The 56,057-nt window shown below is 65.4% G+C and carries 57 protein-coding genes and 1 other RNA gene (1 of these 58 cut by a window edge); 24 read left to right on the top strand and 34 right to left on the bottom strand.

What is annotated here, in order from left to right; translation table 11 throughout:
• On the bottom strand, window positions 1-1,146 hold the 5' portion of the coding sequence (phaZ, locus tag IPV08_RS13900) for a polyhydroxyalkanoate depolymerase (protein WP_056434310.1). Its footprint begins 123 nt before the window's first position; 1,146 of the gene's 1,269 nt are visible here — the first part of the coding sequence; the start codon lies at window positions 1,144-1,146; its stop codon lies off the left edge, out of view.
• 194 nt (window positions 1,147-1,340) lie between these two features.
• Here phaZ and IPV08_RS13895 point away from each other — a divergent pair, with 194 nt between their 5' ends.
• The 5 genes from IPV08_RS13895 (at window position 1,341) to purQ (ending at window position 4,794) form a co-directional block, all read left to right on the top strand.
• The gene (locus IPV08_RS13895) at window positions 1,341-2,726 is read left to right on the top strand and encodes an ActS/PrrB/RegB family redox-sensitive histidine kinase (protein WP_056434312.1); all 1,386 of its coding nucleotides are present in this window, start codon (window positions 1,341-1,343) and stop codon (window positions 2,724-2,726) included.
• Window positions 2,727-2,766: 40 nt separating this feature from the next.
• Window positions 2,767-3,369, top strand: coding sequence for an ActR/PrrA/RegA family redox response regulator transcription factor (locus IPV08_RS13890; protein ID WP_056434713.1), 603 nt, complete (start codon window positions 2,767-2,769; stop codon window positions 3,367-3,369).
• Window positions 3,370-3,483: 114 nt separating this feature from the next.
• Window positions 3,484-3,723, top strand: coding sequence for a hypothetical protein (locus IPV08_RS13885; protein WP_056434314.1), 240 nt, complete (start codon window positions 3,484-3,486; stop codon window positions 3,721-3,723).
• Window positions 3,724-3,874: 151 nt separating this feature from the next.
• The gene (purS, locus tag IPV08_RS13880) at window positions 3,875-4,114 is read left to right on the top strand and encodes a phosphoribosylformylglycinamidine synthase subunit PurS (RefSeq protein WP_207412280.1); all 240 of its coding nucleotides are present in this window, start codon (window positions 3,875-3,877) and stop codon (window positions 4,112-4,114) included.
• Window positions 4,114-4,794, top strand: a complete 681-nt coding sequence (purQ, locus tag IPV08_RS13875; protein WP_207412279.1) for a phosphoribosylformylglycinamidine synthase subunit PurQ — start codon at window positions 4,114-4,116, stop codon at window positions 4,792-4,794. Before purS ends, purQ begins: the two co-directional genes overlap by 1 nt.
• A gap of 149 nt (window positions 4,795-4,943) precedes the next feature.
• On the opposite strand, the gene IPV08_RS13870 is transcribed toward purQ, so the two are convergent.
• Complete coding sequence (locus tag IPV08_RS13870) at window positions 4,944-5,489, bottom strand: adenine phosphoribosyltransferase (RefSeq protein WP_027170828.1); 546 nt, start codon at window positions 5,487-5,489, stop codon at window positions 4,944-4,946.
• A 187-nt stretch (window positions 5,490-5,676) separates the two neighbouring features.
• On the opposite strand from IPV08_RS13870, the gene IPV08_RS13865 reads away from it, so the two are divergent.
• Window positions 5,677-5,901, top strand: a complete 225-nt coding sequence (locus tag IPV08_RS13865; protein ID WP_056434318.1) for a hypothetical protein — start codon at window positions 5,677-5,679, stop codon at window positions 5,899-5,901.
• Window positions 5,898-6,179 (top strand): type II toxin-antitoxin system RelE/ParE family toxin, encoded by a 282-nt coding sequence (locus IPV08_RS13860; protein ID WP_207412278.1) that lies wholly within the window; start codon window positions 5,898-5,900, stop codon window positions 6,177-6,179. The genes IPV08_RS13865 and IPV08_RS13860 overlap by 4 nt, the downstream gene beginning before the upstream one ends.
• A 21-nt stretch (window positions 6,180-6,200) precedes the next feature.
• Here the strand turns inward: IPV08_RS13860 and IPV08_RS13855 are convergent, their stop codons facing one another.
• The 7 genes from IPV08_RS13855 to gap all read right to left on the bottom strand — a co-directional run bounded on the left by IPV08_RS13855 (window position 6,201) and on the right by gap (window position 13,159).
• Window positions 6,201-6,995 carry an inositol monophosphatase family protein gene (locus IPV08_RS13855; RefSeq protein ID WP_056434322.1) on the bottom strand — a complete coding sequence of 265 codons (795 nt, stop codon included), beginning with the start codon at window positions 6,993-6,995 and terminating at the stop codon, window positions 6,201-6,203.
• A gap of 151 nt (window positions 6,996-7,146) precedes the next feature.
• On the bottom strand, window positions 7,147-8,196 hold the full coding sequence (locus tag IPV08_RS13850) for an SEL1-like repeat protein (protein WP_207412277.1): 1,050 nt from the start codon (window positions 8,194-8,196) through the stop codon (window positions 7,147-7,149).
• Complete coding sequence (locus tag IPV08_RS13845; protein WP_207412276.1) at window positions 8,193-8,852, bottom strand: thiamine phosphate synthase; 660 nt, start codon at window positions 8,850-8,852, stop codon at window positions 8,193-8,195. Before IPV08_RS13845 ends, IPV08_RS13850 begins: the two co-directional genes overlap by 4 nt.
• A gap of 119 nt (window positions 8,853-8,971) precedes the next feature.
• The gene (gene fba, locus IPV08_RS13840; protein WP_018042049.1) at window positions 8,972-10,042 is read right to left on the bottom strand and encodes a class II fructose-bisphosphate aldolase; all 1,071 of its coding nucleotides are present in this window, start codon (window positions 10,040-10,042) and stop codon (window positions 8,972-8,974) included.
• Window positions 10,043-10,333: 291 nt separating this feature from the next.
• Window positions 10,334-11,536 (bottom strand): phosphoglycerate kinase, encoded by a 1,203-nt coding sequence (locus tag IPV08_RS13835; protein WP_207412275.1) that lies wholly within the window; start codon window positions 11,534-11,536, stop codon window positions 10,334-10,336.
• Window positions 11,537-11,565: 29 nt separating this feature from the next.
• The gene (locus tag IPV08_RS13830) at window positions 11,566-12,066 is read right to left on the bottom strand and encodes a hypothetical protein (RefSeq protein WP_207412274.1); all 501 of its coding nucleotides are present in this window, start codon (window positions 12,064-12,066) and stop codon (window positions 11,566-11,568) included.
• 85 nt (window positions 12,067-12,151) lie between these two features.
• Complete coding sequence (gap, locus tag IPV08_RS13825) at window positions 12,152-13,159, bottom strand: type I glyceraldehyde-3-phosphate dehydrogenase (protein ID WP_207412273.1); 1,008 nt, start codon at window positions 13,157-13,159, stop codon at window positions 12,152-12,154.
• A 425-nt stretch (window positions 13,160-13,584) separates the two neighbouring features.
• Between gap and IPV08_RS13820 the strand changes: the two genes are divergently transcribed.
• The 9 genes from IPV08_RS13820 (at window position 13,585) to IPV08_RS13775 (ending at window position 21,269) form a co-directional block, all read left to right on the top strand.
• On the top strand, window positions 13,585-13,881 hold the full coding sequence (locus IPV08_RS13820) for a DUF4164 domain-containing protein (protein ID WP_056434715.1): 297 nt from the start codon (window positions 13,585-13,587) through the stop codon (window positions 13,879-13,881).
• Window positions 13,882-13,912: 31 nt separating this feature from the next.
• Window positions 13,913-14,272, top strand: a complete 360-nt coding sequence (zapA, locus tag IPV08_RS13815) for a cell division protein ZapA (protein WP_207412272.1) — start codon at window positions 13,913-13,915, stop codon at window positions 14,270-14,272.
• A 69-nt stretch (window positions 14,273-14,341) separates the two neighbouring features.
• A non-coding RNA gene (gene ssrS / locus IPV08_RS13810) (6S RNA) lies at window positions 14,342-14,499 on the top strand.
• Window positions 14,489-15,076, top strand: a complete 588-nt coding sequence (locus IPV08_RS13805; RefSeq protein WP_207412271.1) for a 5-formyltetrahydrofolate cyclo-ligase — start codon at window positions 14,489-14,491, stop codon at window positions 15,074-15,076. The genes ssrS and IPV08_RS13805 overlap by 11 nt, the downstream gene beginning before the upstream one ends.
• Before the next feature lie 9 nt (window positions 15,077-15,085).
• Window positions 15,086-15,907 carry a TIGR00282 family metallophosphoesterase gene (locus IPV08_RS13800; RefSeq protein ID WP_207412270.1) on the top strand — a complete coding sequence of 274 codons (822 nt, stop codon included), beginning with the start codon at window positions 15,086-15,088 and terminating at the stop codon, window positions 15,905-15,907.
• A gap of 129 nt (window positions 15,908-16,036) precedes the next feature.
• Window positions 16,037-17,059: a C1 family peptidase gene (locus IPV08_RS13795; RefSeq protein ID WP_207412269.1), complete on the top strand. Its 1,023-nt coding sequence runs from the start codon at window positions 16,037-16,039 to the stop codon at window positions 17,057-17,059.
• A 516-nt stretch (window positions 17,060-17,575) separates the two neighbouring features.
• Entirely contained in the window at window positions 17,576-18,541 is a 966-nt protein-coding gene (locus IPV08_RS13785) for a MotA/TolQ/ExbB proton channel family protein (RefSeq protein ID WP_207412267.1), read from the top strand.
• Window positions 18,541-19,551 carry a peptidoglycan -binding protein gene (locus IPV08_RS13780; protein WP_207412266.1) on the top strand — a complete coding sequence of 337 codons (1,011 nt, stop codon included), beginning with the start codon at window positions 18,541-18,543 and terminating at the stop codon, window positions 19,549-19,551. Before IPV08_RS13785 ends, IPV08_RS13780 begins: the two co-directional genes overlap by 1 nt.
• Before the next feature lie 464 nt (window positions 19,552-20,015).
• A complete protein-coding gene (locus IPV08_RS13775; RefSeq protein ID WP_207412265.1) occupies window positions 20,016-21,269 on the top strand; it encodes a glycosyltransferase in 1,254 nt (417 codons plus the stop codon).
• 42 nt (window positions 21,270-21,311) lie between these two features.
• On the opposite strand, the gene IPV08_RS13770 is transcribed toward IPV08_RS13775, so the two are convergent.
• The 21 genes from IPV08_RS13770 to IPV08_RS13670 form a co-directional block, all read right to left on the bottom strand.
• Entirely contained in the window at window positions 21,312-22,025 is a 714-nt protein-coding gene (locus IPV08_RS13770; RefSeq protein ID WP_056434349.1) for an ABC transporter ATP-binding protein, read from the bottom strand.
• Window positions 22,026-22,042: 17 nt separating this feature from the next.
• Window positions 22,043-23,347 (bottom strand): lipoprotein-releasing ABC transporter permease subunit, encoded by a 1,305-nt coding sequence (locus IPV08_RS13765; RefSeq protein WP_207412264.1) that lies wholly within the window; start codon window positions 23,345-23,347, stop codon window positions 22,043-22,045.
• A 7-nt stretch (window positions 23,348-23,354) separates the two neighbouring features.
• Window positions 23,355-24,680, bottom strand: coding sequence for a proline--tRNA ligase (proS, locus tag IPV08_RS13760; protein WP_056434352.1), 1,326 nt, complete (start codon window positions 24,678-24,680; stop codon window positions 23,355-23,357).
• A 444-nt stretch (window positions 24,681-25,124) separates the two neighbouring features.
• A complete protein-coding gene (locus IPV08_RS13755; RefSeq protein WP_056434354.1) occupies window positions 25,125-25,469 on the bottom strand; it encodes a DUF1467 family protein in 345 nt (114 codons plus the stop codon).
• Window positions 25,466-25,870 carry a methylmalonyl-CoA epimerase gene (gene mce, locus IPV08_RS13750; protein ID WP_056434356.1) on the bottom strand — a complete coding sequence of 135 codons (405 nt, stop codon included), beginning with the start codon at window positions 25,868-25,870 and terminating at the stop codon, window positions 25,466-25,468. Before mce ends, IPV08_RS13755 begins: the two co-directional genes overlap by 4 nt.
• A gap of 150 nt (window positions 25,871-26,020) precedes the next feature.
• Window positions 26,021-27,694, bottom strand: coding sequence for a ribonuclease J (locus IPV08_RS13745; RefSeq protein ID WP_056434357.1), 1,674 nt, complete (start codon window positions 27,692-27,694; stop codon window positions 26,021-26,023).
• 12 nt (window positions 27,695-27,706) lie between these two features.
• Entirely contained in the window at window positions 27,707-28,567 is an 861-nt protein-coding gene (locus tag IPV08_RS13740; protein WP_207412291.1) for a biotin--[acetyl-CoA-carboxylase] ligase, read from the bottom strand.
• 4 nt (window positions 28,568-28,571) lie between these two features.
• Window positions 28,572-30,014, bottom strand: coding sequence for an NADH-quinone oxidoreductase subunit NuoN (gene nuoN / locus IPV08_RS13735; protein WP_207412263.1), 1,443 nt, complete (start codon window positions 30,012-30,014; stop codon window positions 28,572-28,574).
• 13 nt (window positions 30,015-30,027) lie between these two features.
• Window positions 30,028-31,548 carry an NADH-quinone oxidoreductase subunit M gene (locus IPV08_RS13730; protein WP_207412262.1) on the bottom strand — a complete coding sequence of 507 codons (1,521 nt, stop codon included), beginning with the start codon at window positions 31,546-31,548 and terminating at the stop codon, window positions 30,028-30,030.
• Window positions 31,549-31,595: 47 nt separating this feature from the next.
• Window positions 31,596-33,698, bottom strand: coding sequence for an NADH-quinone oxidoreductase subunit L (gene nuoL, locus IPV08_RS13725; RefSeq protein WP_207412261.1), 2,103 nt, complete (start codon window positions 33,696-33,698; stop codon window positions 31,596-31,598).
• A gap of 103 nt (window positions 33,699-33,801) precedes the next feature.
• Window positions 33,802-34,107: an NADH-quinone oxidoreductase subunit NuoK gene (gene nuoK, locus IPV08_RS13720; protein WP_056434368.1), complete on the bottom strand. Its 306-nt coding sequence runs from the start codon at window positions 34,105-34,107 to the stop codon at window positions 33,802-33,804.
• A 28-nt stretch (window positions 34,108-34,135) separates the two neighbouring features.
• Window positions 34,136-34,756 (bottom strand): NADH-quinone oxidoreductase subunit J, encoded by a 621-nt coding sequence (locus IPV08_RS13715; protein WP_056434370.1) that lies wholly within the window; start codon window positions 34,754-34,756, stop codon window positions 34,136-34,138.
• A gap of 122 nt (window positions 34,757-34,878) precedes the next feature.
• A complete protein-coding gene (nuoI, locus tag IPV08_RS13710; protein WP_056434372.1) occupies window positions 34,879-35,367 on the bottom strand; it encodes an NADH-quinone oxidoreductase subunit NuoI in 489 nt (162 codons plus the stop codon).
• 24 nt (window positions 35,368-35,391) lie between these two features.
• Window positions 35,392-36,408: an NADH-quinone oxidoreductase subunit NuoH gene (gene nuoH, locus IPV08_RS13705; RefSeq protein ID WP_207412260.1), complete on the bottom strand. Its 1,017-nt coding sequence runs from the start codon at window positions 36,406-36,408 to the stop codon at window positions 35,392-35,394.
• Window positions 36,409-36,420: 12 nt separating this feature from the next.
• Window positions 36,421-38,502 (bottom strand): NADH-quinone oxidoreductase subunit NuoG, encoded by a 2,082-nt coding sequence (nuoG, locus tag IPV08_RS13700; protein ID WP_207412259.1) that lies wholly within the window; start codon window positions 38,500-38,502, stop codon window positions 36,421-36,423.
• A 43-nt stretch (window positions 38,503-38,545) separates the two neighbouring features.
• A complete protein-coding gene (nuoF, locus tag IPV08_RS13695) occupies window positions 38,546-39,847 on the bottom strand; it encodes an NADH-quinone oxidoreductase subunit NuoF (RefSeq protein WP_207412258.1) in 1,302 nt (433 codons plus the stop codon).
• Between the two features lies 1 nt (window position 39,848).
• Complete coding sequence (gene nuoE, locus IPV08_RS13690; protein WP_207412257.1) at window positions 39,849-40,910, bottom strand: NADH-quinone oxidoreductase subunit NuoE; 1,062 nt, start codon at window positions 40,908-40,910, stop codon at window positions 39,849-39,851.
• 22 nt (window positions 40,911-40,932) lie between these two features.
• The gene (locus IPV08_RS13685) at window positions 40,933-42,123 is read right to left on the bottom strand and encodes an NADH-quinone oxidoreductase subunit D (protein WP_056434382.1); all 1,191 of its coding nucleotides are present in this window, start codon (window positions 42,121-42,123) and stop codon (window positions 40,933-40,935) included.
• A gap of 16 nt (window positions 42,124-42,139) precedes the next feature.
• Complete coding sequence (locus IPV08_RS13680; protein ID WP_207412256.1) at window positions 42,140-42,784, bottom strand: NADH-quinone oxidoreductase subunit C; 645 nt, start codon at window positions 42,782-42,784, stop codon at window positions 42,140-42,142.
• A 9-nt stretch (window positions 42,785-42,793) separates the two neighbouring features.
• Complete coding sequence (locus IPV08_RS13675; RefSeq protein WP_207412255.1) at window positions 42,794-43,381, bottom strand: NADH-quinone oxidoreductase subunit B; 588 nt, start codon at window positions 43,379-43,381, stop codon at window positions 42,794-42,796.
• A 53-nt stretch (window positions 43,382-43,434) separates the two neighbouring features.
• Window positions 43,435-43,800, bottom strand: coding sequence for an NADH-quinone oxidoreductase subunit A (locus IPV08_RS13670; RefSeq protein ID WP_056434386.1), 366 nt, complete (start codon window positions 43,798-43,800; stop codon window positions 43,435-43,437).
• Between the two features lie 460 nt (window positions 43,801-44,260).
• On the opposite strand from IPV08_RS13670, the gene IPV08_RS13665 reads away from it, so the two are divergent.
• Together IPV08_RS13665 and IPV08_RS13660 are read left to right on the top strand one after the other, a co-directional pair.
• Window positions 44,261-45,394 carry a glycosyltransferase family 4 protein gene (locus IPV08_RS13665; RefSeq protein WP_056434388.1) on the top strand — a complete coding sequence of 378 codons (1,134 nt, stop codon included), beginning with the start codon at window positions 44,261-44,263 and terminating at the stop codon, window positions 45,392-45,394.
• Between the two features lie 289 nt (window positions 45,395-45,683).
• On the top strand, window positions 45,684-48,017 hold the full coding sequence (locus tag IPV08_RS13660) for a glycogen debranching N-terminal domain-containing protein (protein ID WP_207412254.1): 2,334 nt from the start codon (window positions 45,684-45,686) through the stop codon (window positions 48,015-48,017).
• 163 nt (window positions 48,018-48,180) lie between these two features.
• Here IPV08_RS13660 and infC read toward each other — a convergent pair whose 3' ends face one another.
• Complete coding sequence (gene infC / locus IPV08_RS13655; RefSeq protein WP_018042013.1) at window positions 48,181-48,702, bottom strand: translation initiation factor IF-3; 522 nt, start codon at window positions 48,700-48,702, stop codon at window positions 48,181-48,183.
• A gap of 189 nt (window positions 48,703-48,891) precedes the next feature.
• Window positions 48,892-50,157 (bottom strand): glycosyltransferase family 4 protein, encoded by a 1,266-nt coding sequence (locus tag IPV08_RS13650; protein WP_246747945.1) that lies wholly within the window; start codon window positions 50,155-50,157, stop codon window positions 48,892-48,894.
• Window positions 50,158-50,295: 138 nt separating this feature from the next.
• On the opposite strand from IPV08_RS13650, the gene IPV08_RS13645 reads away from it, so the two are divergent.
• Entirely contained in the window at window positions 50,296-51,075 is a 780-nt protein-coding gene (locus IPV08_RS13645) for an alpha/beta hydrolase (protein WP_207412253.1), read from the top strand.
• A 15-nt stretch (window positions 51,076-51,090) separates the two neighbouring features.
• Here the strand turns inward: IPV08_RS13645 and IPV08_RS13640 are convergent, their stop codons facing one another.
• Window positions 51,091-51,375: a DUF1150 domain-containing protein gene (locus tag IPV08_RS13640; RefSeq protein ID WP_056434395.1), complete on the bottom strand. Its 285-nt coding sequence runs from the start codon at window positions 51,373-51,375 to the stop codon at window positions 51,091-51,093.
• Between the two features lie 78 nt (window positions 51,376-51,453).
• A complete protein-coding gene (locus IPV08_RS13635; RefSeq protein ID WP_207412252.1) occupies window positions 51,454-51,891 on the bottom strand; it encodes an Hsp20 family protein in 438 nt (145 codons plus the stop codon).
• Window positions 51,892-52,505: 614 nt separating this feature from the next.
• On the opposite strand from IPV08_RS13635, the gene IPV08_RS13630 reads away from it, so the two are divergent.
• The 5 genes from IPV08_RS13630 to IPV08_RS13610 all read left to right on the top strand — a co-directional run bounded on the left by IPV08_RS13630 (window position 52,506) and on the right by IPV08_RS13610 (window position 55,906).
• Window positions 52,506-52,982, top strand: coding sequence for a hypothetical protein (locus IPV08_RS13630; protein WP_056434399.1), 477 nt, complete (start codon window positions 52,506-52,508; stop codon window positions 52,980-52,982).
• An 89-nt stretch (window positions 52,983-53,071) separates the two neighbouring features.
• On the top strand, window positions 53,072-53,764 hold the full coding sequence (locus tag IPV08_RS13625; protein WP_207412251.1) for a MotA/TolQ/ExbB proton channel family protein: 693 nt from the start codon (window positions 53,072-53,074) through the stop codon (window positions 53,762-53,764).
• A 111-nt stretch (window positions 53,765-53,875) separates the two neighbouring features.
• Entirely contained in the window at window positions 53,876-54,358 is a 483-nt protein-coding gene (gene tolR / locus IPV08_RS13620; protein ID WP_056434403.1) for a protein TolR, read from the top strand.
• 5 nt (window positions 54,359-54,363) lie between these two features.
• Window positions 54,364-55,368 (top strand): energy transducer TonB, encoded by a 1,005-nt coding sequence (locus IPV08_RS13615; RefSeq protein ID WP_207412250.1) that lies wholly within the window; start codon window positions 54,364-54,366, stop codon window positions 55,366-55,368.
• A 13-nt stretch (window positions 55,369-55,381) separates the two neighbouring features.
• A complete protein-coding gene (locus IPV08_RS13610) occupies window positions 55,382-55,906 on the top strand; it encodes a metallophosphoesterase family protein (protein ID WP_207412249.1) in 525 nt (174 codons plus the stop codon).
• Window positions 55,907-56,057 lie beyond the last annotated feature (151 nt).

Below are 56,057 nucleotides of genomic sequence, written 5' to 3'. Positions count from 1 at the left end.
TTCCTGCAGGTGATAAGCCTTGCGCTCGGGCGGCAGGTTCGGAGTCAGGTCGAGGGAGGCCTTGGTCTGCCCGACGCCGGAAATATCGTCGTTCTCGCCCTCGATGGCGAGGATCGCGCAGGTCCGGATGGCAGCAAGGTCCACTCGCTCGCCGCGATGGAGCATCTCACCCTTGGGCAGGGCGTGGTCCACGAAGACGGTCTTGACCGTCTGCAGGTAGAACTCGGCCGTGAGATCCATCACCGCTAGATACTCGTCGTAGAATTCTCGATGTTTCTCGGCGGAATCGCCGTCGCCGGTCACGAGATGGTCGAACATCTCGGTATGGGCGTTGACGTGGCGATCGAGGTTCATCGCCATGAAGCCGCCGAGCTGGAAGAAGCCGGGATAGACGCTCCGCAAGGCGCCCGGATACGTTAGCGGCACGATGGTGATGCAGTTGCGCTCGAACCATTCCGTGCCGCGCTCCTGCGCCAGGCCATTGACGGCGGTGGGCGACCGGCGGGTATCGATGGGGCCGCCCATAAGGGTCATTGAGCGCGGCACCGGCGTGATGCCCTGCGCCTCCATCAGTGCCACGGCAGCGAGCACCGGCACCGCCGGCTGACAGACGGCCATGACGTGAAGGTCCGGCCCGAGAGCGACGAAGATCTCCTTCAGGTAGTCGATATACGTGTCGAGATCGAACCGCCCGCTGGTGATCGGCACGAGGCGCGCATCCGTCCAGTCGGTGATGAAGACCTGATGGTTGGGGAGCATCGCCTCCACGGTTCCGCGCAGGAGCGTGGCGTAGTGCCCAGACATCGGCGCTACGATCAGGAGCTTGGGCTGCGGCTCGGAGGGACCGCGCGCGAACGAGCGGTCGAAGGTCAGGACCCGGCAGAACGGCTTTTCCCACACCACCCGTTCGCTCACCGGCACGCTGGCGCCGTCGATCCAGGTTCCGGTGAGGCCGAAGGCCGGCTTGGCATAACGGCGGGTTCCGCGCTCGAACATCTCGCAAGCGGCGGCCATGGACTTCGCGTAGGGCGAGTAGGCGAGCGGGTTGGCGGGATTCTGCAGGCTGTGCTTGACCATGTCCGCGGTGAGACGGGCCGGCGCCGTCATCATCCGCCCGAACTCATACCAGGTGTAGGCCAAGCTCATATCCGCCCCTCCTCGTCGTCCCGCGTCGCGTCGTCCCTCGCGACCGGGCGCGCTAGAGAACGCCGCGCGCCGGGAAACGTTCGGATCGACGCGTGTGCGAGGTGAGACCGCGCGGGGCATGATTGCGCAGGGACAGGTGCAATCGGAGGGCGAGCCATGGATTCCCGCCAGCCGAGCACTATCGTTGAGCAGACATGATCGACATGAGCACCAACGGCTTCGTTCGCGATGCCCGGCATCTCCGTCTCGACACTTTCGTGCGCCTGCGCTGGCTCGCGATCACCGGGCAGAGTGCGGCCGTGGTCGGGGCGCAATTCGGCCTTGGCCTGCCTCTGCCCTTCGGCTGGTGCTTCCTCGTCATCGCGGCGTCGTCCTGGCTGAATCTCGCCCTGCGGATCCGGTTTCCGGCGAGCTACCGTCTCAGCGACGATTCGGCGGCCCTGCTCCTCGCCTTCGACATCATCCAGCTCGCAGCCCTCCTGTTCCTCACCGGCGGCTTGCAGAACCCGTTCTCGCTGCTCTTCCTCGCCCCGGTCCTGATCTCGGCGACGGCCCTTCCGCCGGAACGGACGCTGGCGCTCGGACTCCTCGCGGTGGGTCTCGCCACCATGCTGGCGCTGATCCACCGGCCACTGCCGTGGTTCGCGGACGGGCGGCTCGAACTCCCCTTCCTTTACGTCTCGGGGGTTTGGACGGCGATCCTCCTCGGCACCGCCTTCACCGGCGTCTATGCCTGGAAGGTCGCCGACGAGACGCGGCAGCTCGCACAGGCCCTCGCGGCCACGGAACTCGTGCTGGCGCGGGAACAGCACCTGTCGCAGCTCGACGGGTTGGCGGCGGCGGCCGCGCATGAACTCGGGACGCCACTCGGCACGATCATGCTCGTCACCAAGGAACTCACGCGCCAGCTCGCCCCCACGGCGTCCCCCGCCGTGAAGGACGACCTCAACCTCCTGCGCGATCAGGTGGACCGCTGCCGCGGCATCCTGTCGAAACTGACATCCCTCGATGGCGACGAAGCCGGCATCCTCCAGACCGTCACGCTGAGCCATCTCGTGGAGGAACTGGTGGCGCCCCAGCGCGCCATGGGCATCGCGCTCGACGTCACCAGCCGGGGCGACGGGGTCGAACCGGCCTGCCGGCGTAATCCGGGGGTCCTGTTCGGGCTCGCCAACATCGTCGACAACGCCGTGGACTTCGCCACCAGCCGCGTCGTCATCGAAGCGCGCTGGACCCTCGACAGGGTCTCCCTGGAGATCAGCGACGACGGCCCGGGCTTCTCGAGCGAGATCCTGCTGAGGGCGGGCGAGCCCTATGTCACCACCCGCAGCCCCGACAAAACGCGTGGCGGGAACAGCGTCGGCGCCGGCCTCGGCCTTGGATTGTTCATTGCAAAGACACTGATCGAACGCTCCGGCGCACAGCTTACGCTCTCAAACGTATCCGGGCACCAAGCAACCGGAGCCGTAGTCCGCGTATCCTGGGCGCGCCACATCTTCGAGCGTGACACGATTCCGAGGCGCGGTACCGAAATGAGCGCTCAGGTGCCCCTGACGGAACGCAGTACGGCCCCTATATAAGTTGCTAACAATTCGATCTTGGAAAATGGAGGAGCGTCAGATGCTGACGCAGAGTGGAAGTCCGGCGCCTGCCGCCGATGTGCTGCAGACTTCGGAATCCGATCCGCTGGCGGCTTTTTCCGACCGTTCGCTGCTGATCGTGGATGACGATCGGCCGTTCTCGACCCGCTTGGCGCGGGCGATGGAAGCGCGGGGCTACGACGTACAGGTGGCCGAAAGCGTCGCCGAAGGCGTCTCGCTCGTCGAGAACCGCGCACCCGCATTCGCGGTCATCGACATGCGGCTCGGCGACGGCAACGGCCTCGACGTGATCGCGCGGCTGAAGGAGAAGCGCCCCGAAGCGCGGGGCGTCATCCTGACCGGCTACGGCAACATCGCCACCGCCGTAACGGCGGTGAAACTCGGCGCGTTCGACTATCTCGCCAAGCCGGCCGATGCGGATGAAATTCATGGCACGCTGATGGCCCAGCCGGGCGAGCGGGCCGACCCGCCGGAAAACCCGATGTCGGCCGATCGCGTGCGCTGGGAGCATATCCAGCGCGTCTACGAGTTGTGCGGCCGGAACGTCTCCGAGACCGCCCGCCGGCTCAACATGCATCGGCGCACGCTACAGCGCATCCTCGCCAAGCGCGCGCCGCGCTGATCCAACCCCGACGACGGGCTCGGAGGCGTGATGTTGCGTGGAACCGGACCGGCGCTGTAAAGCACCGGTCTCCCGCCGCAATCGCTGCACCGGGGCCGACGGAGACGTATCCCCGTGAACACGCGCAACCTGATCACGATCGTCAGCATGATGGTGCTGGTGGGCACCGAAGTTTTTGCTGTGGCTATCGCTGCCGGCTGGGCGCTGGCCGGTCTGTTCGATCTCGGCGACACCGTTGGCCATGTGCTGATGGTCCTGTTCAGTTCGATCGCCGCCTGGATCATGCTCCAACTCTGGCGCCGGGCGGTGAGCATCGAACCGATTCGCAACGCCGCGCCCGCGGCACGCCGCTGATCGGGCGATACGCGTCGTATCTCGAACTCGGGTCCGCTCTGCGTCTTGGGCTGGACTGCGCACCACCGCTACGATGGCCCCGCCGCGTTGCATGGTCGGCATTTCCCGACTATCGCCTGACGGGCCGAGCCACAGCATCGAGTCCGAACCCATGAAAGCCCGCATCATCGTCACCCTGAAGACCGGCGTGCTCGACCCTCAGGGCAAGGCGATCGAAGCCGCGCTCTCGTCCTTCGGCATTTCAGGGATCGAAGGTGTCCGCCAGGGCAAGGTGTTCGATGTCGAGATCGCCGACACCGATCCTGCCAGCGCCGAAGCGATTCTGAAGAGCGCCTGCGATAAGCTGCTGGCGAACACGGTCGTCGAGAATTACGAGATCGAGATCGTCTGATGCGCGCCGCGATCGTCGTCTTTCCCGGCTCCAACCGCGACGGTGACGTCGCCCGCGCCCTGCGCCTCGCCGGCGCGGAGGTGGTCAAGGTCTGGCACACCGATACGGCGCTTCCCGCCGGAACCGATCTCGCGGTCCTGCCCGGCGGCTTCTCTTACGGCGACTATCTCCGCTGTGGCGCCATCGCCGGCCGAGCAGCCGCGATGGACGCCGTTCGTGACCACGCCGCGCGCGGCGGACTGGTGCTCGGCATCTGCAACGGATTCCAGATTTTATGCGAATCGGGCCTGCTGCCCGGTGTGCTCATGCGCAACGTCGACCGGCGCTTCATCTGCCATCGCCAGATGCTGCGGGTGGAGCGCGCCGATACCCGCTTCACCTCGGCCTATACCAAGGGACAGGTGATCGACGTCTGCGTGGCGCATGGCGAGGGTAATTACTTCGCGGATCCCGAGACCATCTCCCGGCTCGAAGGCGAAGGCCGCGTGGCCTTCCGTTATGCCGATGCGGCTGGCGAGCTGACCGTGGATGCCAACCGCAATGGCTCGCTGAACTCCATCGCCGGCATCTACAGCGAAAAGCTCAACGTGCTCGGTATGATGCCCCACCCGGAGAACTTCGTCGAAGGTCTCATCGGCGGGGTCGACGGGCGCGGATTGTTCGAAAGCCTCGCGGCTTAGTGCGAGAGCCCCTCTCCCCTTTGCGGGAGAGGGTGCCTGCGAAGCAGGCGGGAGAGGGGAAGACTTCTTCCGAAGATGGCACTTCCCTGATCCGACCCGCCGGCGCGGGCCACCTTCTCCCGCACAGGAGAGAAGGAAGCGTCGCGCACTCAATGCCCGTCGAATTCCATCAGCGTCCGCACCGGAACGTCGAGGTCGCGAAGCTTCTGCGCTCCGCCGATCTCGGGCAGGTCGATGACGAAGCAGGCAGCCACCACCTCGGCGCCGATCTGGCGCAGCAGGTTCACCGCCGCGCAGGCCGTACCGCCGGTGGCGATGAGGTCGTCCACCAGCAGCACCTTGTCGCCCGGCTTGATGGCGTCCACGTGGATTTCCATCTCGTCGGTGCCGTATTCCAGGGCGTAGGCGATGGAGACGGTCTTGTGGGGCAGCTTGCCCTTCTTGCGGATCGGCACGAAGCCCGATGAGAGCTGATGCGCCACCGCGCCGCCGAGGATGAAGCCCCGCGCCTCGATTCCCGCCACCTGATCGATCCGCCCGCCCGCGAAAGGGTGGACGAGCGAATCCACGGCCCGGCGGAATGCACGCGGGTCGCTCAGCAGCGTGGTGATGTCGCGAAAGACGATGCCGGGCTTCGGGTAATCCGGGATCGAGCGGATCGAATCCTTCAGCGCGGAGTGGCGGCGGGCTTCCATTCGAGTGGCTCTCTTCAGCAAATTCTGTCGCGGCTTAGATCAGATGCGGTGCCCCGGGACCAGAGGGGCATACCCGTCCGGTCGCCGATCCCGGCGCCGCATGGCGCCATCGCGGTCAGTGTTCCCGGCCCTCGCCCCCTTCTCGTGGACAGTTGGAACTGACTATGATGCGCCAGCGAGGTGAAACATGACGGATTTACTGGAGAAGGCGGTCGAAGCAGTCCGGCGGATGCCGCCTGCAGATCAGGACACGATTGCACAGGCCATCATCAGCATGACGGAGATCGGCGGCGCGGACGATATCGACCCGGACCATCTCCAAGACGTGCTGGACGCCATGGCGGAGGTCGGCCGCGGTGAATATGCCTCGGCCGAAGAAGTCTCAGCGGCTTTTCGGAGCTTCGAACGGTGAAGCTCCTCGTCTCCGCAACGGCCACGCGGAGGCTGCGAGAGATCGCGGATTATATCCATGAACGGCATCCCGCTGCCGCGCGAAGCGTCGGTAGGGCCATCGAAGATGCGTTCGACCTCGTCGGCCGCTATCCGGAGGTGGGGCGGCGTCTGCCAAAGCGCGTGCGCCGGTTCGCAGTGCCTCGCTTGCCCTATCTTATCTACTACACGGTCGACGAGCGCGCGGACGCGGTCGTCATCCTGACAGTCAGACACGGAGCCCGGCGCCCGAGCACATGACCTAGGCCCGGCTTCGCGCCTTCAGGCGTTGGCGCGACGCAGGATCTTCACGAGGTCGCCGTGCAGGCTCTCGTTGCCGGCGGCCACCGAGCGGGCGGCAAGAGGCTCTGCGCCGCCATCCGCGCTGGTGACGAAGCCACCGGCCTCGCGCACCAGGATGATGCCGGCCGCGATGTCCCAGGTCTGCAGGTCACGCTCCCAGTAAAGGTCCGAGCGACCGCAGGCGACGTAGGCGAGATCGAGAGCAGCCGAGCCGAAGCGGCGGGCGCCGCCGGTCACCGCCATCACGGCCGCGACCTCGCGCAGGAGCTTCGGGTGGTCGCCGCGTCCGAGATAAGGCGAACCATAGGCCACGAGGGCGTCGGCCATGTCCGTCCGGCCGGAGACGCGCAGGCGGCGGTTGTTGAGATAAGCGCCCTTCCCGCGTTCGGCCACGAACAGCTCGTCCTTGGCCGGATCGTAGATGACGCCGGCGACGATCTGGCCCTCGCGTTCGAGACCCACCGAGATCGCGAAATGGGGGATGCCGTGGAGGAAATTGGTGGTGCCATCGAGAGGGTCGACATGCCAGGTGTGGCTCTTGTCCTGCCCTTCGATGTTTCCCGATTCCTCGAGAATCAGGCCATAGCCGGGACGTGCCTTCATCAGGGCGTCGCGCAGGACCTCCTCAGCCTTGCGGTCGGCGGCGGAGACGAAGTTGCCGGGGCCCTTGCGCGAAACCTGGAGGTTCTCGATCTCGCCATAGTCACGCTTGAGGCCGCGGGCGGCCTTGCGGACGGCGTCGACCATGACGGTCATGAGGGGTGAGCTGATCATCGATGCAAAGGTCCGGGTCGATTCAAAGAACGGTCTCGCGCGGCCATAGCATGTTTGCGGCGCGTCTCACCCCTCGCCGATGCGGGGCAGAAGAGAAACGCGCGCAGGCTCTCATGGATGCCGAATTGACACTTGCCCGCGTTGCGCGGGCTTACTCCACCTTCATCCGCGCCTCAGCCAGTCGCTCGGCCCGGCTTCGCTCTTCGGCGGTGAGGCCGGCAAGGGTCTCGTCCAGCTTCGGGTCGGAGCGCCCCTGGGCTGCGGCGGCGAGATTCCAGGCAGCCGCCTCGACAGGGTTCTTCTGGATACCCCGTCCCAGGGCATAGAGGATGGCCACGCGATTCTGCGCGATGGCGTTGCCACGCGACGCGGCGTGGAGGAAGTAGCGGGCCGCGCGGGCCTCGTCCTTCTCGACGCCGATGCCGTTGAACAGCAGGATCGCGAACTCGACCTCGCCGGCGAGATCGCCGTTATCGGCCGCGCGTCGGAACCACTCGGCCGCCTGTTTGGGATCCTTCGGCACCCCCCTCCCCTGGAGGTAGAGCACACCGAGATCGTGCTGGGCAGGGCCGATCTCGCCCTCGGCCGCCTTGCGGAACAAGTCGGCGGCTTTGGCCTCGTCCGGCTCGGTCCCCGTCCCGATCAGGATCAAGGCGAGGTTGTAGGCGGCGGTAGTGTCGCCCTTCAGGGAGGCCTGTTCGAGCCAGCGGCGCCCGGCTTTCGGATCCTTCGTGCCGCCACGGCCATCGATCGACATCAGGCCGAGAGAGGCCATGGCGTGGGTGTCGCCCTGATTGGCGGCGAGGCGATACCATTCGGCCGCCTTCAACGGGTCCTGCTTGACCCCAAGGCCCTGGTTGTAGAGCTCGCCGAGCAGCGTCATCGCCGCGGCGTCCTTGTTGTCGGCGGCGATCCGCTTCGTCGCCTCGCGGAAGGCGGTGGTATATTGCCCGCGCTGGTAAGCGCCGAACGCGATATCCGGCTCCGTCTTCGAGCGGGGTGGCACGGCGCCAGCCGCGCCGATGGAATACGGGGTCGGGAGGTCCCGCAGCTGCCCCTTCAGAGTTTCCTTGGGACGAGGCGTCAGGGATTGCGGCACGGCCGGATCGGTCGGCATCACCTTCGGCGCTTCTGCCAAGGCGGCGGACGACCAAGCCTCGGCCAGGGCGAGAGCGAGGGCGAGCTTGCGAAGCGCCCTCACGTATCAGCCTCCGAAGCTGCGACCTGTGCCTGGATGGCGCGGATATCAGCCCCTTCTCCCATCCACAGATGGCTCTCGAGCCCGAGGAATTCCGCTCCCGTCGCCAGCAGCCCCTCCACCTGTGCGAGGTCATGGGCAACGGCGATGCACGGTGTCTCGAAGATCTCGACCCACCATTGCGCGCGCTCACGCACGGTATCGGCATCGGGCGCGATTCCGTCCGAGTAGATCCCGCCGAACATCACGTAATCGACACCGGCCTCGCCGGCCTCCATCGCCGCGTGCTTCTGCTCATGCCCACCGGCTCCGAGAATGCGACCGTCGCTGAGGCGCTCGCGCAGATCCTGCAGGGCACCGTCGCGCGCCTTGTCGAGATGAACGCCGTCCGCCCCGCCCCGCGCGGCCACGCTGACGACATCGCCGGCGAAGTCGGAGACCGTGATGACCAGGGCGGCGCCGGTCGACTGCGCCGCCGGAGCGAGCCGCTTGACGAGGTTCACGAGGCTGCGCTCGTCGGCCGGAGCGAGCCGCAGGAGCACCGCCGCCACGTCCCCCGCCGCACAGGCGGCGGTCAGCGCTTCGGCGAGGGCATCGGCCCGGTCGGAATCCACCCGATGGGGAGACAGCAGGGCGAGGCGGGTGCGGGGTTCGGCCATTCTTCTCGTCCTAACAGCATCATCCCGAGACGCGGGCTCCGCGTCTCGGGGACAGGCGATGCGAGATCACCGCGTCACGGCGTGGTTCCGGATGCGATCCGAAAGCATGAAACAGGGACTCAGGCGGCGCCGATCTTCGGGTCGAGCGAGCCGTTGGCATAACGCTTGGCCATCTCGGAGACCGAGATCGGGCGGATCTTCGAACCCTGGCCGGCGGTGCCGAACTCCTCGAAACGCTGGCGACAGAGCTTCGTCATCGCGTCCATGGCGGGCTTCAGATACTTGCGCGGGTCGAACTCGGCCGGGTTCTCGGTGAGCACTTTCCGGATCTGACCGGTCATGGCCATGCGGTTGTCGGTGTCGATGTTGATCTTGCGCACGCCGTGCTTGATGCCGCGCTGGATCTCGGCCACCGGCACGCCCCAGGTCGGCTTCATCTGGCCGCCATAGGAATTGATGATGTCCTGCAGGTCCTGCGGCACCGAGGAGGAGCCGTGCATGACGAGGTGGGTCGTCGGCAGGCGGCGGTGGATCTCCTCAATCACGTTCATGGCCAGCACGTCGCCATCGGGCTGGCGGGTGAACTTATAGGCACCGTGGCTCGTGCCCATGGCGACGGCGAGCGCGTCGACCTTGGTGGCGGTGACGAACTTCACCGCCTCTTCCGGGTCGGTGAGGAGCTGGTCGTGGCTCAGCACGCCCTCGGCGCCATGACCGTCCTCGGCCTCACCCTGGCCACTCTCCAGCGAACCGAGCACGCCGAGTTCGCCTTCCACCGAGACGCCGGCCCAATGCGCCATGCGGGTGACGTTGCCGGTGATCTCGACGTTGTAGGCGTAGTCGGCGGGGGTCTTGCCGTCGGCCTTCAGGGAGCCGTCCATCATCACCGAAGTGAAACCGTACTGGATCGCGGTGGCGCAGGTGGCTTCGTTGTTGCCGTGGTCGAGATGCATGCAGACGGGGATGTGGGGGTAGATCTCCACGAGGCCGTCGATGAGCTTGGCGAGCACCACGTCGTTGGCATAGGCGCGCGCACCCTTGCTCGCCTGCAGGATCACCGGCGAATCGGTGGCATCCGCCGCCGCCATGATGGCGAGGCCCTGCTCCATGTTGTTCAAATTGAAGGCCGGCACGCCGTATTCGTATTCGGCGGCGTGATCCAGGAGCTGCCTCAGGGTGATGCGTGCCATTGGTCTCTCCTCAAACGATGGGGCCGACGCGATAGGCCGCCATCCACTGAAATATGCCTGCCTTGTCGGACCTTACCGGGTCCGTCGCAACTCCATCCCGAAGCCTTCGGCGACAGAACGCTGTGTCGTCATCCCAAATTCCCACCCCAAACACCTCATCCTCAGGTGCCGAAGCGGAGCGAAGGCCTCGAAGGAGCCTTCCAGTTCGCCCGGAGGATGCCGGAACCCTCCTTCGAGCCCCGCTGCCGCGGCCGCCTCAGCGCGAGGTGATGGGACCTGGGATGGAACCGGTCACCCCTTGACGCGCAGGGCCTCGACGCCGGGCAGGACCTTGCCTTCCAGCCATTCGAGGAACGCGCCACCGGCGGTAGATACGTAGGAGAAATCGTCGGCAACGCCGGCATGGTTGAGGGCGGCCACCGTGTCGCCGCCGCCCGCCACCGAGACGAGCTTGCCAGCCTTGGTGCGTTCGGCCGCGTGGCGCGCCGCCGCCACCGTCGCGGCGTCGAAGGGGGTCAGCTCGAAGGCGCCGAGAGGGCCGTTCCAGACCAGGGTCGCAGCCTCGTCGATGGCAGCATAGATCTCGGCGACCGAGGCCGGGCCGGCATCGAGGATCATGCCGGTCTCCGACACGGCGTCGACACCCACGGTCTCATGCGCCGCGTTGGCTTTGAACTCGGCCGCGACCACCGCGTCGACGGGCAGGATGATGCGGCACTTGGCGGCTGCAGCAGCGTCGAGGATGCGGAGCGCCGTCTCGGCGAGATCCTTTTCACACAAGGACTTGCCGACGGCTTTCCCTTGGGCGTGCAGGAAGGTGTTGGCCATGCCGCCGCCGATGACGAGCATGTCCACCTTGGCGACGAGGTTCTGCAGGAGATCGATCTTCGACGACACCTTGGCGCCGCCGACCAAGGCGATGACCGGCCGTGTCGGCGACTCGAGCCCCTTGGTCAGGGCGTCGAGTTCCGCCTGCATCAGCCGGCCGGCATAGGCCGGCAGTACATGGGCGAGGCCCTCGGTCGAGGCATGGGCGCGATGCGCGGCCGAGAAGGCCTCGTTGACGAAGACGTCGCCGTTGGCAGCGAGCGCCGCCACGAAACCGGCCTCGTTCTTCTCTTCGCCGGTGTGGAAGCGGGTGTTCTCCAGGAGGAGGACGTCGCCATCCTTCAGTGCCGACACGGCCGAGGACGCCGTCTCCCCGATGCAATCCTCCGCGAAGGCGACCGGGCGGCCGAGATGCTGGGATAGCGCGGAGACCACCTGCTTCAGCGAATCGGCCACCACCGGCTTGCCCTTGGGGCGACCGAAATGCGCCAGGAGCACCACGCGCCCGCCGCCATCGGCAATCTCCCGGATCGTCGGGACGATCCTTTCGATGCGGGTCGCGTCGGTGACGCGCTCCCCCTCCATCGGCACGTTCAGGTCGACGCGGAGCAGTACGCGCTTGCCCTGAAGAGAGCCGGCATCGTCGAGGGTGCGGAAAACGGTCATCCTGGCCTTCAATGTCGTTGAGGAAACTATCAGCGCGGAGGGAGAAGCCCGTCGAGATGGAAGCGCTGTGCGGCGATGGTCAGCGCCACGGTGAGCACGGCCGTGATGACCGCAGTCAGCACCAGCGCGCCGGAACCGGGCAGCCGGCGGGTCCTGTCGGCGACGGCGCGGACTTCGCTTCGCAGGGCGGCCAGATCGGATTGGCGCGCCGCCTCGCTCATGCGAGTGGTCGCACCTTCGATCTTCTCCTCCACGCGGGAGAGCAGAGCCTCGGAGCGGGCGTACTTGTCCTCGATCCGCGCGCACTTGTCCTCGATCCGCGCGAGTTGATCGCTGCCGGGCGAGGAGGACACAGGCTCGGCCTTGCCGACGACGGCAGGTGGCGTCGCCTTATGGTTGGCGATGGCCTGGGTCTCGGGCACGATACCGGTCGACGGGGGCGGATTATTCTCGAGGGGTTTGTTCTCGAGCGGCTTGGCGCCCGGGATGAAGGTGTTTCCGGTGGACGGGGTCGGCGAAGGCTCGGTCATTTCAGACGCACCGTTGCTGGTCGATCACAGGATATCGTTGGCGAGGCTTGTCGGGCGGCCCGAAGGCCGCCCCGGAGCGCCGCTCTCAGAGCAGCTTGCCCATCGCCACGGCCGTGTCGGCCATGCGGTTCGAGAAGCCCCACTCGTTGTCGTACCAGGACAGGATACGCACGAACGTGCCGTCCATCACCTTGGTCTGGTCGAGGTGGAAGGTGGACGAGTGAGGATCGTGGTTGAAGTCGATCGAGACGTTGGGCTGGTCGGTATAGGCCAGCACGCCCTTCAACGGACCATCGGCTGCGGCGCGGATCGCGTTGTTGATCTCCTCGACGGAGGTATGGCGCTTGGCGGTGAACACGAGGTCGACGGCCGAGACGTTGGGGGTCGGCACGCGGATCGAGGTTCCGTCGAGCTTGCCCTTCAGCTCCGGCAGGACGAGGCCGACGGCCTTGGCGGCCCCCGTGGAAGTCGGGATCATCGACAGCGCGGCGGCACGGGCCCGGTACAGGTCCTTGTGCATCTGGTCGAGGGAGGGCTGATCGTTGGTGTAGGAATGGATCGTCGTCATGAAGCCGCGCTCGATCCCGACGAGATCGTTGAGCACCTTGGCCACAGGCACGAGACAGTTAGTGGTGCAGGAGGCGTTCGAGATGACGAGGTGGTCGGCTGTCAGCTTGTCGTGGTTGACGCCGTAGACCACGGTCAGGTCGGCACCGTCAGCGGGGGCCGAGACGATGACGCGCTTGGCGCCAGCATCGAGATGGGCCTTGGCCTTGTCCTTCGAGGTGAAGATGCCGGTGCATTCGAGGGCGATGTCGACGCCGAGCTCGCGGTGCGGCAGCTCGGCCGGGTTGCGCACGGCCGTGACCTTGATGCGCTGACCGTCGACGACGATGAACTCGCCATCCACTTCGACCTTGGCGTTGAAACGGCCGTGGATGGAGTCGAAGCGCAGCAGGTGGGCATTGGTCTCGACGGGGCCGAGATCGTTGATCGCGACGACTTCGATATCCTTGCGGCCGGCCTCGTGGATGGCGCGCAGGATGTTGCGGCCGATGCGTCCGAACCCGTTGATGGCAACCTTCACCGACACGGCGTGAATCCTTCTATGTACCGGGCGCCGACCTCGCGGAACCCGTAAGCAGCAAGAGCGAGACAGCGGGCCGGAGGGGCGGAGCCGCCATTCGGCGTCGCTGTGTCATGTGCACCGTTGAACGTCAGATGAACCGCATCGCCCGTCCTCGACCCCTCATGCGCCCATGAATGGACCGATGCGGGAACGAGTGTTGAACGGGTCACGGGCTCGAATTCCCAATCTCACGGTCGGTTCGAGGAGCGCGCGGTCTCTAACATGAGGGAAACCGCTGGCAAAGGTTTTGCCTGATCGATTCGTTCTCCTTCCCCGCATATGATGGCAAAGCAGCGATTTCGCGCGCGTATCAGTAGCGATTTGGCTACAAATCCGATTTTCCGAAACAAGTGGACGGGCAGATCTATGACCCGGCGGAAGGTACAACGATGATCCCGACGCCCGAGCGGCCGAACGTCGACCACGCCCTTGCCCGGCTGGAGACGGCCCTGACCCGGCTGGAAGCGTCGGTGACCCACCGCCTCGAAGCCGAGCGCGAGCCCGGCGACCTGGAGACGGAACTCGCGATCATGGCGGAGGACCGGGCGCGCCTTGCGGCGGAGCTCGACGCTGCCAGCGCCCGCCTCGCCACGGTGGAGGCGACGACCAGCGATGTCGGCCACCGCCTCGGCCGGGCGATCGAAGCGGTGGAGGGCGTGCTGGCCCATCCCCGCGCCGCGCGTTAAACCCGCCTCTCTCACACCAACCCTATCGGACATGCCTCAGATTAGCGTCACCATCGACGGCAAGAGCTACCGGATGGCCTGCGCCGAAGGCGAAGAGGCGCATCTCTCGGCGCTGGCCGCGGAACTCGACACCCGCGTGACCGGGATGCGGAAATTCTTCGGCGAGATCGGCGACATGCGTCTTCACGTCATGGCCGCCCTGACTCAGGCGGACGAATTGGCGGAACTGAAGCGCCGTCTCGCAGACCTCGAGACAGAGACGGCGGCCCTCCGGGACCGCGTCGAGAGTGCGGATTCCCTCCGTGCCGAAGAGGAGGCTCGCATCGCGGACGGGCTCGGCCGTGCGGCGGACCGGATCGAGCGTCTGGCTCACGCGCTGGCGGCGGGATGAGGGCCTCCGGCGCATGATTGCGCGCGCTCCCCCCTGGCGCCCACGGCCGGCCGACGCTACATGGGTGATGCGGTGCTGCGGGGTTCGTCAGGAGTACTTTTCCCCGGGGCCTTATCGACTCCCCAGGGAGCTGTCCCTGGCCCTGTCCCTGGACTTGGCCAACACGGCGCCCACCTACACTGTAGGTTTCCCGGGATCGCAACTCCAACGGCTCACGTGGCTCCGCACTCTGATTTCCCCGCCCTGAAGGCCGCCCTTCGCAAGGATGCCCTCGCCCGCCGCGATGGCCTCGCCCCCGAGACCCGCCGGGTCGACGGATTACGGATCGCCGAGAGCGTGATGCAGGTCGAGCCCCTCGCCCAGGCTCCCATCGTCGGTGCCTTCTGGGCGATCCGCAGCGAAGTCGATCCCCTCCCTCTCATCGGGATGCTGTTCGCGCGCGGCCAGCGAGTCGCCCTGCCGAAGGTGACGCCGGAAGGCCTCGTCTTCCGCGAATGGCGCGCCGGTGAGGCGCTGGTTCCGGGTTCCTTCGGTCTCAGCGAACCGCGCGACGACCTGCCCCCCCTCGATCCCACCGCCCTCATCGTTCCGCTCGCCGCCTTCGACCGGCGCGGGCACCGCATCGGCTACGGACGCGGCTATTACGATCAGGCCATCGATCGGCTCTCCCGCAACGGCCCCGTCCTGACGATCGGCATCGCCTTTTCCGTGCAGGAGGTGGAGTACGTGCCCTCCGAGCCGCACGACCAACCCCTCGACCACCTCATTACGGAAGCGGGACCGGTCCCGCTCGTCCGGGACTGACAGCGACGCATGCGACTTCTCTTCCTCGGCGATGTGGTGGGCCGCCCCGGCCGCAATGCGGTGATGGACCGGCTGCCAAAGCTGCGTGAGCGCTGGCGCCTCGATTGTGTGGTCATCAACGGCGAGAACGCGGCCGGCGGCTTCGGCATCACCGAGGCGATCTGCGACGAACTCCTCCAGGCGGGCGCCGATGCGGTGACGCTGGGCAACCATTCCTTCGACCAGCGCGAAGCCCTCGTCTTCATCCAGCGGCAAACGCGGCTCGTCCGCCCGGCGAACTATCCGCCGGGCACACCGGGACGCGGCGCCACCGTGGTGGAGACGCGGGGCGGCGCCCGCGTCCTCGTTCTCAACGTCATGGGCCGCATCTACATGGATGCGCTGGACGATCCCTTCGCCTCCGCCGAGCGCGAACTCTCCGCCTGCCCCCTCGGCGAGGTGGCGGACGCCGTCATCGTCGATGTCCATGCCGAGGCCACCAGCGAGAAGCAGGCTTTCGGCCACTTCCTCGATGGCCGCGCCAGCCTCGTCGTCGGCACCCATACACACACGCCCACCGCCGACCACCGCATTCTCCCCGGCGGCACCGCCTACCTGTCGGATGCCGGCATGTGCGGCGATTACGATTCGATTCTCGGCATGCAGAAGGACGAGCCCCTGAGGCGCTTCCTGCAGAAGACCCCCGGCGCGCGCCTGGAAGCGGCGCAGGGTAAGGGCACATTATGCGGGATCGCCGTCGAGACCGACAATGCCACGGGGCTCGCCACCATGGTCTCGGCAGTACGCCTCGGGCCTCATCTGGAAGAAACCTGGCCTCGCGCCTGGGATTAAGCCACGCGCGCAGGCGCAACTCGACCCCGCTGATAGCGCCTGCCCCTGAAAGACAACCTTGACTACCACCTCACCCCCAATCACAACTTAGAGGAGAGATTCGTTGGATCTCCCCTGGAGGTTGTAGACTTGGCCGAACCCGATTTTTTCCGCATCAATGCAGCGATCCAGCGGGCAGGTGCCCAGTGGGATTCGGGTCCCACAGCTCTCAGCGAATACTACGACGCAAGTGGCCCGGCGACCGAACGGTTCGGCCTGTCCTTCGATCCAGAGCGCGCGAAGCAAGACGTCCTCGAAACGAGAAATGCCGAATCGGCGCTGTTCAAAGTTGTCGCCCCTCCCCCGGCGCATCTCGACTGGCGGAACGCAAGCGGGAAGAATTACGTCACGCCCATTAGGGACCAGTCGCACTGCGGCTCCTGCGTCGCCTTCGCGACATGCGCCTCCGTCGAGAGCCGAATGCTGATTGGAACCGGTCGTCCCGACGGTGCCATTGATCTGTCCGAAGCACACTTATTCTATTGCGGCGCGCCGAACTCCTGTGGCGTGGGATGGTTCTACACCAAGGCCCTGGCCTTCGCGAAGAAGCCCGGGATCGGTCTGGAAGTCGATTTTCCCTACGTGGCGGGCGACCAGCCGTGCCGCAACATTCGACCCGTGGTGACCGTCCCGCGCTATCAGACAGCGGCATCTCAGATCGCTCGCAAGCAAGCGCTGCAGAAGGGACCTGTCATCGGAGGTTTCCGCGTCTACCAGGATTTCTACACCTACCGCAGCGGCATCTATACCCATGTCACCGGCGACTTCCTCGGATGGCATGCCGTCTGCGTCATCGGTTACGATGACATTCACCAATGCTGGATCGCGAAGAACAGCTGGGGAACTGGCTGGGGCGAACAGGGATTCTTCCGTATTGGTTTTGGTGAATGCGGCATCGATTCCGAAGTGCTATTCTACGATCCGGAGATTGCTCTTCTCAAAACTGACATTCTGGCATCGCCCCCCCTCGGCGCCGTTCGAAAGTCTCCGCATGAAGACCGGGGGATGAGGCCTCCGGCTCGACCGAAGGACTTGTCTGTGGGCGCGCCGGTACGCGATAAAGGATCGTACTGGAGTGAACCTCAATGGAGCTTGAGCGTCGCGGCCCCATAAAGGCCTGTTCTGGCGAGACGATCGAGGTAACTGCTCCGGGCGAAGGAATCGGGGGGTTCCTCTGGTATGCCGAGGTCGCACACCAAGCCGCCACGGTCGTGAGCGAGGCCCTGGGTCCGGCGGCTGAAGGCGTCGGGGCTACGCGAGAAAAGGTCTTTCGCGTTCGCCTGGAGCGGCCCGGGGACACGACTGTCCGCCTCGTCCAGAAACGTCCCTGGGATTCGACCCCGTACCGCATCATCGAGGTACCGATTCGGTGTGCGTAGCAGCCGGCCTTCCGACCGGTATGGACCATGGGACGCCCGTCGCGATCCGCCATGATCGCCCCCGCGTGCCGCACACGCTATTCCGTGCATAGACGCCGTTTGATCGATCCGAGGAAGTCGTGCCGCTTGATCGCAGACGGCTATGCATCGAATGTGTGTCCACTTCAGCTCGAGCGTACGCGCAGTGCTTTCCGTTTCCGCAGCTCGACGCATGGTCTGAGACCGGCGTCCTCAGAGTCCCAGACAACCCATGGCGACCCGCTCCGCGACTGCCCCCCTGAGCCGCCCGGGCATCTACTTGGTCCGGATGCTGGTCTTCCTGACCCTCGTCGGGTTCCTTGCCTTCGTCTTGTTCCGGCAGATCACGCCGGCTTTCCTGGCCAATGCCGGGTTGAACGGGCTGATCCTCGGCGTCCTCCTCATCGCCATTCTGCTCGCCTTCGGCCAGGTGATCCGCCTCTTCCGCGAGGTCGCCTACGTCAACGCGGTCGCAGCCGGTGAGGGGTCGGCCAAGCCGCCCTCGCTGCTGGCGCCGCTCTCCCCGGCGATCCTGGCGCGCCGTGAGGGGACGACTCAGGCCGGCGTCCGTTCCTATCTCGACACCGTGGCCGCCCGCCTCGACGAGGGCCGCGAGATCCTGCGCTACGTCGCCGGGCTTCTCATCCTGCTCGGACTGCTCGGCACATTCTGGGGGCTCATCGACACGCTGGGCGCGGTGGGCGGCGTGATCCAGAGCATGCGCGGCGGCGGCGAAGCCAGCGCGATGTTCGACGAATTGAAGAGCGGCCTCGCCAAACCGCTTTCCGGCATCGGCCTCGCCTTCTCGGCCTCGCTGTTCGGCCTCGCGAGCTCGCTCATCACCGGCTTCCTCGACCTGCAGGCAGGCCAGGCTCACGCCCGCTTCCACAACGAGCTGGAGGATTGGCTGGTCTCCGGCGAGGAGCAGGCCGCGGTGGCGCGTCCCGTGGCGGCGCAAGAGCCGGCCTCGGCCCGCGAACTCACCGAGGCGGTGGACAGGCTGTCGGCCATCATCTCGGAGGGCGCCAACGGCCGCGTGGCGACTCAGGCGATGACCAACCTCGCCGAGGGTATCCAGGGTCTCGTCCAGCACATGCGGGCCGAGCAGCAGATGATCCGCGACTGGGTCGAGGCGCAGGCGACGCGGGAACGTGAACTGAAGCAGGTGCTCGACCGGCTCGGCCGCGAGAAGGCCTGATGGCTTCGCTGCGCACGCGCCGGGACCGGAGCCTCAACGTCTGGCCCGGCTATGTGGACGCCCTGGCGACGCTGTTGCTCGCCGTCGTCTTCCTGCTGACGATCTTCGTCGTCGGACAGTTCTTCCTGTCCCAGGAGATCACCGGCCGCGATTCGGTGCTGAACCGGCTCAACCGGCAGATCGCGGATCTCACAGATCTTCTCGCCCTGGAACGCTCCAATCGGCGGGCGCAGGAGGAGAAGGCCTCGAACCTGCGCACGACGCTTCTCGGCACCGAGGCCGAGCGCGACAAGCTGAAGGAACAGGCGGGCGCTGCTAGCAGTGACGGCCGCCAGGGCGAAGTCGACAAGCAGCTGGTGGCCGAACGTGCCACCAATGCGCGCGCCGCATCGCAGATCGATCTCCTCAACCAACAGATCGGCGCCATGCGCCGCCAGCTTGCCGCCCTTGAGGACGCGCTCGCCGCGAGCGAGAGCCGAGACCGCGAGAGCCAGGCCCGCATCGCCGATCTCGGCAGCCGGCTGAACGTGGCGCTCGCCCAGAAGGTGCAGGAACTCGCACGCTATCGCTCGGACTTCTTCGGCCGCCTGCGCCAGATTCTCGGCAACCGCAGCGATATCCGCGTGGTCGGCGACCGTTTCGTCCTGCAATCTGAGGTGCTGTTCCCGGCGGGCTCGGCGAGCCTGAAGGCCGAGGCGGCGCCCGAACTCGACCGGATCGCCACGGCCATCCTCGATCTGTCGAAGCAGATCCCGGCGGACATTCCCTGGGTCCTGCGTATCGACGGGCATACCGATGCCCGTCCCATCGCCAGTTCGCAATTCCCGTCGAACTGGTCGCTTTCGGCGGCCCGCGCCATCGCCGTAGTGCAGTACATGGCCGGCAGGGGCATCCCGCCCCAGCGCCTGCTCGCTGCTGCCTTCGGCGAGTTCCAGCCCATCGAGGCCGGGACCAGCGACGACGTCTACGCCCGCAACCGCCGCATCGAGCTGAAGCTCACCGAACGTTAAGGCGGGCCCCCTACCGCAAAGGTGCCAGTGCCACCGCCCAGACGACGAACGCGCCGGAGAGCAACCCGAAGGCCATGAATTCCACCGCGCCGGTCAGGATCATCCGCTTGAGCATTGTGATCGCCTCTCGTTGACGCGGCGATCTTTGTTCTTGTTTTGTTCTGTGTAAAGCGGGCATTTCGTTTGCGTCGCGATGTGGTTAGCACACCGTTAACGTACGGACAGGGCGCGGCGCCTAACCCCATGCGCCCGGCCTCGAGGGTTTCCTCCGCCTGCCGAAATGCTCCCCTCACACCGGGCGGGGGATCCTCACGATCGTCCGCCAGGCTTCGTGCGAGAGGAGACAAATAGTCCTCCCCGCGCAACCCGTTCGATTCTAAAGCACTTGAAAGGACGATCGGGCCGAAGAACCGCGGACAACACTCCATTCTTGGCCATTTTCGCTATCCTATGTAAATGGTCGAATGCGAATACATCTCGTTGCCATTGGTTCTCACGGCGACATCCTTCCTTTTCTGGCCATTGGCGCGGAATTTCTTCGTCGCGGACAAGACGTGATCCTGGCCGCCCCCGCCCCGTTCGCGGATCACGCGGCGCGAATCGGCCTGCCCTTCCATTCCCTCGGGGACGATTGCGACTACCGCCGCATCACCGCGGATCCCGAGCTCTGGCATCCGCGCCGCGGGGCCGCCGCCCTGTTCGGAAACATGGCCGCCGCCACCGAGCAGACCTATCGCTGGATCGCCGCGAACGCGCGCAAGAGCCACTCGATCGTGGTCGCCTCGACGCTGGCCTTCGGCGCACGCGTGGCACAGGAGAAGCTACGCCTTCCTGTCATTACCATCCACGCGATGCCGCTGCTGATGGAGAGCCGTTATGCCTCCCCGATCCTGCCGGGCGTGCCGCTCCCCGCCTGGACGCCGTCCCGGATTCGCCACTGGGTCGGCCGGGGCGCCGACAAATACGTGATCGGCCCGGCCGCCCTGCCGACCATCAACGCGTTTCGGCAGGAACTCGGCCTCAAACCCGTACGTCGGCTGCGCTACTGGTGGAACAGCCCCTCCCGTGTCCTGCTGCTCTTTCCCGACTGGTTCGCGGCCTCGCAGCCGGATTGGCCCCGGCAGGCCATGCATGTGGGCTTTCCCATCGCGGATCGCTTCGGTGACACGGACCACCTCGCGCCCCGTCTCACGCGGTTCCTGAGGGGTGGGGATGCTCCCCTGGTCTTCACTTACGGATCGGCCATGCGCCAGGCATCGGGCTTCTTCCGAACCGCCCTCGCCATCTGCGAGCGTCTGGGGCGGCGGGGCGTGCTGCTTGCTCCAGAGCTTGGTCAGGTTCCAGAGTCCCTGCCGGAGACCCTGATCCATGTCCCCTACGCGCCGCTCAGCGCTTTGCTGCCGCACGCGGCGGCGCTGATCCATCATGGCGGCATCGGCACCGTGGCGCAGGCTTTGGCCGCCGGAACGCCGCAGATGATCGTCCCGGTGGCGTTCGACCATTTCGACGAGGCGGCGCGGGTGAAACACCTTCGTGCCGGCACGAGCCTCAGCCGGCGGCGTTTCACGCCCGGGCGCGGCGCGCACCGGCTCCGCCGCCTCCTCGCATCGCCAGAGGTGGCCCAGGCCTGCCAGGAGCTAAGGTTGCGCTTCAACGGGCTGGACGGCGTGTCGGCCGCCTGCGACGCGATCGAACAAATGGCGCCCCGCCGTCGCTGACGGGGGCAGCTCCATTATACAAATGCAGCTGCAGATTCGGCTTTACGCCAGTTGCTCGATCATGCCGTCGCGGATGGTGACGCGCCGGTCCATGCGGGCGGCGAGCTCCATGTTGTGGGTGGCGACGAGGGCCGCGAGGCCGGAGGCACGCACCAGCGAGACAAGAATGCCGAAGACATGAGCCGCCGTGTGCGGGTCGAGATTACCGGTGGGCTCATCGGCCAACAGCAGGCGCGGGCCGTTGGCGACCGCACGAGCGATGGCGACGCGCTGCTGCTCGCCGCCCGATAATTCGGCCGGGCGGTGAACAAGGCGCTCCTTCAGGCCGAGGAAGCTCAGAAGTTCGGTGGCGCGCGCCTTGGCCTCCTTTGCGCCGAGGCCACGGATGAGCTGGGGCATCACCACGTTCTCCAGGGCCGAGAATTCCGGCAGGAGATGGTGGAACTGATAGATGAAGCCCATCTCTTCGCGGCGGAACCGCGTGCGCTCGGCATCGGGCATCGCCGCCGTGGGCTGGCCGCCGATATAGACCTCGCCGCCATCGGGTCGCTCCAGCAGGCCCGCGAGATGCAGAAGCGTCGATTTTCCGGCCCCTGAGGGTGCCACCAGAGCCACGAGTTCGCCCGGCCAGATCGCGAGATCGGCCCCCCGCAGGATGTCGAGGGCTCCCGTTCCTTGCGCGTAGCGGCGTTCGACTTTGGCGAAGAACAGGGCCGGGACCGGCGGCGCGCCGGCCTCGTCGGCAGAGGTGGTCATGATGGTTGAATCTCCCCTCAGCCGTAACGCAGGGCCTGGACCGGATCGAGCCGGGCAGCGCGCCAGGAGGGATAGAGCGTCGCCACGAGCGACAGGGCGATGGAGGTGAGGACCACCACGGTGATCTCACTGGAATTCATCTCGGCCGGAATTTCCGCGAGGAACCGCACGGTCGGATCCCAGGCGGAGGGAAACAGGACCCGCTGGATCGGCTTGATGTTGAGGGTGATGAGGACACCGAGGGCGAGTCCGCTCAGCGTCCCGACGACGCCGATCAGCGCCCCGTTGATGAGGAAGACCCGCATCACCGTGCCGGGCGTGGCGCCCATCGTCCGCAGGATCGCGATATCGCTGGACTTGTCACGCACCAGCAGGATCAGGCCGGAGACGATGTTGAGGGTCGCCACCACAACGATCAGGCTGAGGATGAGGAACATCACGTTCCGCTCCACCTCGAGCGCCCCGAAGAAGGTTCGGTTGCGTTGGCGCCAGTCGGTGAGAAGCACGGGCCGCTCGGCCGCCATTTCGAGGTCGGGCCGCAATTGCGCCACCGCATCGGCGTTGTCGAGATAGACCTCGATGAGGCTGACGTCGCTGTCACGGTTGAAGAAGGCCTGGGATTCGGCCAGCGGCATGAACACGAAGGTGGCGTCGAACTCGGTCATGCCGATCTCGAAGATCGCCTTCACCGTATAGGCCTTGGTGCGCGGCGCGGTGCCGAACGGTGTCGTCGCCCCCTTCGGGGTGGATAGCGTAATCTGGTCGCCGGCCTGCACGCCGAGGGACTCGGCGAGCCTCCGGCCGATGGCGACCCCGGTTCCGTCGTCGAACCCGTCGAGGGTGCCGCCCCGGATGGTCTTGGCGATGGACCCGATGGACCCGATGTCCTCGCCGCGGATACCCCGGACCAGCACGCCACTGCCGCCATAAGGCGAGGACGCGAAGGCCTGCCCTTCCACCAGCGGGATCGCCGAGCGAACGCCAGCCACTTTGGAGAGCCTGTCGGAAAGGTCGACGTAATCGGTGAACAGCTTGTCGATCGGTGTGACGAAGACGTGGCCGTTGATACCGACGATCTTGGAGAGCAGTTCGGTGCGGAACCCGTTCATCACCGAAAGGACGATGATGAGGGTGGCGACACCGAGGGCGATGCCCAGGACCGAGAAGAAGGCCACGACGGAGACGCCGCCGCCGCGCCGCCGGGCCCGCATGTAGCGCCCGGCAATGATCCATTCGAAGGCCGCGAAGGGCGGCGTGCTGCCGCGCTTGAACAGGCCGGAGAGACCCGCCAGCCGTTCCTTCACCGTCTCTGCCAGAGCCATGCCGGCCTCAGTTCCGCTTCAGGCGCGAAATCAGGTCGATCGGTGCCACGCTCTCACGCTCGCCCCCGGCGCGGCGCTTGATCTCGACCTTGCCCTCGGCAAGGCCGCGCGGGCCCACCACGACCTGCCAGGGCAGGCCGATCAGATCGGCGGTGGCGAATTTCGCGCCCGGACGCTCGTCGCGGTCGTCGTAGAGCACCGTCAGGCCGCTGGCCTCGAGGTTGGTCTGGATTTCGGCGCAAGCTGCATCGGTCGCCGCGTCTCCGGATTTCAGGTTGATGAGAGCGACGTCGAAGGGCGCCACGGAATCCGGCCAGATGATGCCGGCCTCGTCATGCGAGGCCTCGATGATCGCGGCCACCAGCCGGCTCGGGCCGATGCCGTAGGAACCCATATGAACGGGGCGGTCGACGCCGTCCGGTCCGGTCACCTTCGCGCCCATGGCCTCGGAATACTTGGTGCCGAAATAGAAGATGTGCCCGACCTCGATGCCGCGCGCGGCCATCTGCTTGTCCTCGCCAACCTCGGCGAAGGCCGCCGGCTCATGCATCTCGGAGGTGGCGGCGTAGAGCGAGGTCCAGCGGTCGACAGTGCCCTGGAGGCCGGCGACGTCGTCGAAATCCGTAGTCACCGGCGGAACGTCGAAATCGAGATACTGCCGGTCGCAGAACACCTCGCTCTCGCCGGTCTGGGCCAGGATGATGAATTCGTGGCTGAGATCACCGCCGATCGGTCCGGTATCGGCGCGCATGGGGATCGCCTTGAGACCGAGGCCGGCGAAAGTGCGCAGGTAGGCGACGAACATCTTGTTGTAGGCGTGCCGGGCGTTGGCCTGGTCGAGATCGAACGAATAGGCGTCCTTCATCAGGAATTCGCGCGAGCGCATGGTGCCGAAGCGCGGGCGTACTTCGTCCCGGAACTTCCACGAGATCTGGTAGAGGTTCTTCGGCAGGTCCTTGTAGGAGCGAACGCTGCCGCGGAAGATCTCGGTGATGACCTCCTCGGCCGTGGGGCCAAACAGCATCTCGCGGTCATGTCGGTCGGAAATGCGCAGCATCTCCTTGCCGTAGGCCTCGTAGCGGCCGGATTCCTTCCACAACTCCGCCGACTGGATCGACGGCATCAGAAGTTCGATGGCGCCGGACCGATCCTGCTCCTCGCGGACTACCGCGCAGACCCTGTTGAGCACGCGCAGACCCAAGGGCAGCCAGGCATAGATGCCCGCCGCTTCCTGACGGATCAGGCCGGCCCGCAGCATCAGGCGGTGGGAGACGATCTCCGCCTCCTTGGGCGTCTCGCGCAGGGTCGGCAGGAAATAGCGGGAGAGACGCATCGGGGGCCCTGGATCGTTTTGGAGCGCGATCGTAACGCGCATCGTTGCGGGGCACACAACACATTGCGTTGGGAAAATACAAGCGTCCTGCGGCGTCGAGAAAAACGCCGGGTGGTCCGAAACTCGGGCATTCCGCGAAACGAGAGCGAAAAACGCTCAACTCTTGCAAAAAAACGCCAGGAACCATCTCCGGAGACGTGACAATGCGCAATCCAGTTCCTATAAGCGCCACCGTGATGGTCGCGACGCCCGGAGAGGCAGCGCGAGGTCCGAGTCTCGGGAGGAAATTTCAGCCGCCACGCCGCCAGAAATGCGTGAGATAAAATAGGCTGACACGTCATCTGTCGTCTCAAAAAGCAAGGCGCGAGCCTTGCTTTTTTTATGGCCGACGTGGCTCTCCGGATGTGGGCGCAGGACGATCCGACAGCTCGCCGGATCGCGGCGCTAGAGCCCCGACAACTCGAAGATCGGGATGACGACGAGAAACACGACGCTGGCGAGGAGCGTCGTCCAAATCGCCTTCTCGCGCAGCCGCGGCGCCGCGGGCGCACCTGGGTCCTGTCCCGGCACGATCAGCGACGGGTCCGTCTCGACCTGATTGCGGATGGGCAGAATGACGAAGAGCAGCGTCCACCAGACCACGAAATAGAGGGCAAAGGCTCCGAACACCGTCAGCTTGAACAACACGACGGAGAGGATCGCCACCGCCGAGACGATGACGATCATGGTGGCCAGCGTCCGCCAGATCGTGGCCGAGACGGTCTGAACGAGGGCGCTCACGCCGCTCACACCTGCTCCAGTTCAACCAGGGTGCCAAGGAAATCCTTGGGGTGGAGGAACAGCACCGGCTTGCCGTGAGCGCCGATCTTCGGTTCGCCGGTACCGAGGACGCGGGCACCCTGAGCCTTCAGTTTGTCACGGGCGGCGATGATGTCGTCGACCTCGTAGCAGACATGGTGCACGCCGCCATTGGGGTTGCGTTCCACGAAGCTCTCGATGGGCGAACCCTCGCCCAACGGCGACATTAGCTCGACCTTGCTGTTGGGCAGGTTCACGAAAACCACCGTGACGCCGTGCTCCGGCTGCGGCAGGGGCTCGGTGAGCGTGGCGCCGAGGGTGTCACGATAGATGGCACAGGCCGCGTCGAGGTCGCGCACGGCGATGGCCACGTGGTTCAGGCGTCCGATCATGGTCTGCTCCCTTCTCTGCGTCATCTGTGCGCGCATTCCCCTCCCCCTTGCGGGGAGGGGTTAGGGGTGGGGGTGGCTCCGAAGAGGTTGCGCCCTGTCCTGAACCACCCCCACCCTCATTCCCTCCCCACAAGGGGGAGGGAGGCAGCATCACACCTCCACGACCTGCACGTGGCAGGCGGGCTTCTTGCCCCAGGCTTCGTTCACGGCCGAGCGGATCGCACGATCGACGGCCTTCTCGACCGCTTCGGCATCCTTACGCTTCTGCTTCGACAGGCCGCTGAGGGTCCGCGACACGGCTTCGACGGCGACGTCGAGCATCGGCTGGCCGTTCTTGCCGCGATTGGGCAGGCCCATGATGTCGATGGCCGGCTCACCGAGAACCTCACCTTGGACGTCGATGGCGATGGCGACCGAGACGACACCGGCCTGAGACAGCTTGCGCCGCTCGGGGATCGCGCGATCCTTTGCATCGATCAGGATGTTGCCATCCTTGAACAGACGCCCGGCTTTCACGTGGTCGGTGATCTCCGGCGTGCCGGGGGCGAGGCGCACGACACTGCCGTTGCGGGCCTTGACCACGTTGCCGACACCCTGGGCCAGGGCGAAGCGGGCATGCTCGTCGAGATGGAGCGCCTCGCCGTGGACGGGAATCGCCGTCCTCGGCCGGGTCCACGCATACATCTCGGCCATTTCGTCGCGACGGGGATGGCCGGAGACGTGAACGAGTTTCGTCCGGTCGGTCACCACCTCGATGCCGGCATTGACCAGATCGTTGATGATCGCACCCACCGCCCGCTCGTTGCCCGGAATGGCGCGAGACGAGAAGATCACGCGGTCGCCGGCGGCCAGCGTCACGTCGGGATGGTCGTCGCGGGAGACGCGGGCGAGCGCGGCGCGCTCCTCGCCCTGCGACCCGGTGAGCAGGCAGACCACCTTGTCGCGCGGCAGGTAGCCGTAGCTGTCGGCCGAGCGGAAATCGGGCAGGCCGTCGAGGAAGCCGCATTCGCGGGCGACACCGATCACCCGGTCCATGGCCCTGCCGACGGCGACGACCTCGCGGCCGCAATCACGCGCGGCTTCCGCCACCGCCCGCATGCGGGCGACGTTGGAGGCGAAGGTGGTGACGGCTACCCGGTGAGGCGCCTCTGCGATGAGCTCGCGCAGGGTGGCGGCGACCTCGGCCTCGCTCGGGCTGCGGCCCTCGCGCACGACGTTGGTCGAATCGCTGATCATGGCGATGATGCCCTCGTCGCCCAGCTTGCGGAACGAGGCTTCCGAGGTGACGTCGCCGAGGATCGGCGTGGCGTCGAGCTTCCAGTCGCCCGTATGCAGCACGAGGCCATGGGCGGTGCGGATCGCGACAGCGTTCGATTCCGGGATCGAATGCGAAACCGGAACGTATTCGATCTCGAACGGTCCGACCGTTACCGGCTTGTGCGCCGCGATCTCGCGCAGGATTACCTTCGGCGCGCCCGGCTCACTCAGGCGACGCGCCTCGAGCAGGTTCTTGGCGAAGCGGGTGGCGTAGACCGGAGCCTTCAGCTTGGGCCACAACTCACCGATCGCGCCGATATGGTCCTCGTGCGCGTGGGTAATGAAGATGGCGAGGAGATCGTCCTTGCGCTCCTCGATGAAGCTAAGATCGGGAAACATCAGGTCGATGCCCGGGAAGCCCTCTTCGCCGGCAAAGCCCATTCCGCAATCGACCATGATCCATTTCCGGCGCTTTTCCGGCCCGAAGCCGTAGAGCGCCGCGTTCATGCCGATCTCGCCCACGCCGCCGAGCGGCACGAAGACGAGTTCGTCTTGCCCTGTCGTCATCACTGTTCAACCTCAAGCCGCCGTCGCGGCCGAACCCAAATGCACCTCGCCCGCCGTCACGGTCCGTCGCGTCCCATCATCCGATCGGACGACGAGCCGCCCCGCCTCGTCGATCGTCTCGAAAATTCCTTGCACGATCTCGCCGCCCGTTCGCACCGAGACCGGTGCGCCGATCCCGGCGGCGTCATCGAGCCAAAGCTCACGGATCGATAAAAACCCGCGGCCTCGATTCCATCGTCGCGCTGCAACGACGATCTCATCCGACACATGGTCGAACAGATCCTCGGCGCGCGGTTCGTGCTTTATCTGACTGAGGCTTGTCGCGGGATAAGGCAAGTCCTGCGGTGACGCGGCGACGTTGACGCCGAACCCGATCACCGCGGAGCGACGCCCGCCCGGATGAGTTTCCGCCTCCAGGAGAAGGCCCGCGAGCTTGGCACCCGATGCCAGCACGTCATTGGGCCATTTGAGGCGGAAGGGGCTTGCCCGACCGGACTTCCGATCCTCGATCCCATCCTGAGGTGTCATGCCGGCCGCCTCGAGGTGGCGTGGCCCGATCATTCTCTTCAATGCGGAAATCAACGCGACGCCCGCCACGAAGCCCAAGCTCGGAACCTGTTCCGGATCGACGTCCGAAACCGGCCAGAGCAAGCTGGCACTGAGGTTGCCCGGCAACGACGTCCATGCGCTCCCCCTGCGGCCACGCCCCGCTTCCTGCCGGAGCGCGACAACCCACAATGGGCCCCTTTCACCCTCGCGTGACAGCTCCATCGCCCGGGTGTTGGTGGAGCCGAGGCTCTCGTAAACGTGAAGCCGATGCCCGGCCGCTCTCGCAGCCGGGCCGAGCCGATAATCCGGCCTTTCGAGAGACAAAATCCTAGAACAGCGACTTGGCCGCGGCGCCTGCCGCGCTGACAAGGGGAGAGGGCACAATGAAGAACAGGACCACGACGGCGCTCGAGAGACCGAGCACGATGCGCAGGCCGGGCGGCATCACTTCGTAGGGAGCTTGCGGCTCATCGAAATACATCACCTTGACCAGACGCAGGTAATAGAACGCACCGACCACCGAGGTCACGACACCGATCACCGCCAGGCCCACGAGATCGGCCTTGATGGCCGCAGCGAAGACATAGAACTTGCCGAAGAAGCCGGCGAGCGGCGGAATGCCGGCGAGTGAGAACATCATCGCGGCGAGGCAGAAGGCCATAACCGGATGTGTCCGGGAAAGACCGGAAAGATCGTCGACCGTCTCGTACATCTGGCCGCCGCGACGCAGCGAGAGAAGCACGGCGAAGGCGCCGAGCGTCATGGCGAGATAGATGATCATGTAGATCACCACGCCTCGGATCCCCTCCTCCGAGGCAGCGGCGAGACCGATGAGGGCGTAACCGATATTGCCGATGGAGGAATAGGCCATCAGGCGCTTGATTGAGCGCTGGCCGATGGCCGCGAAAGAACCAAGCGTCATCGAAGCGATGGCGACGAAAACGATGATCTGCTGCCAGATCGCGGTCACGTCCGGGAAAGCGCCGATGAAGACGCGCACGGTCATGGCGACGGCGGCCATCTTCGGCGCCGAGGCGAAGAACGCCGTCACAGGAGTGGGCGACCCTTCATAGACGTCCGGTGTCCACATGTGGAACGGCACGGCCGACATCTTGAAGGCGACTCCGGCGGCCACGAACACGATGCCCAGCACGATGCCGAAACCGGCATTGTCGTTCAGTGCCGAGACGATGCCGGGGAAGGAGACGGTGCCGGTGAAGCCGTAGACCAGTGACGAGCCATAGAGCAGCATGCCGGAAGACAAGGCTCCAAGGACGAAATACTTCAGCCCGGCCTCGGTGGATTTCAGGTTGTCCCGGTGGAAGGCGGCGATCACGTAAGCAGCAAGCGACTGCAGTTCGAGGCCGAGATAGAGGGCGATCAAATCGTTGGCGGAGGCCATCACCATCATGCCGATGGTGCAGAGCACGATCAGGATCGGGAACTCGAACCGGTCAATGCGTTCGCGCTGGAAATAGTCGCGCGAGAGCAGGATCGTGGCGGCGGAGCCGAGCAGGATCAGCGCCTTCATCACCTTCGAGAAGTTGTCGATGATGAACGACCCGTTGAGGGTCGTGACCTTGGCACCCGACTGCGACACGACCACGAAGAAGGCGAGAATCAACAGGATGAGCGCGCCGACATTGACGGTCTCGACAGAGCGCTCGCCCCGGAAGGCGCCGTAGAGAATCAGTCCCAGCACGCCGATCGCGAGGATCAGCTCGGGCATCACCGGCGAGAGCGAGGGCAGGACAGCCTGGATAGCGGTCATCTTACGTCGACCTTCAGCGCGCCACGGGCGGAAGAACCGCCGCGGTCTGCGTGTTCGAGAGCGCGGATTTCATGCTCTGCATCAGCGCCTCCGTGGAGGGGGCGAAGGTGTCGAGGATGGGCGCGGGATGCACGCCGTAATAGATCGTCAGCGCGACGAGAGGCGCGAGGATAAGCTTCTCACGCAGATCGAGATCGAGGATGCCCTGCAGGTTGGGCTTCTCGAGCTTGCCATAGATCACCCTGGAATAAAGCCAGAGGGCATAGCCGGCCGAAAGAATGATGCCGAAGACCGAGAAGAACGCGACCGTCGGGTTGGCCTTGAAGGCCCCCATCATGGCCAGGAACTCGCCGACGAAGCCCGACGTGCCGGGCAGGCCGACATTGGCCATGGTGAACACCATCATCGCTGCCGCATAGAGCGGCATGCGCTTCACGAGGCCGCCATAGGCCGCGATCTCGCGGGTGTGCATTCGGTCGTAGACCACGCCGACGCAGACGAAGAGCGCGCCCGAGACGATGCCGTGCGAGATCATCAGGAACAGGGCGCCCTGGATGCCCTGCTCGTTGAGGGTGAACAGGCCCAGCGTCACGAAGCCCATATGCGCCACAGACGAATAGGCGATGAGCTTCTTGATGTCGGTCTGCATCAGCGCGATCAGCGACGTGAAGATGATCGCGATGACCGAGAGGGCGAAGACCATCGGCGCGAAATAGGCGCTGGCATCCGGGAACATCGGCAGCGAGATCCGGATGAAGCCGTAGCCGCCCATCTTGAGCAGGATGCCGGCGAGGATCACCGAGCCGGCGGTGGGCGCTTCCACGTGGGCGTCGGGCAGCCAGGTATGGACCGGCCACATCGGCATCTTCACCGCGAAGGAGGCGAAGAAGGCGAGCCACAACCAGTATTGCATGCCGACGGGGAAGCGGGTTTGCAGCAGGGTCGGGATGTCGGTGGTGCCAGCGTGCCAGTACATCGCCATGATGGCGAGGAGCATCAGCACCGAGCCGAGCAGGGTGTAGAGGAAGAACTTGAAGCTCGCGTAGATCCGGCGCTTGCCGCCCCAGATGCCGATGATGAGGAACATCGGGATCAGGCCAGCCTCGAAGAACAGGTAGAACAGCACGAGGTCGAGAGAGCAGAACACACCGATCATCGTCGTCTCGAGGACGAGGAACGCGACGAAATACTCCTTCACCCGCGTGTTCACCGAGAGCCACGACGCACCGATGCAGAACGGCATCAGGAACGTGGTGAGCAGGATCAACGGCATCGAGAATCCGTCGACACCGAGTTTGAATTTGATCGTCTCGGCGAGCCAGCCATGGGTCTCGACAAGCTGGAAGCTCGATGTCGACGGGTCGAACCGGCCCCAGGCGACGAGGCTGAGAAGGAAAGTGACAATAGTGGTCGCGAGCGCCGCCCAGCGGGCGTTGCGCTTCACGCTCTCGGATTCGTTGCCGAGGGTCAGGATGAAGGCCGCGCCGCAGAGCGGCACGATCAGCAGGCCGGAGAGAATGCCGAGGCCGAACATCTAGCGGGCACTCCGATACGGGTTGGCGGCCGTCATTGCGCGCGACATCAGTGCCCGACCTTGGGTAGGCCGGTGAGCATGTACCAGCTGACGATGGCGGCGACGCCGATGAGCATGACGAAGGCGTAATGATAGACGTAACCGGTCTGCAGTCGGACGACCCCGCGGGTGACGTCGAGCACGCGGGTCGCGATGCCGTCGGGGCCTAGCCCGTCGATGACCCGGCCGTCGCCCTCTTTCCAGAGGAACTTGCCGAAGTTCTTGGCCGGGCGCACGAAGATCCGGTCGTAGAGCTCGTCAAAATACCACTTGTTGAGCAGGAACTGGTACAGGCTCGGCTGCTGGGCGGCGAGCCGGCCCGGCAGTTCGGGCCGGCGGATATACATCCAGAAGGCCAACAGGAAGCCGATCACCAGCATGATGAAGGGCGAGTAGGCCACCAGCGCCGGCACCGAATGGATGTCGTGCATGATGTGGTTGTCGGGGCCGTGACCGAGGGCGTGGCCCCAGAACGATTCCATGCCCTCGCCGATGAAGCGGTTCTTGAACAGCAGACCGGCGAACAAAGCGCCAAAGGCCAAGATCGCCAGGGGAATTGTCATCACCAGCGGGCTCTCATGCGGCGTGTGCGCATGGTCGTGATGCTCGATGGCGCTGTGAGACGCGGGCTCTACGTCATGGCCCTTGTCGTCGTGCGCGACACCCTCGTGGTGTCCCGGTGCGCCGTCGGCGGTAGCAGAGGTGGTGTGAGCCAAAGCGGGTGCAGCGTGATGATCGTCATGGTGAGCGGCGCCGTGGCCCGCCCAGCGGGCCGGCCCCTCGAACGTCATGAAGAACAGGCGCCAGGAATAGAACGAGGTCATCAATGCAGCGACGACCGTGCACAGGAAGGCGAGCGTGTGGCCGGGCCGCGTCGAGGCATAGGCCGCTTCGATGATCGCGTCCTTCGAATAGTAGCCGGCAGTGAAGGGGAAGCCGATCAGCGCCAAGGTGCCGATGGTCATCATCGCGGAGGTGAAGGGGATGTAGCGGCGGAGTGCCCCCATGTTCCGCATGTCCTGCTCGTGATGCATCGCGTGGATGACCGAGCCGGCGCCGAGGAACAGAAGCGCCTTGAAGAAAGCGTGGGTGAAGAGGTGGAACACGGCGGCCGAATAGGCGCCGACGCCCAGCGCCACGAACATGTAGCCGAGCTGCGAGCAGGTCGAGTAGGCGATGACCCGCTTGATGTCGTTCTGCACCATGCCGATCGTGGCCGCGAAGAACGCGGTGATACCGCCGATGATCGTCACGACGATGAGAGCGTTCGGCGCCATTTCGAACAGGGGCGACAGGCGCGCCACCATGAAGACACCCGCCGTCACCATGGTGGCGGCGTGGATCAGGGCGGAGACCGGTGTCGGTCCCTCCATGGCATCCGGCAGCCAAGTATGGAGCAGGAACTGCGCCGACTTGCCCATGGCGCCCATGAACAGGAGCAGGCACGCCAGCGTCATGGCGTTCCAGTCATAGCCAAGGAAGTGGAACGTGGCGTCCTTGAACTCGGCGGCGCGCGGCAGGATGCCGTCGAAGGCCACCGAACCGAACAGGACGAAGACGAGGAAGATGCCGAGCGAAAAGCCGAAATCACCGACCCGGTTGACGATGAAGGCCTTCATCGCCGCCGCATTGGCTGAAGGCTTCTCGTACCAGAACCCGATCAGCAGGTAGGAGGCGAGGCCGACGCCCTCCCAGCCGAAGAACATCTGTACGAGGTTGTCGGCCGTCACCAGCATCAGCATGGCGAAGGTGAACAGCGACAGATAGGCGAAGAAGCGCGGCCGGTGCGGATCCTCCGCCATGTAGCCCACGGAGTAGAGGTGGACGAGGGTCGAGACCGTCGTCACTACCACCAGCATCACCACGGTGAGCGTGTCGATCCGGAAAGCCCAGTCGACCACGAGGTCACCGGCGGTGAACCACGTCGCCACCTGCACGCGGGTCGCGTGATCCGAGCCAGGCACTTCGAAGAAGGCGCCCCAGGACAGGAGGGCGGAGAAGGCGAGGAAGCCGGTGGTGATGTACTCGCACACGCGAGGGCCGAGCTGCCGGCCGAACAGGCCGGCGAGCAGGGCGCCGATGAGCGGGAAGAAGACGATCGCGTGATACATCGCTGGCTGGCCCGGCCTCCGGAAGCGTGCCAGATACCCGGCCTCGCTCCATTCTCGTCAATGGGATCGCGCGGGAAGCCGCGCGGCTCGGCTTGGGTGAAGCTCAGCCCTTCATCATGTTCACGTCCTCCACCGCGATGGAGCCGCGGTTTCGGAAGAACACGACGAGGATGGCGAGCCCGATGGCTGCCTCCGCCGCCGCCACCGTGAGCACGAACAGGGCGAAGATCTGGCCAGTGATGTCGTTCAGATGGGTGGAGAACGCCACGAGGTTGATGTTCACCGCGAGTAGGATGAGCTCGACCGACATCAGGATGACGATGATGTTCTTGCGGTTCACGAAGATGCCGAGCACGCCGAGCGTGAACAGGATCGCCGCCACCGTCAGGTAATGGCTCAAGCCGATCATGAGCGCTGATCCTTGTGTTGAGCCGACATCAGACCTCGACGCCCTGGCGAGACGGCACCTTGCGGGTTTCCACCGCCATCCCCTGCGTCCGTGCATTCTGCACGGCGATGTTCTGACGCTTCACGCCGGGCCGGTCACGCAAAGTGAGCACGATGGCCCCGATCATCGCCACCAGCAGAATCAGACCGGCCAGCTGGAAGAAGAAAACGTAATCGGTGTACAGCACGCGCCCGAGCATCTGGGTGTTGGTGACACCCTCGACACTGGCGAGAGGACCGAGCGGCGCCTGCATTAGGCCGGGATCGATCGTCCAGGAGCCGACCACCAGCAGGAGCTCGATGAGGAAGATCGCGCCGATTAGCGCGCCAATCGGCAGGTACTGCTGGAAGCCCTGGCGCAGCTGCGCGAAATCGACGTCGAGCATCATCACGACGAAGAGGAACAGTACGGCGACGGCGCCGACATAGACGACCACCAGGATCATCGCCAGGAACTCGGCCCCCATCAGCACGAACAAACCGGCCGCGTTGACGAAGGCGAGGATGAGGAAGAGTACCGACGCGACAGGGTTGCGCGAGGTGATGACCATGAACGCGGACGCGATCGCGACACCGGCGAACAGGTAGAAGAAGGCTGCGGCTGCACTCATGCGATTATGGAGATCAGCCGTCCCGAGGACGGCCCCTTCTGCCTAAATTCAAACCAGCCCGTGCAGGCCGCCCGTCTATAGAACCCACCCCTGCGGTGCACAACCGCCGGAGCGCCGTGTCATCACCGGTATGGTGCGTCCACTGCGAGATTGCGCGCGATTTCACGCTCCCAACGGTCACCGTTCAGGAGAAGCTTCTCCTTGTCGTAGAGAAGCTCCTCGCGGGTCTCCACGGAGAACTCGAAGTTCGGCCCCTCCACGATGGCATCCACCGGACAGGCCTCCTGGCACATGCCGCAATAGATGCATTTCACCATGTCGAGGTCGTAGCGTGTGGTGCGGCGCGTGCCGTCGTTGCGGCGCGGGCCAGCCTCGATGGTGATGGCCTGCGCGGGACAGATCGCCTCGCACAGCTTGCAGGCGATGCAACGTTCCTCACCGTTCGGATAGCGGCGCAGCGCGTGCTCGCCGCGAAAGCGCGGCCCGCGATGCCCCATCTCGAAGGGGTAGTTGATCGTGGCCTTGGGCTTGAAGAAGTAGCGCATGGCGAGGGCGAACCCCGACACGAACTCCTTCAGCAGCAGACCCTTTGCGACCTGATCGAGCTTCATGGCTCGGATCTCCGTGAGGGGTTGTCAGACGCCCGGCGCAAGGCCGGTCAGCTTGAGGACGAAGGCGACGACCACGACCGAGACGAGGGAAAGCGGAAGGAACACCTTCCAGCCGAGGCGCATGAGTTGGTCGTAGCGGTAGCGCGGCACCATGGCCTTCACCATGGCGATCATGAAGAAGAGGAAGCTGGCCTTCAGGGCGAACCAGATCAGGCCCGGCACCCAGGTGAAGGGCGCGAAGGGAATCGGCGAGAGCCAGCCGCCGAGGAACAGCACCGTTCCCAACGCGCACATGGTCATGATCGCTACGTACTCGCCGAGCATGAACAGCAGGTAGGGCGTCGAGGAATACTCGACCATGTAACCGGCCACGAGCTCCGATTCGGCTTCCGGCAGATCGAAGGGCGGGCGGTTGGTCTCGGCGAGAGCCGAGACGAAGAACACCACGAACATCGGAAACAGCCAGAGCCAGTACCAGCCGAGTATGCCCAGTGAGGTGTCCTGCGCCATCACGATGCGCGAGAGGTTGAGCGACCCGGCGCAAAGGAGGACGCAAATGATGACGAATCCAAGGGAGACCTCGTACGAGATCATCTGCGCTGCAGAGCGGAGCGCGCCGAGGAAGGCGTATTTCGAGTTCGAGGCCCAGCCGCCCATCAGCACGCCGTAGACGCCGAGCGACGAGATCGCGAAAATGTAGGTAATGCCGACATTGAGGTCGGCGATGGCCCAGCCTTCCGTCAGCGGGATCACCGCCCAGGCGGCGAGAGCCAAGGTGGCGAAGACAAGCGGTGCCAGCAGGAACAGGCCCTTATTGGCGCCTGCCGGAATCACCGGCTCCTTCAGCACGAACTTCAGCAGATCGGCGAAGGACTGGAACAGGCCCCATGGCCCGACGACGTTGGGGCCGCGCCGCAGCTGCACCGCCGCCCAGATCTTACGATCGGCCAGCAGCGCATAGGCAATGAACACCAGCAGCAAGGCGAGGAGCACGAAGCTCTTCAGGATCAGCAGTAGGACGGTGCCGACGATTTCCAGCATGGTCGGCAGCCCTTATTCCGCCGCTTCGAGACCGCGCGTCTGCGCGAGGCTCGAACATTCGGCCAAGACCCGCGAAGCGCGGGCGATAGCGTTGGTGAGGTAGAAATCCGGAACGGCGGACACGAAGGCCGAACGGCCCGGCTCGCCTCCGAGCCCCGCAAGCGTGTCGACGGTGGCGGCCACGTCGCTCGTGGCTATCGCGTCGAGGGCAGCGAAATGCGGGTACACCGCATAGAGATCGCGACGCAGAGCCCCGAGCGAATCGAAGGGAAGGCGCTTTCCGAGGACATCGGAGAGCGCCCGCAGGATCGCCCAATCCTCGCGGGCGTCACCCGGCGGGAAACCGGCGCGGTTGGTCGTCTGAACACGGCCTTCGAGATTGACGAAGGTGGCGTTCTTCTCGGTATAGGCCGCGCCCGGCAGGATCACGTCCGCGCGGGTCGCGCCGCGATCGCCATGGGTGCCCTGGTAGATCACGAACGCGCCGGCGCCGATCTCGACCTCGTCGGCACCGAGGTTGAACAGCACGTCGAGCGCTCCGGGCTCGACCATCTGCCCGAGAGCCAAGCCCCCCTCCCCCGGCACGAAGCCGAGATCGTGCGCGCCGACGCGGGCCGCCGCGGTCTGGAGCACGGCAAAGCCGTTCCACTCGGAGGTGACCGCACCGATATCCTTGGCGAGCGCCGCCGCCAACGAGAGGATGGCAGCGCCGTCGGGCCGGGTCAGCGCACCGGTTCCCACGATCACGAGGGGTCGGCTGGCGCTTTTCAGCACTTCGGAGAAGCTATGCTTTCCGACGGCGATATCGGCCAGGGTTTCGGGGCCGGCGCCGAGATAGGTATGGGGATAGGTAAGATCCGCCGCCTCGCCGATCAGGCCCACCGCCAGAGGCGCCATGCGCCAACGCTTGCGGATACGAACGTTGAGAAGCGAGGCTTCCAGGCGCGGGTTCGTCCCGACGAGCAGGATCGCATCCGCCTCCTCAATACCCGGAATGGTGGGATTGAACGTGTAGGCGGCGCGCCCCCAAGCCGGGTCGATCGCCTCGCCGGCCTGACGGCAATCGAGATTGGTCACGCCGAGCGACCCCATCAGGGTCTTTAGGGCGTAGATCTCCTCCACGGCGGCAAGGTCACCGACGATGGCGCCAACTCGCTTCGGGTCGGCGCTCTTCATCCGGGCGGCGATGGCGGCGAACGCCTCGCCCCAGGAGGCGGGGCGCAGGCGGCCGTTCTCACGCAGGTACGGCCGGTCGAGACGCTGCGCCCGAAGCCCGTCCACCGCATGGCGGGTCTTGTCGGAGATCCACTCCTCGTTGATGTCTTCGTTCACCCGAGGCTCGATCTGCATGACCTCACGGCCACGCGCATCGACCCGGATGGCGCAGCCGACCGCGTCCATCACGTCGATGGATTCGGTCTTCGACAGCTCCCAGGGCCGCACCTCGTAGCTCTGTGGCTTGTGGACGAGGGCGCCAACGGGGCAGAGATCGGCGACGTTGCCCTGAAGCTCGGAGCCCATGGCACTCTCGAGATAGCTCGTGATCTCCATGTCCTCGCCGCGCCCGATGGCGCCGAGATCCGGCACGCCGGCCACTTCCGCGAGAAAGCGGACGCAGCGGGTGCAGTGGATGCAGCGGTTCATGGCGGTCCGCACCAGCGGGCCGATATATTTCTCTTCGACGGCGCGCTTGTTCTCGCCGTAACGGGTCGAATCCACGCCGTAGGCCATCGCCTGATCCTGCAGGTCACAATGGCCGCCCTGGTCGCAGATCGGACAATCGAGCGGGTGATTGATGAGGAGGAACTCCATCACCCCCTCGCGGGCCTTTTTCGTGGTTCCGGACCGCGTCAGGATCTCCGGCGGCTCACCATTGGGTCCGGGGCGGCAGTCTTTTACCGCATAGGCGCATGAGGCGACGGGCTTAGGCGCCCCCTTCAGCTCGACGAGACACATCCGGCAATTGCCCGCGATGGACAGCCGTTCGTGGAAGCAGAAGCGCGGGATCTCCGCGCCCGCAACCTCGCAGGCCTGGAGCAGGGTGTACTCGGCCGGAACATCGACCTCGGTGCCGTCGACGATGAGCTTTGTCATGCGTGCTTCTCGGTAACGAATTTCGGTCCGAACGACATGGCGATCACTCCGCGGCGATCCGCACAGGATCGCTGTGCGGGTTGGCGCTGTAGCGGTCGATGCGCTTCTCGATCTCGGGACGAAAATGGCGGATGAGGCCCTGGATCGGCCAGGCCGCCGCGTCGCCGAGCGCGCAGATCGTGTGGCCCTCGATCTGCTTCGTCACGTCGAGCAGCATGTCGATCTCGCGGCGCTGGGCGCGGCCTTCGGCCATGCGCAGCATCACACGCCACATCCAGCCCGTGCCCTCGCGGCAAGGCGTGCACTGGCCGCAGGATTCGTGCTTGTAGAAATAGGCGATGCGGGCAATCGCCGACACGATGTCGGTGGAACGGTCGAGGACGATGACCGCCGCCGTGCCGAGACCGGAGCCTAGATTCTTCAGGGTGTCGAAGTCCATCTTGGCGTCGATGATCTGCTCAGCCGGCACCAGGGGCACTGAAGAGCCGCCGGGGATGGAGCAGAGCAGGTTGTCCCAGCCGCCGCGCATGCCACCGCAATGCTTGTCGATCAGCTCGCGGAAGGTGATGCCGAGTTCTTCCTCGACGTTGCACGGCTTGTTGACGTGGCCCGACACGCAGAACAGCTTGGTGCCGGTGTTGTTCTTGCCCCCCAACCCGGCGAACCAGGCCCCGCCCCGGCGCAGGATGGTCCCCGCCACCGCGATCGACTCGACGTTATTCACGGTCGTCGGGCAACCATAGAGGCCCATATTGGCAGGGAAAGGCGGCTTCAGCCGCGGCATGCCCTTCTTGCCTTCGAGGCTTTCCAGCAGAGCGGTTTCCTCGCCGCAAATGTAGGCGCCGGCGCCGTGATGGACGTAGATGTCGAACGGGTAGCCGTGGACATTATTCTTGCCCACGAGACGGGCCGCGTAAGCTTCGTCGACCGCCTTCTGCAAGGCGTGCTTCTCGGCCACGTACTCGCCGCGGATGTAGATGTAGCAGGCATGGGCCGCCATGGAGAACGAGGCCAGCATGCAGCCCTCGATCAGGAGATGCGGATCGTGCCGCATGATCTCCCGGTCCTTGCAGGTCCCCGGCTCGGATTCATCGGCGTTGACCACGAGGTAGTGCGGTCGCCCGTCCGACTTCTTGGGCATGAACGACCATTTCAGGCCGGTCGGGAAGCCGGCACCGCCGCGCCCGCGCAGCCCGGACGCCTTCATCTCGTCGATGATCCAGTCGCGGCCCATTTCCAGCAGGAACTTGGTGCCGTCCCACGCGCCGCGCTTCCTGGCCTCTTCCAAACCGGGCGAATGCAGACCGTACAGATTGGTGAAGATGCGATCCTGATCGGAGAGCATGTCAGATCTCCTTCGCGTTGGCGGACGGCGTCTTCGGTTCGGTCGGTTTCGGTGACGATTCGTCCGCGCTCGCGCCGGAGGCGACCGGCTGCGGCGGCGGTTCATCGCGTGGCAGATCGGATTGCGTCCCCGCCTCGGCTCCAGCGGTCTCGGCCTCGGCGATCGTCTCGGGCACGGACGGCGCCGGCTTGTTCGGCTGGGCCGTCGATTCCTTCGGGTCGGCCGCATCGGCCTTGTCGCCCGGCTTAACCGGCGTCTCGCCGGATGCGTTACGCTGAGCTGGGGCGTCGGTCGGCGGCTCCTCCACGGCGCGGCCCGAATCGGGCTTAGCCGGCTTCGGGTCCGACGCCGCGCGTTGCTCGGACGAGACAGCTTCGGACTTGCCCATTGCATCGTCGGATTTCGCGGCCTGATCTTCGAACCGCTTCCGCCATGCGCCCACGCGCGACCCGTCGAACAAGGTCTCGTCGCTCAGCGTGTCGGCCCCGCCCATCGGCTCGGATGACGTGCGCCCGACCTGCGAACCGATCTTGACCGGGCGTCCAGCCGCGAGGTCGTCCATCAGTTTGCCGAGAAGTTCGGGTGTCAGGTCTTCGTAGTAATCCTGATTGATCTGAGCCATGGGCGCGTTGCAGCAGGCGCCGAGACACTCGACTTCGAGCCAGGAGAAATTGCCGTCTGAGCTGACATGGCCGGGTGCGCCGAGGCGCTCCTGCAGATAGCCCTTCAATTCGCGCGCACCGCAGGAATCGCACGGCACCGTGCCGCAGAGCTGGATCCAGAACCGGCCCACCGGCTCGAGGGCGAACATGGTGTAGAAGGTCGCAACTTCGAGCACGCGGATATGCGGCATGCCGAGTTCGGCGGCCACCGCCTCGATGGCCTTCTGCGGAAGCCAGCCGCCATTCTGCTCCTGCGCCTTCCACAGCAGCGGGATCACCGCGGAGGCCTGACGGCCTTCGGGATACTTCTCGATCTGCCCTTTGGCCCATTCGGCGTTCTCGGGCGAGAAAGCGAAGCTGGCCGGCTGCTCGGAAGCGGGGGCGAGTCTGCGATTGGCCATCAGTGCGAAACCTCGAATACCGTCACCGGTCCACCTCGCCGAACACGATGTCGAGCGTGCCGAGCACGCAGGACACGTCGGCCAGCATGTGGCCGCGGCACATCCAGTCCATGGCCTGGAGATGGGCGAAACCCGGAGCGCGGATCTTGCAGCGGTAGGGCTTGTTGGTGCCGTCGGCCACGAGATAGACGCCGAACTCGCCCTTGGGCGCTTCGACGGCGGCGTAGACTTCGCCGGCCGGCACGTGGAAGCCCTCGGTGTAGAGCTTGAAATGATGAATCAGCGCTTCCATCGAGCGCTTCATTTCCCGGCGCGGCGGCGGTGCGAATTTGCCGTCCGTGGCGGCGATCGCCCCCATTCCCGCCGGCTCGCGCAGCTTGATGCAGCACTGCCGCATGATCTTGGCCGATTCCCGCATTTCTTCCATGCGGATGACCTGCCGATCGTAGGTGTCGCCGTTCCTTCCCACGGGGACGTCGAATTCCATCTCCTCGTAGCATTCATAGGGTTGCGACTTACGCAGGTCCCACGGGATGCCGGAGCCGCGCACCATCACGCCCGAGAACCCCCAGGCCATGGCCTCGTCCACAGTGACGATGCCGATATCGACGTTGCGCTGCTTGAAGATGCGGTTCGACATGACGAGGTCGTCGAGATCGTCGACCACCTGCAGGAACGGGTCGATGAAGGCTTCGATATCGTCGATCAGCGCGGGCGGCAGGTCCTGGTGCACGCCGCCGGGCCGGAAGTAATTGGCATGGAGACGAGCACCCGACGCGCGCTCGTAGAAGATCATCAGCTTCTCACGCTCCTCGAAGCCCCAGAGCGGCGGCGTCAGTGCGCCCACATCCATGGCCTGCGTGGTGACGTTGAGGAGATGAGACAGGATGCGACCGATCTCGCAGAACAGCGTGCGGATCAGCTGAGCCCGGCGCGGCACCTGGAGCCCGAGCAGCTTCTCGATGCCGAGACAGAAGGCATGCTCCTGGTTCATCGGCGAGACATAGTCGAGCCGGTCGAAATACGGCGTCGCCTGCAGGTAGGTCTTGTGCTCGATCAGCTTCTCGGTGCCGCGATGGAGCAGGCCGATATGCGGGTCGACGCGTTCGACGATCTCGCCGTCGAGTTCCAGCACGAGACGCAGAACGCCGTGTGCCGCCGGGTGCTGCGGCCCGAAATTGATCGCGAAATTGCGGATATTGTGCTCGGTCATGGCCTCGCTCCGCTGCTCAAGCCGACTTTTTCTCATCGCCCGGGAGCACGTATTCGGTGCCCTCCCACGGCGAGAGGAAGTCGAAGTTCCGGAATTCCTGGGTCAGCTTCACCGGCTCGTACACGACACGGGCCTCGTCCTGGTCGTATCGAACCTCGACGAAGCCGGTGAGCGGGAAGTCCTTGCGCAGGGGGTGGCCCTCGAAACCGTAATCGGTGAGCAACCGGCGCAGGTCCGGGTGCCCCGAAAACAGGATTCCATACAGGTCGTAGGCTTCGCGCTCGAACCAGTTTGCCGCCGGGAACACCTCGATGACGGAGGGTACGGCGGTCTGGTCGTCGGTCTGCACCTTCACCCGGATGCGGCTGTTATGGCGCAGTGAGAGCAGGTGGTAGACCACGTCGAAGCGCTTGGCCCGGTTGGGATAATCAACGCCGCAGATATCGATGAAGCAGCGGAACGCGCAGGACGGGTCATCGCGCAGATAGGTGAGCGCATAGACGATATCGCTCGCCTGAACGTTCAACGTCAGCTCACCGAAGGCGATGGCGCGCGAGACTATGGCCGGCCCGAGGGCCGCGCCCACATGGTCGCTGAGCGCCTGGAGCGAACCGTCGGCGGGGGCGGCCGTATGCGCGAGGATCGAGATGCCGTTGCTCATCGCGGATCCTCAGCGCTCGATCGTGCCGGTACGGCGGATCTTCTTCTGGAGCAGAAGCACTCCGTAGAGTAGCGCCTCCGCCGTAGGCGGGCAGCCCGGCACGTAGATGTCCACCGGCACCACCCGGTCGCAGCCGCGCACCACCGAGTAGGAATAGTGATAGTAGCCGCCGCCATTGGCGCAGGAGCCCATGGAGATCACGTAGCGGGGCTCGGGCATCTGGTCGTAGACCTTGCGCAGGGCCGGAGCCATCTTGTTGGTCAGCGTGCCGGCGACGATCATCACGTCGGATTGCCGGGGCGAACCGCGCGGAGCGAAGCCGAAGCGCTCACAATCATAGCGCGGCATGGACATCTGCATCATCTCGACGGCGCAACAGGCGAGGCCGAATGTCATCCACATCAGCGACCCGGTGCGGGCCCAATTGATGAGGTCGTCCGTCGAGGTGATCAGGAAACCCCTGTCGGCGAGTTCGCTGCTGATCGACAGGAAGGTCGGATCGTCGGCGCCGATAGGGCGACCGGTATTCGGGTCGATGATCCCTTTCGGTGCCGGTGCAACGGCGGGGATCCGGGTGATATCGGGGCTGAAGGCCATCGGTTTCTCGGGATCAGGCTTCGGGCAATGCGATTGTCAGGTCGACGGGATAGTTAGTCCCATTCGAGGGCGCCCTTGCGCCACTCGTAGACGAACCCGACCGTGAGCACGCCGAGGAAGGCCATCATCGACCACATCCCGAACCAGCCGAGCTCACCGAAGGTGATCGCCCAGGGGAACAAGAATGCCACTTCCAGGTCGAAGATGATGAAAAGAATAGCAACGAGGTAGAACCGCACGTCGAACTTCATGCGGGCGTCATCGAAGGCATTGAAGCCACACTCGTAGGCCGAAAGCTTCTCCGGATCAGGGCTGTTATAGGCCACGAGAAAGGGAGCCACGAGCAACGCCACCGCAATGAAGAGCGACACGCCGATGAAGACGATGAGGGGCAGATAATCCGCCAACAGGCCTGTCATGCGACACCTCTCGTGTTCGTGGCGAGCGAAACGCCTCGCGAGCGCCGGGATGGTATGGAATTGCTCCAATGCCAGACTGCGCAGGCGCGAGGCTTAGACGACCCCCTTGAGCGAAACAAGGGCGTCCTGCGTCGCACAAATCCAGGCATGACACGGAGGTATGCCAAGGATCGCATCCTTCAACACGACCGATCCGCGCAGGCCCCTCCAAGATGGGCCCCACCGGGCCTGCCGACCGGGAATTCTGGCCGGCTTCCTGCATGGAACCGCGCCTGGCCGGGCCGGGTCGATGGGCCGGGTGGAAACGAGGATACCGGGGACATCCAAGGTTAACGCAAAGGTAAACATAGCGCTCGGCAAGCGCTCGGAACCATAACCTTGGCCGTGAGTTCCGTTCATGTCCCACTCAGGCCGGTTGGCGTTAGGTCGTCGCAACATTCGACCTTACAGGAGACGTTTCGTGCGCATTGCCCAGATTGCTCCGCTCTCGGAGGCCGTGCCTCCCAAGTTCTATGGCGGCACCGAGCGCGTCGTATCGTGGATCACGGAAGAACTCGTCCGCCAGGGCCATGACGTCACGCTGTTCGCCAGCGGTGATTCCGAGACGTCGGCCAAGCTGGCGGCCTGCACGCCGGAGGGCCTTCGCCTTCTCGGCTATCGGGACCATACCGCAAGCCATCTCGCCATGCTGCACAACGTGCACAAGCGGGCCCACGAATTCGACGTGCTGCACTTCCACATCGATCTGCTTCAGTATCCGATGTTCGAAGATCTTTACCATAAGTGCGTGACGACCATGCATGGTCGCCTCGACGTGCCTGATTTCATGCCGGTCTACCGTACCTTCACGGGCATGCCGCTGGTGTCGATTTCCGACAATCAGCGTGAACCGATGCCCTCCAACTCGAACTGGCAGTCGACGATCCATCACGGCCTGCCGGCCGAGAACTGCCCGTATTACCCGGACGCCAAAGGTGGCTATCTCGCCTTCCTCGGTCGCATCTCTCCGGAGAAGCGCCCCGACCGCGCGATTCAGATGGCGATCCAGTCTGGCGTAAAGCTCAAGATCGCCGCGAAGGTCGATAAGGCAGACCAGGATTACTGGGACGAGGTCATCGAGCCGATGATCCATCACCCGCTCGTCGAGTTCATCGGCGAGATCAACGAAGAACAGAAGAAGGACTTCCTCGGCAACGCGCTGGCGCTGGCCTTCCCGATCGACTGGCCGGAGCCTTTCGGCCTCGTCATGATCGAGGCGATGTCGGCCGGCACTCCGGTCATCGCGTTCCGCAACGGCTCGGTTCCCGAAGTCATCGCCGACGGCGTCAGCGGTGTCCTTTGCGACACGATGGATGATGCCATCGCGGCCGTGCACAAGGTGAAGACCATGAGCCGCGCCGGTGTCCGTCGCCACTTCGAGACCCAGTTCACCGCCGAGTGCATGGTGAAGAAGTACGTGGCGGTCTACGAGCAGTTGATCGCGGGTCAGCCCAACGTGATCACGATGCCGCATGCGGGCGCCTTCACTCCGCATTATGGCGACTTGAACGGTTCGGCCCGCCCCTCGCTCTCAGCCGCGGCGATGCCCGCCTGAAAATCTCTAGCGAAAGGCTGATGCCATCGGGCATCAGCCTTGCTAACCTTCCGCGTATCGGTGCCGCTTCGAGCGGATCCGCCGAGACCGGTTCCAGAAGGCCGCCGAGTCGCCTGGTCGCGATCGGCGGCCTTTTGATTCGCGGGCTACGATCGAGCGTATCGGGCCGAAACGCATGGCCGCGTTTCATGCGAGTCCGAACTTAAACAATGATCTGCGGCATCGGGCCGGGTATGGCTTCGCCTCGATGCTGCAGGTCCGGCAGCCCACTTCCCGGAGACGTTCAGGCATGGCGGCGAACACTTCCACGGCGACGACACAGGACGGTTCCAGCGCGAATGGCCTGGGGCAAGGCTTCCAGGATGCCGACGCGGTGCTGCCGCAATATCATATCGAGGCGCAGACCTCGCTGGTGGAGCGTCCCTTGCGCTCGCTGAAGTACGGAGAGGCCTTCGCCGTCCTCGACAGTTACGGCGATATCGGCGTGCTACCTGGGCCGGAAGGCCTGTATTTCCAGGATACCCGCTACCTCTCGCGCCTCGGCTTCACCATCGAGGAGCAGCGGCCACTCCTCCTCTCCTCGGTGATGCAGGACGATAACGGTGCGCTGAGCGTCGACATGACGACGCCCGACATCCGCATCGACGCTCATGACGAGACCACGATCCCACGCGAATTGATCGCTATCGAGCGTACCAAGTTCCTGTTCAAGGGGGCCTGCTACGACCGGATCGGCCTGCGCAATTATGATTCTCGGCATTGGAAGCTGAAGATCGGCATCACCTTCGACGCCGATTACCGCGACCTGTTCGAGGTGCGCGGAATGGACCGTCCCATTCGGGGCAAGCGTAGCGTCCAGGTGGCGAGCGAGACCGAGGTCCAGTTCCGCTATGTCGGTCTCGACGAGGTGGTCCGCACCACGAGCCTGCATTTCGGGCCGAAGCCGAAACATATCGAGCCGGGCCGGGCCGAGTTCGAAGTCTCGCTGCCCCCTGGCGGCCGGACGTCGCTGTTCATCCGCGTGGTCTGCGAATCGCACCGCGCCTTCACCAGTGCCCCGGCCGCCGAAAAGGTGGGCGAGGATGCAGCGGCCGGTCTGTCGCAGGCGGCGGGCAGCGGGGCCGGTGCACGGCACCCGAAGGGCCTCGGCGAAGGCGTGATTTTCGCCCGCGCCTATCGCGACGCGCGGCGGGACCTGCGCCAACTCACCGCCGGCATCACCACGATCATCTCGTCGAACGACCAATTCAACGAGGCGGCCTGCCGCGCCACCGCCGACCTCTACATGCTGGCGAGCCGCACGCCCGAGGGGATCTACCCCTTCGCCGGCATCCCCTGGTACTCCACCGTGTTCGGCCGCGACGGCATCATCACCGCGATGATGGCCCTCTGGATCGACCCGAATTTCGCCAAGGGCGTCCTGCGCTACTTGGCTTCGACCCAGGCGAAGGCCGTGGACCCCGCCGCCGATGCCCAGCCGGGCAAGGTGCTACACGAGACCCGGCGCGGCGAGATGGCGATGCTCGGCGAAGTGCCGTTCCGCCACTATTACGGCACGATCGACGGCACGCCGCTCTTCGTCATGCTGGCCTATGAGTATTATGCCGTCACCGGCGACCGGGAGACCATTGCGCGGATCTGGCCGGCCCTCGAACTCGCCGTCGAATGGATGAACAAGTACGGCGACCGGGACGGCGACGGTTTCGTCGAATACGCCCGCGACACCGACAAGGGCCTGGAGAACCAGGGCTGGAAAGACAGCCACGATTCGATCTTCCACACCGACGGACAGCTCGCGAAGGGGCCGATCGCTCTGTGCGAGGTCCAGGGTTACGTCTATGCCGCCAAGAATGGCATGGCCAAACTCGCGACTCTGCTCGGTCATGACGAGTTCGCGGCCCGTCTCGGAGACGAGGCCCGCTTGCTGCGTGAGAATTTCGACAGGGCTTTCTGGTGCGAGGAGATCGGCACCTACGCGCTGGCCCTCGACGGGGCGAAGAAGCAATGCGCCGTGCGCTCGTCCAATGCCGGCCACGCCCTCTTCACCGGCATCGCCCTGCCGGAGCGGGCCGCGAGCGTCGCTGCCAATCTCCTGTCGAAGGACGGGTTCAACGGTTGGGGCGTGCGGACCATCGCGCGTGGCGAGGCCCGCTATAATCCGATGTCGTATCATAACGGCTCGATCTGGCCGCACGACAACGCCATGGTGGCGATGGGCCTCGCTCGCTACGACTTGAAGCCCGAAGCGTCGCGCATCTTCCAGGGCATGTTCGATACTGCGCTCTACCAGGACCAGAAGCGCCTGCCGGAGCTGTTCTGCGGCTTCATGCGGCGCAACCAGCGCGGACCGGTCTCCTATCCGGTCGCCTGTTCGCCGCAGGCCTGGGCGGCAGCGGCACCGTTCGCCTTCCTCTCCGCCTGTATCGGCCTGGAGATCCAGCACGACCGCAACCGCATCCGGCTTCGCAACCCCACCCTGCCGGATTTCCTCGAAGGCGTCTCGATCTTCAACCTCAAGCTCGGCGAATCGCGGATCGACCTGCGTGTCCAGCGCTACGGCAGCGATGTCACGGTCAACGTGCTCAGGCGTGTCGGCGACGCGCAGGTGTCGGTGGTGAAGTAACCCTCGGGGGCGGCTCACACGCCGCCCCTCCCCTCTCCGCGGATGCAAAGCCGTGCCGAATCACGGGATACCGTGAGTGGTCACGAGGCGATAAAAAAGCCGCTTCCCGGATCGGGAAGCGGCTTTCAATGTTCTCAAGTCCAGTGAAAGGACGGAAAGCGTCTCAGCGCGGCGCCAGGATCATGATCATCTGGCGGCCTTCGAGCATCGGCTCGCTTTCCACCTTGGCGATTTCCTGGGTCTCGTTCTTCACCCGCTCCAGCAGGCGCAGACCGATATCCTGGTGAGCCATCTCACGGCCGCGGAAGCGCAGGGTGACCTTCACCTTGTCGCCTTCCTCGAAGAACCGGATGACGGCCTTCATCTTGGTGTCGTAATCGTGCTTGTCGATGCCGGGGCGGAGCTTGATCTCCTTGACCTCGACCGTCTTCTGCTTCTTACGGGCCTCGTTCTGCTTCTTCTGTTCGTTGAAGCGGAAGCGGCCGTAATCGAGCAGCTTACAGACGGGAGGAACGGAGTTCGGCGCGATCTCCACGAGATCGAGGCCCGCCTCTTCGGCGAGGGCCAACGCGTCGAAGAAGGCGACGACACCGCGGTTCTGCCCGGTATCATCGATGAGCTGCACTTCGCGGACGCCACGGATGTCCCTGTTGGCGCGCGGCCCGTCCTTCTGCGGGGCCGGCATGGCTCTCATTGGTCTACGAATGGCTTCAATCTCCTCGTGAACGACGAAACGGCAGCCTGCGGACATCGCCCCGAGGGCTAGACCTGGCCACCAATCGCTCCGGCAATCCGGTTGCGGACACCATGTCCGAACTGCGTCCCGTGTCAACAGGCTCGAACCGCTTTGGTTCACGAACCCGTCGATACGGCATCATCGCGCGCGGCCCGCAAGGAGCTCCGCATAGATGTCCAAAGTGGCGCCCACCATGCCGTCGAGGGAGAAATGCGCTTCCACATGCGCACGTCCCCGGCGGGTCATGGCGTCCCGCGCACTAGCCCCGAGATTCAGCGCCTCGAGCAAGGCCTCTGCCAGGGCCGGTGCGTCGCCTGGAGGCACGCGCCAGCCGGTGCGCTGCGCGGCGGGCACTTCCGGCGGGGCAAGCACCGTTTCGGGCACCGCGCCGAGGTCCGAGACCACCACTGGAGTTCCGAGAGCCTGGGCCTCCACGGCCGAACGCCCGAATGCCTCGGGCTCCACGGAGGGGACGGCCACCACCGAGGCCGCCCGGAAGGCGGCCGGCATGTCGGTGCAATGACCGACCCGCAGCACGATATCGCGGAGTCCGCGGGCCTCGATCAGCGCATCGAGCTCACGTTCGTAGGCAGAGCGACCCTGCGGGTCTCCGGCCAGGATGAAGGCGACATCGGCGACGCCCCGGTCCCGTAGGACGGCCGCCGCTTCGATCAGCACGCGCTGGCCCTTCCAGGCCGTCAGCCGGGCGGCGAGAAGAACAACGCGCTGGTGCGGGGCGACCCCCCAGGACCGGCGCAGGGCCTCGACGCGGGCCGGCGCCACGGCGCCGGGTGAGAACTGGGCGAGGTCGGTACCGCGATGGACGACCCGCACGCGGTCACCGGCTTGCTCGGGATGAAGCATCCGGATGAGGTCGGCGGTGTAGTGGGAATTGGCGATGACCACGTCGCCCCGCGCCATGACCGAATTATAGAGCACCTTCACCCCGGTCCGGCCGGAATAACTGCCGTGATAGGTGGTCACGTAGGGGATCTTCAGCCGTCGTACCGCCCCGAGCGCCACCCAGGCGGGGGCACGTGAGCGGGCATGGACGATCTGAACCCCCTCGCGCCGGCACAGGCTGGCGAGGCGACCGATATTCACGGCCATGGCGAGGGGATTCTTGGAGGCCGCCGGAAAGGGAAGCCAGGTTCCACCCTTGGCCTGCATCTCGCCCACGAGCCGCCCGCCTTCCGTCGCCACCAGGGCACGGGCCCCAACGGCGGCCAATGCCGCTGCTACATCCACCGTCGTGCGCTCCGCGCCGCCGGCATCAAGGGCAGGAATGATCTGCAGGATCGTTGCGCCTGCCAGAGGCTGGATGTCACCGGGAAAGCCTGCGCCCGACCGCTCGCCGCCGTTCACTCCGGTGATCCTTTTCGGAACCGGAGACACGACGGACATTGGTTTTCGGCGCAGGCCCGGTATTCGTCTCGTGTCTCGATCATGGTCTCCAGCATCGGGGGCACGCTTTACGTCTCGGTAAACGAAAAGCGACTCCGAGGCATTCAATTCTCGTTTTCTTCGGATTACGGATGAAGCATGGATTTCGCGACCCGCCAGAACCCGATCTTCATCTCGGTTGGAGAGGGAGACGCCGCGCGCCGCATCGCGATACGGATCCGCGAGGGGGACGGGCCTCCGCTCGTCTGGCTCGGGGGATTCCGATCTGACATGGGGGCAACCAAGGCGACAGTCCTCGACGCTTGGGCGCGGGACCAGGGCCGCGCCCTCATCCGGTTCGACTATACCGGACATGGAGAATCGGAAGGCGAGTTCGCCGCCTCGACCATCTCCACATGGCTGGAAGACGCCATGGCGGTGCTGGACGCGACCGTGACGAGGCCACCGATCCTCATCGGTTCGTCGATGGGGGGCTGGATCGCCTGTCTGGTCGCGCGAGCCCGAGCCTTGCGCGGCGACGCCGCACCGGCCGGAATGGTGTTGATCGCACCGGCCGTCGATTTCACCGAGACGCTGATGTGGGAGCGTTTCCCGCCGGAGATCCGCGCGACGATGGAACGGGACGGCGTCTGGTGGCGGGCGACGGAATACGGACCCGACCCGGTCCCCACCACCATGTCGCTGATCGAGGACGGACGCCGGCACCTGCTGCTCGATGCGCCGATCGATCCGGGCTGCCCCATCCACATCCTGCAGGGCATGAAGGACCAGGATGTGCCTTACGAACACGCGATCGCGACGGTGGGCCGGCTGCCAGCCGCCGGCACAGTCCTCACCCTCATCGCCGATGGTGACCACCGGCTGTCTCGTCCGCAGGATCTAGCCCGACTGACGGCAGCGGTGGCCGAGATCGCCTGAGCGCCCCCTTGCGCCTCAGTGGAGGCTGACGGCGAAAAGGTCGTTGGCCATGGCGTTGGCGACGATCGCATCCCGCGAATCGGCGAGGAGGATCGGAGCCCCGCTGGCCGAGAGCAGGGCGAACAGGTCGAGGCCCGGCGACAGTTCGGGAGCCTGCGGGAACAGCCGCTTCACCTCATCGGAACGGATCGGGCGCACATAGGCAATGTGGCCTTCGCCGAGGGCGGCGAGATCGGCAGCGTTGAATTCGGCCGGGTCGAGATCGGCCTGGGTGATCGGGTTCGCATTGAAATCGGTCATGATGCCCTCCTTTCGAGGCAGAGCGTATAGGATCGGCGCCGCGTTCGGCCCGTATCCGGGTGAAAACTCAGTGTGCCCTCAGACCTCGTCGCGCGACGCGATGGTGATCTTGCGGACGATCCGCTCCGGCTCGGGGCGGGTCAGATCGATGGACAGGAGCCCGTTCGAAAGGTCCGCGCCCATCACCTCCATGCCGTCGGCGAGAAGAAACGCACGCTGGAACTGACGCGCGGCGATGCCTCGGTGCAGGAATTGCCGCGCCTTGTCGTCGACTTGCCGCCCTCGCACCACGAGTTGGTTCTCCTCCAGCATCACGTCGAGCTGGTCCCGGGTGAACCCGGCCACCGCGAGAGTGATCCGCAGCCGCTCCGGTTGATCGTCGGAACGGGCCACCCGCTCGATATTGTAGGGCGGATACCCGTCATTGGCCGCCTTCGACACGCGGTCGAGGGCCTGTTCGATTTCGTCGAAGCCGAGAAGAAACGGATGTCCGAACGGTGAAGGCCGTGTGGTCACGTGATCTAGTCCTTGGCGAAGCCCCGGGGTCGATAGATGAGGCACTTCGATCTGTTGGAGCCCGCCTGAAGCAGCACTCCTCCCGGCGGTCGTCTGCCGGTCACCGCGATATGGAGATGTGGAAAAGCGGCATCAAGGGCACCGCTCTCAGACCGGTCCTCGCGTCGACTCGCCTCCCTGACCGCACGGAAATGTCGAGCCCGAAGATCAGCGGAGCGGACAGGAAGAGGCTGTGGATGTCGCCAAAAAGGGAAACCTGGGATGATCAAGCAATGGATATGGGAGCATTAGGCAATCCCTTCGCTGCGCCGAGCGTCGCAGTAACAGTTTGGAACTGCTCTGATTTTCAGCGCAAAGCTTGATCTTACAGGGACAACTCGGATACTCCGCGCCACGTCGAACGATGCGGCGGTGCGAGCGCCGGGCGTCATGCGTCAGGTTGGAGCGGCACCGCACCGCGAGCGTCGCGCTCAATGCCAGAGGAACCGCCGAAGACGATCCCCCTGGGGGTCTCTGCGATTGCCGTTCGCGAAGGCGCATCGACGCAGGCGACCTGGGCAGGCAACTTGGGCATGCGACTTGGGACTGCCGTAACCGAGGAGAATCGGACCGTTATGAACGAGGCGCACTGCGTGACCGAATTTCCATCCTTCCCGGCCGGCCGTGCCATTGGCGCCGCGCTGATCGCCGCTGCCCTTTCGGTGGGATGGGGCGCGCCCGCCGTCGCCCAGGATGCGAAACCCAGCCCCCTGAAACTCGAGCTCAACCGTCTCGAGCCGGCGGGCGAGGCGTGCCGCACCTATCTCCTCGTGGACAACAGCCGCGGCCCCGCGCTGAAATCCCTCAAGCTCGACCTCTTCGCGTTCGATACGGAAGGCGTCGCGCAGAAGCGCCTCGCCGTCGAACTCGGCCCCATTCAGGACCGAAAGACCATGGTGCGGCTGTTCGATTTCCCGGCCCTTTCCTGCCCGAAGATCGGCCGCGTCCTCCTGAACGACGTGCTCGCCTGCGAAGGCGGCGAGGCCAGCCGCGAGACATGCCTCGACCGGATCGAGACCGAGAGCAAGACGAGCGCGAGCTTCACGCGCTGATCCCACGGGCTGACACGCCGACCTTCTGATTGCCGATCCGGTCGCCCCTCGGCGATCGCCACCACCCAACGAACCCCGAGGAGCCCGCCATGGATCCGACTTCCGCGCCGGCCGCTGTCGCCCACGACTTTTCCTTCATCGGCCTGTTCCTTCAGGCAGACCCGATCGTCAAAAGCGTCATGATTCTACTGGTGATCGCCTCGATCGCCTGTTGGACGGTGGTGTTCGAGAAACTGGTGCGTTTCGCCGCCGCCAAGCGTCAGGCCAAGGCCTTCGACACGCTGGTGCGCTCGGGCGGCTCCCTCGAAACGACGGGATCGGGTATCGATGCCGGTATCGTGCAGGCCGGGCTCGAAGCCTGGCGCGACCAGGACGCCACCGAGACCCGCGCCGAGCGGCGCGAACGCATCGAGCGCGCCATGCGGGCCGCCCTGACGCTGCGGGTCAAGCGCCTTCAGACGGGCCTGACGCTCCTGGCGACCTCCGGTTCCACCGCCCCCTTCATCGGTCTCTTCGGCACGGTCTGGGGCATCATGAACTCGTTCTCGTCCATCGCCCAGAGCCAGGATACCTCGCTCGCCGTGGTGGCCCCCGGCATCGCCGAGGCCCTCTTCGCCACGGCGATCGGCCTCATCGTCGCGATCCCGGCGGTGATGGCCTACAACAAGCTCACGAACGATCTCGGCCGGGTGCAATCCGCCTTCGTCGCCAGCATCGGTACCCTCGGCAACCGCCTCGCGCGGGACCGCAAGAGCGTGCCGCACGCCGCGGCCGCCGAGTAGCACGGCGTCTCCCACGCAACGAACATTCCATGGCCGGCGCGGACGCGACGGCACGATGACGACATGCGGCGGGCCGTCGAGCCGGCCGCCGAAGCCCCGGAGGGCTAAACGATGGGTATGGGTTCGGTCCGCGCCAGCGGCGGCGGCGATGACGAGGATGACCTCGATTCCGCGCCGATGTCTGAGATCAACGTCACCCCGATGGTGGACGTGATGCTGGTTCTGCTGATCATCTTCATGGTGGCGGCACCGCTGATGACGACGGGCGTGCCGGTGCAATTGCCCAAGACCACCGCCGCCAAGGTCGCACAGGCGAAGAAGCCCCTGGAGATTTCCATCGACAAGGAAGGCAAGCCGTTCCTGGCCAAGGACGAGCTGACAGCGGAGACGATCATGCCGCGCCTGAAGGCGCTGGCGGCGGAAGACCCGTCCCAGGTCATGCTGGTGCGCGGCGACAAGGACGTGCCCTACGGCAAGATCATGGAAGTGATGGGCCTCGTCGGCCAGGCCGGCTTCACCAAGGTGTCCCTCATCGCGCAATCCCCGGGCGGAGCGCTTCCGGCGGCCCCTGCGGCGAGCGGAGCGACGCGGTAGACCCGATGAACGCCCTCGTCTCGACACGTGAGCCCGGACAGCGAGGTCCCACGGGCCTCGCTGCGGCCTTCCTCGTGGCCTTCGTCCTGCACCTGACGGTTCTGGCGGGCATGATGCTGTTCGGCCAGCCGCCCAAGGCGCCACCCGGCGAGAACACGATCACCATCGATCTGGCGCCGCAATCGACCGAGGCCGAAGCCCCGTCCGCCCCCGCCATGACGGAGGCGGTGCCTCCCCCGGCGGAAGAATCCCCCGTCGAGACGCCGGACGTCGTCGAAGAGGTGCAGCCGCCGGAGATGGCGGAGGTGACGCCGCCCGAGACTGCGGAAGTTCCACCCGAAGAGACTCAGCCCATCGTCACGCCCGACACGATCACGGAGGTGCCGCCGGAGGAGCAGGTCGTGACTTCCACCGCCGAAGTGGCCGAGCCCCTCGCTCCCCCGCCGCCCGTCGTGGCCAAGCCGCCCGAGCCGGTGAAGCCGCCCAAGCCCGTCGAGATCGTCAAACCGAAGCCGAAGCCCGATCCCAAGATCGAGGCGAAGCGTCGGGAAGAACTGGAAGCCAAGCGCGAGGCCATTCGCGAAGCAAAGCTGAAGGCGGCCAAGGAGGCCAAGCTCAAAGCTGCGCGTGAGACCAGTAGGCGCGCAGCTCAGGAGGGCGGGCCGAGCAGCTCCGCCTCGTCTTCCCGACAAGCCAGTAGTGGCTCGGCCGCCGCCGGCAGCGATCCAAGCGCCATGAGACAATGGACAGGGGCAATCTCGGCTGCCGTCAAGAGCCGGATGAATCGCAATGCCGCCGCAGGAACGCCTGGCGGCACTGCACTGGTCCGCTTCACGGTCTCGCGTTCTGGTCAGGTCCTGAGCGCCGGGCTAGCGAGCGGTAGCGGTATCGCCGCTATTGATAGCGCGGCGCTCGCTGCGGTGCGTGGTTCTCTCCCGGCAGCCCCCCCCGGCGTGAGTGCCGGTTCTCTGGCCGTCACTATTCCCCTTCGCTTCAGTCCCGGCGGCTGAGCCGGGAAGAGGCATGGCGGTCTGGTTCACCAGCGATACGCATTTCGGCGACAGGCGTGCGCTGAATATCGACCGCCGCCCTTATCCGGACCTAGCAGCCCATGATGCCGGGTTGATCGCCAACTGGAACGAGAGGGTCGCGCCGGAGGACATGATCTGGCATCTCGGCGACGTGGCGGTTGGCCCCTCCGACGCGCGCATCGCCGAGATCGTCGGCGCCCTCAACGGCGTGAAGCACCTCATCATCGGCAACAATGACGGGCCCGGCACGCTGGCGCTGCACGCCTGGGCCTCGGTGGGCCATTATGCCGAGATCGACGTGGACGGACGCCGGCTCGTGCTCTGCCATTATGCGTTCCGAACCTGGAACGGCATCGGGCGGGGCGCACTCAACCTACACGGCCATTCGCACGGCAAGCTCGCGCCGGCCCCGCGCCAGTACGATGTCGGGGTCGACGTTCATGCCTGCGCCCCGGTGCGACTCGACGAAATTCTGGTTTCTCGCAGGCGCAGGAAACCTGCGGAACCTTCGCCGTGAGTTCGCCGTTTGTGACGCAGACTGGACGATAGGGACGTGTCTTTGGCGCTAACCTTGCTCTGGCACTGAACTCGAAAGACGGACATCCGCCTTCAACGAGACGCACAATTGGATTTCCCCATGCGCTTCGCTCCTGCAACGCCCATCGCCG

It is taken from the genome of Methylobacterium sp. SD274 (assembly GCF_017355285.1).
In the GTDB taxonomy this organism is placed as follows: domain Bacteria; phylum Pseudomonadota; class Alphaproteobacteria; order Rhizobiales; family Beijerinckiaceae; genus Methylobacterium.
The sequence above is the reverse complement of the archived record's forward strand: the minus strand, read 5'-3'. Positions and strand labels throughout refer to the sequence as shown.

Coding starts and splice junctions, on each gene's coding strand:
- IPV08_RS13895 (WP_056434312.1), top strand. CDS start 1,341: ATGATCGACATGAGCACCAACGGCTTCGTTCGCGATGCCCGGCATCTC.
- IPV08_RS13890 (WP_056434713.1), top strand. CDS start 2,767: ATGCTGACGCAGAGTGGAAGTCCGGCGCCTGCCGCCGATGTGCTGCAG.
- purS (WP_207412280.1), top strand. CDS start 3,875: ATGAAAGCCCGCATCATCGTCACCCTGAAGACCGGCGTGCTCGACCCT.
- purQ (WP_207412279.1), top strand. CDS start 4,114: ATGCGCGCCGCGATCGTCGTCTTTCCCGGCTCCAACCGCGACGGTGAC.
- IPV08_RS13870 (WP_027170828.1), bottom strand. CDS start 5,489: ATGGAAGCCCGCCGCCACTCCGCGCTGAAGGATTCGATCCGCTCGATC.
- IPV08_RS13865 (WP_056434318.1), top strand. CDS start 5,677: ATGACGGATTTACTGGAGAAGGCGGTCGAAGCAGTCCGGCGGATGCCG.
- IPV08_RS13855 (WP_056434322.1), bottom strand. CDS start 6,995: ATGATCAGCTCACCCCTCATGACCGTCATGGTCGACGCCGTCCGCAAG.
- IPV08_RS13845 (WP_207412276.1), bottom strand. CDS start 8,852: ATGGCCGAACCCCGCACCCGCCTCGCCCTGCTGTCTCCCCATCGGGTG.
- fba (WP_018042049.1), bottom strand. CDS start 10,042: ATGGCACGCATCACCCTGAGGCAGCTCCTGGATCACGCCGCCGAATAC.
- IPV08_RS13835 (WP_207412275.1), bottom strand. CDS start 11,536: ATGACCGTTTTCCGCACCCTCGACGATGCCGGCTCTCTTCAGGGCAAG.
- IPV08_RS13830 (WP_207412274.1), bottom strand. CDS start 12,066: ATGACCGAGCCTTCGCCGACCCCGTCCACCGGAAACACCTTCATCCCG.
- IPV08_RS13820 (WP_056434715.1), top strand. CDS start 13,585: ATGATCCCGACGCCCGAGCGGCCGAACGTCGACCACGCCCTTGCCCGG.
- zapA (WP_207412272.1), top strand. CDS start 13,913: ATGCCTCAGATTAGCGTCACCATCGACGGCAAGAGCTACCGGATGGCC.
- IPV08_RS13800 (WP_207412270.1), top strand. CDS start 15,086: ATGCGACTTCTCTTCCTCGGCGATGTGGTGGGCCGCCCCGGCCGCAAT.
- IPV08_RS13785 (WP_207412267.1), top strand. CDS start 17,576: ATGGCGACCCGCTCCGCGACTGCCCCCCTGAGCCGCCCGGGCATCTAC.
- IPV08_RS13780 (WP_207412266.1), top strand. CDS start 18,541: ATGGCTTCGCTGCGCACGCGCCGGGACCGGAGCCTCAACGTCTGGCCC.
- IPV08_RS13775 (WP_207412265.1), top strand. CDS start 20,016: ATGCGAATACATCTCGTTGCCATTGGTTCTCACGGCGACATCCTTCCT.
- IPV08_RS13770 (WP_056434349.1), bottom strand. CDS start 22,025: ATGACCACCTCTGCCGACGAGGCCGGCGCGCCGCCGGTCCCGGCCCTG.
- IPV08_RS13765 (WP_207412264.1), bottom strand. CDS start 23,347: ATGGCTCTGGCAGAGACGGTGAAGGAACGGCTGGCGGGTCTCTCCGGC.
- proS (WP_056434352.1), bottom strand. CDS start 24,680: ATGCGTCTCTCCCGCTATTTCCTGCCGACCCTGCGCGAGACGCCCAAG.
- mce (WP_056434356.1), bottom strand. CDS start 25,870: ATGATCGGACGCCTGAACCACGTGGCCATCGCCGTGCGCGACCTCGAC.
- IPV08_RS13745 (WP_056434357.1), bottom strand. CDS start 27,694: ATGACGACAGGGCAAGACGAACTCGTCTTCGTGCCGCTCGGCGGCGTG.
- nuoN (WP_207412263.1), bottom strand. CDS start 30,014: ATGACCGCTATCCAGGCTGTCCTGCCCTCGCTCTCGCCGGTGATGCCC.
- IPV08_RS13730 (WP_207412262.1), bottom strand. CDS start 31,548: ATGTTCGGCCTCGGCATTCTCTCCGGCCTGCTGATCGTGCCGCTCTGC.
- nuoL (WP_207412261.1), bottom strand. CDS start 33,698: ATGTATCACGCGATCGTCTTCTTCCCGCTCATCGGCGCCCTGCTCGCC.
- nuoK (WP_056434368.1), bottom strand. CDS start 34,107: ATGATCGGCTTGAGCCATTACCTGACGGTGGCGGCGATCCTGTTCACG.
- IPV08_RS13715 (WP_056434370.1), bottom strand. CDS start 34,756: ATGAGTGCAGCCGCAGCCTTCTTCTACCTGTTCGCCGGTGTCGCGATC.
- nuoI (WP_056434372.1), bottom strand. CDS start 35,367: ATGAAGCTCGATCAGGTCGCAAAGGGTCTGCTGCTGAAGGAGTTCGTG.
- nuoH (WP_207412260.1), bottom strand. CDS start 36,408: ATGCTGGAAATCGTCGGCACCGTCCTACTGCTGATCCTGAAGAGCTTC.
- nuoG (WP_207412259.1), bottom strand. CDS start 38,502: ATGACAAAGCTCATCGTCGACGGCACCGAGGTCGATGTTCCGGCCGAG.
- nuoF (WP_207412258.1), bottom strand. CDS start 39,847: ATGCTCTCCGATCAGGATCGCATCTTCACCAATCTGTACGGTCTGCAT.
- nuoE (WP_207412257.1), bottom strand. CDS start 40,910: ATGGCCAATCGCAGACTCGCCCCCGCTTCCGAGCAGCCGGCCAGCTTC.
- IPV08_RS13685 (WP_056434382.1), bottom strand. CDS start 42,123: ATGACCGAGCACAATATCCGCAATTTCGCGATCAATTTCGGGCCGCAG.
- IPV08_RS13680 (WP_207412256.1), bottom strand. CDS start 42,784: ATGAGCAACGGCATCTCGATCCTCGCGCATACGGCCGCCCCCGCCGAC.
- IPV08_RS13675 (WP_207412255.1), bottom strand. CDS start 43,381: ATGGCCTTCAGCCCCGATATCACCCGGATCCCCGCCGTTGCACCGGCA.
- IPV08_RS13670 (WP_056434386.1), bottom strand. CDS start 43,800: ATGACAGGCCTGTTGGCGGATTATCTGCCCCTCATCGTCTTCATCGGC.
- IPV08_RS13660 (WP_207412254.1), top strand. CDS start 45,684: ATGGCGGCGAACACTTCCACGGCGACGACACAGGACGGTTCCAGCGCG.
- infC (WP_018042013.1), bottom strand. CDS start 48,702: ATGCCGGCCCCGCAGAAGGACGGGCCGCGCGCCAACAGGGACATCCGT.
- IPV08_RS13650 (WP_246747945.1), bottom strand. CDS start 50,157: ATGTCCGTCGTGTCTCCGGTTCCGAAAAGGATCACCGGAGTGAACGGC.
- IPV08_RS13645 (WP_207412253.1), top strand. CDS start 50,296: ATGGATTTCGCGACCCGCCAGAACCCGATCTTCATCTCGGTTGGAGAG.
- IPV08_RS13640 (WP_056434395.1), bottom strand. CDS start 51,375: ATGACCGATTTCAATGCGAACCCGATCACCCAGGCCGATCTCGACCCG.
- IPV08_RS13630 (WP_056434399.1), top strand. CDS start 52,506: ATGAACGAGGCGCACTGCGTGACCGAATTTCCATCCTTCCCGGCCGGC.
- IPV08_RS13625 (WP_207412251.1), top strand. CDS start 53,072: ATGGATCCGACTTCCGCGCCGGCCGCTGTCGCCCACGACTTTTCCTTC.
- tolR (WP_056434403.1), top strand. CDS start 53,876: ATGGGTATGGGTTCGGTCCGCGCCAGCGGCGGCGGCGATGACGAGGAT.
- IPV08_RS13615 (WP_207412250.1), top strand. CDS start 54,364: ATGAACGCCCTCGTCTCGACACGTGAGCCCGGACAGCGAGGTCCCACG.
- IPV08_RS13610 (WP_207412249.1), top strand. CDS start 55,382: ATGGCGGTCTGGTTCACCAGCGATACGCATTTCGGCGACAGGCGTGCG.